This window comes from Paraburkholderia jirisanensis (assembly GCF_054782355.1).
The window spans coordinates 26,467-84,137 of the sequence record NZ_BAAGSQ010000032.1 but is presented as its reverse complement, the minus strand read 5'-3'; the positions used below and the strand labels follow the sequence as shown (position 1 = coordinate 84,137).

The window sequence follows — 57,671 nt, the reverse complement described above, 5'->3', positions numbered from 1 at the left end:
CCTTCGACGCGAAGCATGCGGCTGCGGTAATCAGTGTCGGCGACGGCCCCGCGAAAGTCGTGCATGTGAACGGTGCGGTCGACAACGCCACGACGCTCAGCGAAGTGCGCGCGCATTCGGTCGTCGTCGAGCACAACAATGTGCGGCGCGAGATCCCGCTTGCTGCGGTCCAGAACGCGGACGTGTTTATGCACTGAAGCGGCTGGCCATGTGCCTGCGAAGCTCGTACCTTCGCAGGCCAGCGCGGTGCAAGCCGCGTGTTTGCGATCGTGAAGCCGCATTACTGCACCAGGTTGTTCAGCTCGATGATCGGCATCATCACCGCGAGAACGATTACCAGCACCACGCCACCCATCGCCAGAATCAGCAGCGGCTCCAGCAGACTCGTCAGAAACATCGTGCGGCGCTCGAGTTCGCGCGATTCCCCTTCGGAAGCGCGGTCGAGCATCGTGGTCACATCACCGGTCGCTTCACCCGAGCGGATCAGGTGCACCAGCACCGGCGGGAAGGTTTTGGTCGTGCCGAGCGCGCGCGACAGCGACGTGCCTTCGCGCACGCGCACGATTGCATCATTGATGTTCTCGCTCATCGCGCGGTTGCTGAGCGTTTCGCCGGCGGCCTGCAGCGCGCGCAGGATCGGCACGCCGGCTGCCGTCAGAATGCCCAGCGTGCTCGCGAAACGCACCGTGTTGTAGCCGCGCACCAGCTTGCCGAACAGCGGCGAAGTCAGCACCCAGCGATCGAACGCAAGCCGCGGGCCGGCCTGCGCAAGAACACCGCGCACCAGCCACACTATGACGATCACGCCGAGCAAGGCGGCCCACCACCAATGGCGCACGAAATTCGATAACGCGAGCATCATCACCGTGAGCAACGGCAACTGCTGTTTCGTGCTGACGAATACGTTGGCCACCTGCGGCACCACGTAGCTCAACAGGAACGTGACGATGCCGAATGCGATCAGCGTAACGACCGCCGGGTACGTAAACGCCAGCACGATTTTCTGCTTCAGCGCATTGCTCTGCTCGATGTAGTCCGCAAGACGCGACAGCACGAGACCGAGCTTGCCGGTGTGCTCGCCGGCGGCCACCAGCGCGCGATAGATGTCCGGGAAATCCTTCGGATGCTGCGACAGCGCATTAGCCAGCGAGTGGCCGCCCACCACTTCGGAGCGAATCGACGCCATCAGCTCTCGCGTATAGTCGCGCTCGGCCTGTTCGCTTAGCACGGTCAGCGTTTCGCTCAACGGCAGGCCCGCAATCAGCAGGCTGGCCATCTGGCGCGTCAGAATCGCCTGCTCGCGCTGCGACAGTTTGCGGCCGAGCGACAGGCGCTGGCCACGCGCCCCTTGCGAACGCGCCGCAGCCAGCTCGACGAGCAACGGCGTCAATCCTTGCGCACGCAACTGGCTGCGCCCAGCGCGCGCACTGTCTGCGTCGAGTACACCCTTCAGCGTCTTTCCCGCAGCGTTGATCGCTTCGTACCGGAATGCCGACATGTCATTCTCCGCCTGTTACTCGCAAGACTTCTTCGAGGGATGTGTACCCGGATGCAAGCCAGCGGTTTGCATCGTCGCGCAGTGTGCGCATGCCCGCGCCGCGCCCGGCAGTGAGAATTTCGGCGTCGGACGCGTTGCGGTGGATCAGCGCGCGGATCGGTTCGTCGATCAGCAGCAGTTCGTATACGCCGCGCCGGCCGGAGTAGCCTGTGTGAGAACACTTCGGGCAGCCGACCGGATGCCATTGCTTGTGGCCGTCTTCTTCGCGCTCTTCCTTGCATACTGGGCACAGGCGCCGCAACAGGCGTTGAGCAAGCACGCCAAGCAGCGATGAGGCGAGCAGATACGGTTCGACGCCCATGTCGGTCAAACGTGTGACCGCCGAAGCGGCATCGTTCGTGTGCAGCGTTGCGAGCACCAGGTGGCCCGTCAGCGATGCCTGTACTGCAATCTGCGCCGTTTCCAGATCGCGGATTTCGCCGATCATGATCACGTCCGGATCCTGACGCAGGATCGAACGCAGCGCACGCGCGAAGGTCATGCCGATCCGCTCGTTCACCTGCGTCTGGCCGATGCCGCCGAGGTCGTATTCGATCGGGTCTTCGACGGTCATGATGTTGGTCGTGGCCGTCTCGAGACGCGACATCGACGCGTACAGCGTCGTCGTCTTGCCCGAACCGGTCGGGCCCGTGACCAGCACGATGCCGTGCGGGCGCGCGATCAGCTTGTCGAACTGGCCGAGCGTATCGGCGGCCATACCGAGCGCTTCGAGGTTCAGGCGCGCCGCGTCCTTTTCCAGCAGACGCAGCACCGCGCGTTCGCCGTGGCCGGTCGGCAGCGTCGAAACGCGCACGTCGACCGGGCGGCCGCCGACGCGCAGCGTGATCCGGCCATCCTGCGGCAGACGCTTCTCCGCGATGTCCAGCTGCGCCATGATCTTGATCCGCGAGATCAAAGCGCCGTGCAGTGCCTTTTTCGGCCGCACGACGTCGCGCAGCGTACCGTCGACACGAAAGCGCACCACCGACGAATTCTCAAACGGCTCGATGTGAATATCCGAAGCCTGTTCGCGCGCGGCCTGCGTGAGCAGTGCGTTGATCATCCGGATGATCGGCGCGTCGTCTTCGGACTCGAGCAGATCCTCGACTTCCGGAATGTCCTGCATCAGCCGCGACAGATCGACTTCGCCTTCCACTTCGCCGACCACCTGCGCCGCACTGCCATCCTGGCGCGCGTAGGCAGCGTTGATCGCCTGCGCGAGTTCGTCGGCCGGCACGCACACTAACGACACCGTCGATGCGTGCCGCGACACCTCGGCAATTGCCGACATCGGTGTGCGATCGCTGATCCACACTTCGGTGGTGCCCTCATCCTGATTGGCAATCAGAATCTGCGCGTTGCGCGCGAAACCATAGGGCAGCATCCGCGACGATTCGACGTGGGGCTCACGCCGGCCGGCTGTCGTTGCAGCCACGGGAGTCATCACGGTTTCGTCTGTCATGGCTGCTGCGTCCGTTGAACGCTCACGCCCGCGGCGGCGGGAGACGGATCGACAGGCTGCGGCGCACGCACCGCTGGCGCGATGGACGCTCCCGCGCCAGCATCCGTTACGACAGGAACCGAAGGCACCGCCGACACGGACGCACCGCTGCCCACATCGGGCACAGGCGCCGCCCCAGGCGCCGGATCTGCCGGCGCGCGCGGCACCGGCCGGGTCATCTGGTTCAGATCGAAAATTCCTTCTTGCGCCGGCACACCTTGCGAAGGCGTCGGCGCGGGCGGCGGCAAGGCCGGACTATCGTGGTCACGCTCGATGCGGTTATCCGACTGGTAGCCGGTAGTCTGTTGCCGCACATAGTCGTAGCGGTTCAACGAGATGTCCGACGCGGTGCGGCTATCGCGAATGACCACCGGCCGCATGAACACCATCACATTGGTCTTCGTGCGAGCCTTGTTCTCCGCGCGGAACAGCTGGCCGATCCACGGAATGTCGCCAAGCAGCGGCACCTTGTTGTTGCCGTCCGCATACTGGTCCTGGATCAGCCCACCCAGCACGATAATCTCGCCATCGTCGGACAGCACGGTCGATTGCACCGAACGCTTGATGATCGTCACGCCGCCCGGGTTATTGGTCGAATTCGGATCGACCGACGAATCTTCGGAATAGATTTGCAGCTTGATCGAACCACTCTTCGCGATTTGCGGCTTCACGTGCAGCACAATGCCGACGTCCTGGCGATCGAAGGTATTGAATGCACTGACGCCGTTACCGGACACCGCAGTCGCCGTCGCGAACGAACCCGTCTGCACCGGCACGTTCGAGCCGACCACGATGCGCGCCTCTTCGTTATCGAGCGTGATCAGATTCGGCGAAGAAAGAATGGTCGCGTCGCTGACCGTTGCCAGCGCCTGCACCAGCGCACCGAGCCCGAAGAAATTGCCGAACTTGTGCAGCAAGCCGATATTCACGCCGTTATTGAGCAGCGTGGTGGCCGCCGCCGTCGACAGGTTCTGCGCGATCGACTGCCCCTGCGCGGTCAGATTGACGATGCCCTGGCTGGTCGGCGGCACATTGAAGTTCGACGAGCCGTAGAGGATGTTGTTGCCGCCATTCGATTGCAGCGCACCTTGCCACTGCACGCCGAGATTCGCGGCGGACGTCGCGCTCATTTCGACGATCATCGCTTCGAGATAGACCTGCTCGCGGCGCACGTCGAGTTGGTCGACGGCATTGCGGATGGTCTGATAGACAGGCTCCGGCGCGGTAATCACCAGCGAGTTGGTAGCGGGGTCGGCCGCGATCGATTCGCCATTAGGGTTGCCTTCGCCAGAGCCGCCGCGCGCGCTTGAGATCAGGCCGCCTGAGCCGCTGCTGCCCGAACTACTGCTGCCGAAGCTGCCGCCGCCTGCGCTACCCGACGATCCGCCCGATGAAGTACCGGGCAGCGGCGGCACGCCAGAGGTGCCGGTTGAAGAGTTTGAGGAAGTGCTACTGCCACTGCTTCCTCCGCTGCTACTGTTGCTAGTACCACCGTCGCGCTGATTGAAGCCTTGCGATGATGACGAATCCGATCCTGAGTCGCCGTCCGATGACAGCCCGATCATGCCGCGCAGCACCTTCGCGAGATCGCGCGCGTTGGCGTTCTCGAGACGAATAACATGCAGATTGCCGGGCGTCGACGTCGGCGCGTCGAGCTGCGCAATCAGTCCTTTAGCAGCAGCAATCCGCGAGGGATCGGATGCACGCAGCAACAGCGCGTTGATACGCGGGTCCGCGGTCACCGATACCTTGAGCGTGGCGTCGGCATTGCCGATGCTGCTCGGATCCAGCATCTTTGCGACCACCGGCTCGATGTCGATTGCGTTTTCGTGCTGTAGGCGCACGACGGCAATGTTCTGCGACGAGCCTGCGTCGATGCCGGCGATGACCGCGGCGATGCGGCGCACGTTGTCCGCGTAGTCGGTAATGACGAGGGTGTTGTCGTTGCCGTAAGCGACGATCGAGTTGTTGGGGCTGATTAAAGGCTTGAGCACCGGCGCCAACGCGGTTGACGATTCATTGCGCAGGCGGAATACCTGCGTGACGACCGTATCGCCAGTAGCATGAGCTTCGTTGCCGACGTAGGTCGGCACGCCCTGCAGCTTGGCGTCTGCTTCAGGCACGACCTTCAGGATGCCGTGATCACGTACGAGTGTGAAGCCCTGCATGCGCAACGCCGCCTCGAGCGTCTTGATCGCGTGATCGCGCGAGACGGTGCCGTCGGCGACGAGGCTCAGCTGTCCTTTCACACGCGGGTCCACGATAATGGTCGTGCCGGTTGCCGCGCCGATCGCCTTGGCAACGTCGTTGATCGACGCATTCGAAAAGTTTAGTGCGACCTGCCCATGAGCGAGCTGCACCGCGAAAAGACCAACCAAAAACAGCGCGCGGCCAATGCGGCGCGAAGAAGTTCGGGCATGACCACTCATGAGCGCAGTCCGCTCCCCGAGCCGCGAACGCACAACATCGCGCCAATCTTTGCCTGTTGATGTGCTGCACTACTGCATGTCATCCGGTGGTCTCCCGCGCATATCGCCGTGCCGATACGAAGCGCACCCACAGGGTGTCGCTCGCCACGGCAAGGCTCCAGATCAACAGGACGGAAGTCAGGCCGGCTGATGCCGGCGACGTTCGTCCCTACCCCGTCACATTCTTTTGCAGACGCCATCAATCAATGCGCGGACCACACGTCGAACGCCGCTTAGCCCCGTTACGCTGCCTTCACAAACTAGGCTTAGATCGCGGCAAAAATATGTCCGATGGTACGTACAAGTCGTTTATGCCCTTTCCGGAAAAGCGCTTGCGAGGCGGTTTGGCTATAACCATCCGCTTTCCACGCGGTGCCAAGCGGCTTTATGAATTTTTCTTGTATGCGATGCATGATGTCGTTCATTGACTAGACGCGAATGAACCTTATGCTTGCGTCACGAAGTGCTAACAGATGAAACCCAATTCGGCGCGACTGCGCGATACTTATCGTGCACGAAGCGGGCAAAACACATCAAACATAAAAAGCGACACGAGGACCAGACGATTCCGGACACGATGCAGGTCCGGCAAGCGTGCGTGTGGCTTATTGCGAGGATTGGCTACGCGACCATGAAAGAAAGACTCACGCTGGAGTACGCGCTGTTTGAGTCGGGCCAGCAGAGCATCGCTGCTGACAAGTATCTGGAACAACTCGAAACCTATGAGCTGATACAACCGCGGCTGCTATGCCCCGTGTGCCGGGAAACGGTGATCTTCGCGCGCCGTCAGGAGCGTGGCCATCATCGGCACTTTGTTCATGTGGCGGGGGAACATGCGTTGTGCCCGTTGGTGAACCCACAGTTTCCGGTTACAACGTTTCTCAGGCCGCATGCGTATGACGCCGATGTCAGCTTGCGGCATCGGCATGCGTTTGCGGGCAACTGGCAAAGGCATCTGGCGGAGATGCGGCGGCTTGCACCGGGTTTGACCGTGCGGCGCTTTGTGCATGCGGTGGAGCATGCGGATGTGCTGCGTGTGTGGTCATGCAGGACGATTGCTGACGCGGATGTGCCGTATGTGCTGCTTGCGCTGGCGTCGTTCGTTGCGCAAAGCGCGGGAACGCCGCAGCCGCAGTCGTGGCTGCGGTTTGTGTTCGATGCTTCGGTGAAGGATGTTGGTGACTTCGGCAGGCTGGATGGGGTGCGGCCGCGGTTCTTTCGGCTGCACTATCGTGCTTCGCCTGGGTCGATGTTTCCTAATGCCAACCAGTTGCTTGACTGGTGTGAGGTGCCGATGTCGGGGGAGTTTCTTTTGCGGGATCAGCCGGTGCTTTCGGGGAACGATGTGGTGTTGTTTGCGCGGTTTATTGAGGCTGTGCCGCAGACTGAATGAGCCTGTTTTTTCTTTAAAGCATTTTTCTACTGTGAATTCTGCGTGAAGGATTGTACGTACAATTCTTCCCATTCAAGAAGCATTGGATTGCTATTCGCATAGCGTTTTATGCGTGCCTTTTAGATTCCTTGATCGTTGTTGTTGGCAATACGTAATGTACGTACCTTTTGTTGCCAAACTGCCGTTTAAGATTCCTGAAAACTTAACCCTGCGAAAAGACGAGACCTCTATATTTGGAGTCGCAGTGAGCGACGCAGCTCGCCTCTGCTCCGAATGTCATTCTCTTCAAGCAGTCTCCTTCACAGGGGTAGGAAATGAAGTTCTCCAAGACTTATTCGGCTATTCTTCTGTCGCTCGGTATGATCGCGGCTTCGGCAGCTTCGGCTCAAACGGTTCCGGCTATCCATGGTGGTGGCTCGTCGCTGGTTGCTCCGTCGATCAACTCGGAAATCGTCGACTTCGGCACGACCGAAGCGATCTTCGGTTACACGACGGCAAGCTCGGGCGTTGGCCAGGCCGCGTTCCTGAGCAACGATCCGTCGCAATTTACGCTGGCTGCAGGCACGACGATCCATTTTGCCAACAGCGATGCCGCACTGCTCGCAACGCAAATTTCCGCGTACAACGCAACGACCGGCCGTGGCCATACCGATGGCCCGCTGATCCAGATCCCGTACATCGTCACGCCGATCACGATCCCCCTCGTGAACGCGCCCGCAGCTCCGGCCAACAGCATGACGCCGTCGACGACGCCGGGCCAGACGCATAGCGTTGCGCTGGACGACGCCGACCTGTGCGGTATCTTCTCGGGCCGTATCACGGATTGGGCCGGCCAAGGCGATTCGCATACGAACGCCGTTCTGATTCCGGGCACGACGACGCCGTACACGACGACGTCCAACCCGATCACGGTCGTCTACCGTTCGGACAGCAGCGGCACCAGCGAACTGCTGACCCGCCACCTCTCGACCGTTTGCCCGGCGCTTTCCGGCTCGACGAAGCGCGCTGACAACACGACGATCACGTTCTCCGACTCGACGACCTTCGCAAATTCATTCCCGAACGGTGTGCCGAGCAACTTCGTGGGCGCAAGCGGCAGCGGTGGCGTGCAGGGCGTATTGACTCCTGCCACGGCGCCCACTACTTCGTCGCTGATCGGCTACCTCAGCCCGGACTGGACGAACACGACGCTCGCCCCGCGCAGCAGCTCGGCATCGCACGAGCTGGCTGTTGCTAGCCTGCGCAACCCGCACACGAACAAGGACGTAGCACCGACGTTCACGGAAGCTGACAATGCGCTGGCGAGCGCCGTCGTGCCGAGCACGCCGGCAGCCGCGGCTGATCCGACGCAATGGGATCTCCCGAGCGGCAACCCGGCAGCCAACCCGACGGCCGGCTACCCGGTTTCGGGTACGTCGCAGATCATCGTGAGCCAATGCTACGCTAACGCGGCGGCGGCGACGGCTGTGATCGACTTCCTGAACGACCACTACAGCAACGCCACGTTCACGTCGGTTGTGAACGGTAACGGCTTCGATGTACCGTTGAACTTCGTGTCGGCGATCCAAAACAACTTCCTCTTGCCGGGCAGCGGCCTGAATATTTCGACCGGCGGCCACGCTGGCGATTGCAAGAACTTTGCTGGCCGTTAAAAAGGAAGGGTAGTCGTTTTTCTTCCGCATGCCTCGCGGCGCTTGTTTGCGCCGCGAGGCATTTTGCTGATGCAATTGCGTCGCGGCATCGTTTTCCACACGCACCGCCTGCCACGCCGAGTGATCGAATTCAGGCTGGAAAGTCTATGCCCTCTGGCAGCTCTGCAGCAAGGTAGATGGTGATGGTTCGTCGACGGCGGCGCCGATGGCACTTCGCCTGCATTCCGCTATCTTGAACTATCTGTGTCGCTTTTCGCCACGTAAGTGTTTTTCCACTGGGAAAGCTCATGCGCGACTCGTTCGATCACCGACTGCCAATCGCCAGTCTTGCTCTGACGGAAAAGACGTGCCGCGGGGTACCACGGACTATCCTCTCGATCTAGCAGCCAACGCCAATCGGGGACATGACTTAACAGCGCCCACACCGGAAGATTCATTGCGCCGGCGAGATGAACTACCGATGTATCGACTGAAATTACAAGGTCGAGTTCGCTAATTAGCGCGGCAGTGTCGGCGAAATCCGTCAGGGCGCTACCAAACGTCACAATGCTGCTATTTTCGAGTGCAACCCGGTCACTTTCGCGCTCATATGGCTGCACGCTGACAAACGTGAGGTCTTGTCGATACAGCGGCTCGAGATCGGCAAGGGCAATCGATCGGTTCTCGTCGTTTGAATGACGTTGGTTACCCGCCCAGACAAGTCCCACCCGTAGTCTTCCCGGTACGGCCTTATCCTCGAGGCGCTTCGACCACGCGCGTTTTCCACCGGCGTCTGTGTGCAGATACGGGACCCTCGCGGGCACACTATCCACTCGGGTGGAGAATGCGAAAGGTAGACTCATTAGCGGGCATTGAAGATCATATCCAGGAAGCGCTTCTCCCTGTTCAAATACCCGGGCGACACCATCCAGAGATGCGAACAACGTCTTCAATGGTGCCGGCACCTCAAGCAAAACTGTCGCGCCACGTTGCGCAGCGAGACTCGCATAGCGACAGAACTGTATGGTGTCGCCAAAGCCCTGCTCCGCGTGCAACAACACCGTCTTGCCTGCGATCTCCTCGCCACGCCATTGCGGCCGGTCCGCGTGTCTGTGGGCCAGCAGCGTCGCACCGTCAAGCCAGCGCCTTTCGTGCTGCGCCCAACCTCGAGCAAAGTCCCCCAGCAACAGCCGGCAAAATGCGTCGGCACGGCGCACGCCATGATGGTTCGGATCGAGCTTGAGGCCATGCTCATACACCTTCAGCGCGGCTTCGTGACGGCCTAGCTGCTGTAGCGCCATCCCCTGCGCGGCACATCCCTGCGCAGTCGCAGGTGTGATGGCAGCAGCCCGCTCGTAACTTGCCAACGCGTCGTCGTAGCGCTTGAGCCGCTGCAGCGCAATTGCGCGATTGCACAGCAGCTCCGCATCCGGACCTGCAATTGCGAGTGATTCATCGTAGTCGGCCAGTGCCTCGGTGTAACGCCCCAGCACGCGCAGCGCTGCCGCCCTGTTGCGCAGCGCATCGATCGTACCTGGCGCATACTGCAGCACCTTGCTATATGCATCCGCTGCTTCGCCTGGCCGATCGAGTCCGAGCAATGCGTTTCCCCGGCCGAGCCATGCGGATGGATATTTCGGATTCGACGCCAGCAGGCGGTCGCAGCGCCTCAACAACTCGTCATGCCGCTTCAGAAGATCCAGTGCAATGCAGCTTTGGTACAGCGCACGCGTATCCTCCGGACGAACCATTAGTGCTTCGTCAAAGTAAACCAGGGCTTCGAGCGCATGCCCAAGTTCAATCAGTGCTGTACCGCACAGCGTCAATAGTTCAGAGTCGCGCGGCCGGATGACAAGCGCGAGCCGATAGCTCTCCAGCGAGTCTCCATGCCGCCCGAGGTCCCGCAATGCATGTCCGCGCTGAACACATGTCTGCGCGTCTCCAGCGCTAATGCGGTGTGCGGAATCGAAGCTGATCAACGCATCCGCGGGCCGCTTCAAACCTCGCAGTGTCCTACCACGATCGCGCCAGGCATCGGATAAGCCCGGCGCCAGGCGAAGTACTGCATCGTACGTCGCAAGCGCGTCATCGTAGCGACCAAGCCCGAGCAATGCAGCGCCTCGCGCCATTAGACCCGATAGATTAGTCGCGTCCACCGCAACGGCCTGATCGAGCACCGACAGCGCTTGCTCATAACGGCCAAGCGCATTAAGCGTCGCGCCATGGTTCGCGAAATGCCACGCCTGCTTAAGGCCAAGTTGAATCGAACGCGAAAGCAGGGGTTCGGCACGACGCACATCACCTGATTTGAACAATACGACGCCGAGCAAATGTAGCGCTTCCACGTTATCGGGCGCGAACGCCAGCACGCCCTGGTAAAGCCGCTGCGCTTCGACGAACTGACGTTGCTCCAGCAGCGTCCTCGCGCGTCGAAGCGTATCGGCGACCGCGCGCTCGGCCGCGTTCAATCGCTCCCCCGCCATCGGATGGATCCGACCATCGCTCTCGCCCTTCATCGCGCCTCCTCCAGTCCATGCCGTTCAATGACATCCTCACATTGCGTGCGCTTCGATCTCGGGCAAAGCCAGCCTGATCTGCTCGAAGACATCGCTCCACTCTCCCGGCGAGGTTTGGCGGAATAAACGCGCCTGCGGATACCAGGGGCTGTCATCCCGATCCAGCAGCCACCGGAAATCCGGGGTATAAGGCAGCATGAGCCAGAGCGGCCGGCCGAGTGCGCCGGCCAGATGCGCAACCGATGTATCGACACTGAGCAGACAGTCCACCTCTTGAAGCAGCGCAGCTGTATCAGAGAAGTCTTCGATGTCGTCACCGAAGTGTCTGACCTGAGATGCGGCCACTGCATCCCGCTCGTCTTCGCGTATCACCTTCTGCAGGCTGATCCACTCGTAGGCGTCGGACATCATGGGCGACAGACTATCGAACCCGATCGACCGGTTATGATCGTTCAGATGCTTTGGATTACCCGACCAGACGATGCCAATACGCGGACGGCTTCGCGGACCGAGCTTATCCTGCCACTTCTGCCTGAGGCGGGTATCGACGCTTAGGTATGGAACGCCAGAAGGAATCGTGTGCAAGTCGGTTCCGAATGCATGCGGCAAGCTCAACAACGGACAGTGAAAATCGAACGGTGGAAGCGGCTCGCCGTAGCGCACCAACACATCTACGCCGCTCAGCGTTGCAAGCACGGATTGCAGCTCTACCTGCGCTTCAAGGACGACTGTCGCCCCTAGCGCCTTGACCATCACCAGATAACGACAAAACTGAAGCGTATCGCCAAGCCCCTGTTCTACATACAGCAAGATCGTCTTGCCGATGAGCGGCTCCCTTCCGTTCCAACGCGGCTGCACAAAGTTTCGCACCGCGCCGCTCATGTTCGAGTCACGCCAGCGCCATTCGTATTCTTCCCACCCATTTGAAAAATCGGCCACTGTCAGACACAGGAAAGCACGCATGCAGTGCGCATGCACGTATTCAGGGTCGAGTGCTATTGCTTGCCCATATGCATGCTTTGCCTCTTCGTGGCGACGCAGGTCCCTCAACGTATTGCCGCGCTGGAAGTGCGCAATCTTGTTTTCCGGTTGAATTGCGAGCACGCGATCGAAATCCATCAGCGCATCGTCATATCGATGCAGCGCCTGAAGCGCCCTGCCTCGCGCAAAACGTGATGCGACACCGTCTCCGCCGAGTGCCAAAGCGCGCTCGCACGCGAGCAACGCTTCGTCGCGCCGACCGAGATATCGCAACGCGCTCGCCTGATTGCACAACACCTCGATTCCGTCCGGTTCCAGCGCTAACGCCTTTGCGTAGCTTTCCACTGCCTGACCATTTCGTCCAAGCGACTGCAGCACGTTACCGCGATTCGCGTAGGCTTTTGCATGTGCCGCGTCCAGGTCGATCACCCGGTCACAGCGCGCGAGCGCTTCTTCGAGTCGACCGAGCCGTTCCAACACGACCGCGCTGTTGTAAATCGCACTTACAAGTCGCGGTGCGCTCGCGATCGCTTCATTGAAGCTAGATAGCGCTGGTTCGAGACGGTTGAGATCCAACAGCGCAAGGCCACGCCTGAACAGCACATCGATGTCGCCAGGCTTGACCGCAAGCGCCCTTTGGTAGCTTCCGAGCGCTTCATCGTGACGCGCCATGTCGCGCAACACGTTTCCATGTTCTTTCAGCGCCTCGAACGAGCGTGCATCGAGATTCAATGCGCGCTCGCACGACGTCAGTGCCTCCGCATGCCTTGTAATCGAACGGAGCGCTGCTGCTCGCCACGCGTATCCATCCGCGAACGTCGGTGCTTGCGCGAGCAGCCGATCATAGGCCGTAACGGCGTCTTCGTGCCGCCCCAATTCCGCGAACACGCCCGCGCGCTGAACCAGCGCTCTCGGATGATCTGGATTCAACGCAAGCGCTTCATCGAGTCGGGCAAGCGCGTCTTCGTATCGGCCCAAGCTTGCCAGCACGGCAGACAGATTCGCCAGTGCAAGCGGCGACGGTGCCTGCGATATCGATCGCCAGATCAACTCTTCCGCCTCGCCGGGCCGGCCCATCTGAAAGCGCAGGGTGCCAAGTAAATGGCATGCTTCCGGGTGGAAAGGATCGTCGGAAAGCAGTTCCATGTAACCCCGCTCGGCTTCCGCCAGCGCGCCTCGCTGGTGTGCCGCCCTGGCCCGCAGCAAGGTGCGCTCGTCGCGCTTCGGGTTGCGCCCACCGTCGGTCCCGCTCATTGCCGAAGTGCCGGCGCGCGGCGTCGATTCATCACCTGCTTCGGGTGTCATGCTCTCTCCATCCTCAGATAAGCGTGTTTGCACCGGGGCTCTCCGTTACGCATGGTTGCTATGCGCGAGGCGCGCGATCTCGTCCTTCAACAGGTCGACTACCGCACTCCAATCGCCCGGCGCCGGCTGACGGAACAGGCGCGCGGACGGATACCACGGGCTGTCGTGACGTTCAAGCAGCCAGCGCCACTCCGGTGGGTTCGCCAGCAGCACCCAAACAGGCCGGTTTAACGCGCCTGCAAGGTGGGCGACAGCCGTATCGACCGTGATCACCAGATCGAGTGACTGCATCAGTGCGGCCGTGTCTGAGAAGTCGCGGATTTGCGTATCGAGGGTGCGTATCGGCAAACCTTCTAGCATCTGCGCATCCTGCCCTCGTACGACCTTCTGCAGGCTGATCCATTCAGCGTCACAAGCAAGCAGCGGCAGCAGCGCCGTCAACGACATCGAGCGCTGCCGATCATTGCGGTGTACCGGGTTTCCCGACCATGCAACCCCCACTCGCAAACGCCGTTTCGGGCCAAGCAGCGTCGCCCATGTGTCGACAAGGGCAGAATCCGCAAATAGATAAGGCACCTTCGCTGGGATGCTGTCCAACCCGGTGCGAAGCGCCAACGGAAGACTCAGAAGTGGGCAGTGAAAATCCGTTTGCGGCAACGGTTCACCGCGTACAGTCACGCGCGCCGGAACACCTAGTGTAGAAATCAGGGATTTCAGCGGCAACTGCACCTCGAGTGTCACCTGCGCACCGCGTTCAGCCAGCATCGCGACATAACGGCAAAACTGCAGTGTGTCGCCAAAACCCTGTTCCGCGTGGACGAGGATCGTGCGTCCATTGAGCGGTACGTCTCCGCGCCATAGCGGTTGCACAAAGGTTCGCTTCGCAAGTTCCCCGTCGGGATCCCGCATGCGCCACTCATATCCGGCCCACCCTTGTTCGAGATTACCCTGTACCAGGTGCATCGATGCCTGAGCAAAATGCGCATCCCGATAGTTCGGATCCAGCGTCAGTGCCTGCCCATAGGCCTGCAGTGCAGCTTCCGGCCGCCCCATCTCGTACAGGACGTTGCCCCGGTTGAACCAGTGCAGGGCATGACCCGGCCGCAACGCAATCGCGCGGTCGAGCGAACTCATCGCCTCGTCGTAACGATGCATGTCCTGCAATACGTTCGCGCGATTTCCCCACGCCTCTGCAAACTTCTCGTCGGCAGCGAGCGCAGCGTCATAGCTTTGCAGTGCGTGCTCGTATTGCCCAAGGTAACGAAACGCAGTGCCGCGATTGCAGTGCACGTCCACCGAGCGCGGATTGACATCGAGCGCCTGCTGATAGCTCGACAGCGCCGCATCATATTGTTCCGTTTGCAGATGGATGTTGCCGCGGCATGCCATAGCCGGCCCATGGCCTGGGTCAAGCGCAAGTACGCGATCTACACGTTGCAGCGCTTCCTGATGACGGTTCAGCCGCTCAAGTGCGACAGCGCTGTTGTACAGAGGCTCGACAAATTCCGGCTGGATCGCAATCGCCTCATTGAAACTGGCAAGTGCCTCGTGCACACGGCCAAGTTCGACCAGCGTGCGCCCACGCATCGACAACATCGCCGCATTGCCGGGCTGAATTGCGATTGCGCGGTCGTAACTGTCCAGCGCTTCCGGATGTCTTCCAAGGTCGCGTAGTACGTGGCCGCGGTTGTAGAAAGACTCGAACGAGCGCGCGTCGACCGTGACGGCACGGTTATAGGTATCTAGCGCGTCCAGATTTCGGCCAAGTGCACGCAGCGCGCTGCCGCGATTGCAAAGTGCGTCGACCGATAGCGGCGACACTTCCAGCGCACGGTCGTAATGCTTCAACGCTTCATCGTAAAGACCTGTGTTGAGAAGAGTGTTGCCCAGTCGAACCAGGGAATGCAAATGGCGAGGATCTATTTCGAGCGCAGCATGAAACTGTTCGAGCGCTTCCTCAATGCGTCCGGATGCCGCGAGCACCGCACCAAGATCGGACTGCGCCATCGCATCGCGCCGCAGCGACACAGATCCGCGCAACAGCGCTTCTGCCTCAGCCGCTTCGCCGCGCTGATATTGCAGCACCCCATACAGGTGTAGTGCCTGTGCATCATCAGGATGCGCCTCGAGCACCGCCTTGTATTGTTCGTAGGCGTCGCTGAACCGGCCTTGCTCGTGCAGCTCCCTCGCCCGTGAAAGGCTGGCCACGGGTTTTCGGGGCATGCTATTGAAGCTCTGTGTGCCTGTACGCGAAGGAAGTGACGCGTCGGTACTCATTGTTTCGCTCCTCGGTTAGTCGTGTACGCATCGATCGGTCAATACGCTCGCGCGCAACTAATATGTTTTCGTGCTCTACTTCGTTATCGGATTTCTGGTTATTGATGCAACGGAATCGTTCTGACGTACGACGCTGCAGGATGAACCGTGGTCAGTGTGATCCGTAGACCTCGCGGCAACGGCACACCGCGCGAAGCGACTGCGGCAATGCCGTGCGCATCGAGAAAACGTGCATACGCATCCGCGATTACGCTCTGGCTATCCGTCCATCCCGTGGGCGCGAGCCATACCGATACGCCAAGCGATTTAACATCGTTGCTCACAATCGCCCCAGCGAATGAATCCATATGTGTCAATGCATCGCTCAACTGCGACAGCGAGGACAGTGGCGCGGAGGCCGTACGCGACAATTGGCTTCCCTTGAGCTGATAGCGGATAACCTGAACGCGGGTCGCGTTCGCACCGATGCCGATATGCCTCACCAGCACCAGTTCGTTGTGCCTCATCCGCAACGGCGGCCCAAATACTTCTTCCGGCGCGACAATATTCAATGCGTCGAATTGAAGCTGAGAGAAGTAGCGCCCCAAGGTCCGCGTTCGGACAAGACTACCGACCAGGTCGTCACGCCCGCGTATCGTGGCGTCCAGTCCTCGCCATGCGATCACCGCGACAACTGCTAGCAAGGCGATCGCGACGAGCATCTCAATCAACGTAAATCCGGATGCGCGACGCGAACGTGCGGGCACTTTTACGCATTTCATTTCGATCACCATGTCGCTGCGGCACACATGTCATGTTCGACGCATGCCTCGCAACGATACGGGCACGAAACAAACAGTTTCATCCTAGGTGCGGCCTATGGCGATACCGTGTCGAATGGTACGTACATCGCCTCGCATGACGGATGGATGTCGCTCTTGTCGCAATGCATATGTGCAACGTAAAGACGTCAAGCGTCAGCAGCGGTTACTGCGTAGCCATTAAGCGGCGGTCTTGCGATGCGCCAGGAGAGCGCTATGGAAGGAAAACGATATCAACGGGTTTCGTTGTAAATGACGGTCACTGTGTCAGCCAACACGTCGGAGCTTCCGGCGCTGTCAAAGACCTGCACCTCGACTTGCTTGATCGAGGGAGTGCTCAGTTGGGTGATCGACTGACGGCACACGAACCGATATTCGCCTTGCGGGCAGGCAAAGGTGCTGCGTCCGGGAGGCGGCCAATCCTGCGCCACAGTGATTTGTCCAAGCGCATTGTCCGCGCTCCACAACGCAAGCAGCCTTGTGCGCGCTGAATGGACGTTGGAGGCCAATGCGCCGATCGCCGACACGACGGCACCTAGCGCAATCGCGACGATGGCGAGCGCAACCAGCACCTCGATCAGCGTGAATCCTCTTGCGCGCCGAGGTGCCATTTTCACCGGTTTTTTAACACGCGTCATTCGCCAGGCTTCTCCAAAGGTCGTTCTAACATCCTGACCTTTGGATGTCGACTTTCGATTCCACTGCGTAGTGTTGCTACCGCCTACTGCTCGACAGTGGCAACACTACGATCGGTCCGATTGATCCTAGAAGGCGGCTGTGGCAAATGCGTGTCCGAAGGTACGTACAAACTCAAGCTGAGTGCAGCAGTATGGATTAGCCGCCCAACTTGCTTCTCTCCTCCCTGGTCAAATAGGCACGCTGCGCATCGCCGATGCCGCCAAACCCTAAAACGACGATCGAACTCGATGCGTTGTAGCCCACTGATACTGGTTTGCGCTTTTTACGGCTGTCATCGTCATCAGCGTCGCCAAAGCCTTCGACCTGGACACTGATCACCCAGTGCCGCGGTTGCGTTTGCGATGCGTTGTTTCTCGCGAGATTCTGCGCCTGCGCTGTTACACCCGAAGTTGCCGCGCTCGCAGCCGTCAACGCACCGGTGTCGACTGACGCAGCGACCGGAATACCCGTCGACTGCCCTTGTACCTGAATGTTCGCAGCGTTCAACACCGCAATAGCGGCAACATTCAGATTGCCCGAAACGCGAATACCTGCAGCGCCTGCATCGATAAAGCCTCGTGGCGCAAGCAGATTGGCATCGCCGGGCGGCGCGCCTGCGATGGTCTGCAGCGTGCCGATACCTGCGCCAGTTACTTCGCCCTTCGCGTCCAGAGCACAGAAGTGGTTGACATCGCAAACGTAGAGTGGCGGCGGAATATCTGCCACGGTCGTCGAACCTTGGCCCGCGTTGATGTTGCCGTTCGAGCTCCAGATCGTGATGTCGCCGCCCTGTTCGGTAAATACGCGGCTTTGCGCGAGCAACAAGCTTTGATCAGTGAAGACATTGATGTTGCCCTGCTCGAGAGTCAAAACGCCCATTGTTCCGGGGCCCGCGATAACTATCCCCCCACTCACAATCGCGGGCGGTGCCGACGAGCTCCCGACTAGCGCCTGCCCTCCAGGTCCGAGGATCGAGACGTTACCGCCTTGCTGCGTCTGAATGGTCGAACTTCGAATATCGAGGTCACCCGTATGAACTGGCGCGTTCGAACCGTTGGTGCCGCCGCCCAGGCTATTAGCGGTATAGCCCAGCGACGCAGGAAACAGCGTGTTGATTGCCGTGAACCCGCGAGCATACTGACTGAAAAATGGGCTCGCCGGATTATTGAAGTCGTTGCCGACATCCGTAAGCACGCTAAAGAAAACCTGCTCCACAAACAGCTGTTGCACGGATTTTGGCAACGCCTTGAACTGTGACCATGCCTCGCCTGCTGTCAGTACGACCTTGGGCGGCGCATCAACCGCGAGGCCGGTATCGACACCCTGCCCCTCGTCATACTGCTGCATGAAATTAATCAATGCGCCTGTCTGGCTCGGTACCCCCATCGCATTGGCGGTATCGGGATCGATGTAGCTGGAAATAAACGCCTCATCGTCAATGCCCGGACCGACACCAAACAACACCTGCACGTTGGCGCTCTTGTGCGGCAAGTTCGGGTTGTTGGCATTCCCTATCGCATCAATACCGGTAAGAGTATCGCTCGTCGCATTGCTGGCGGTGGTGAGCGGCCCAATGTTGCGCCCGGCCTCTACATCGAACGTTCCTGGCCCACCCAGCACGAGACCTGGCGCGACCAGCCCACCTCCGAACGGTGAGTCGAAGATGTCGCGTCCCGCGATCACGCTGGTCACATCGTCATCGCGTAAATTCTGTCCCTGGAACACGAGATTCTCGATGTCCTGCCCAGCCCGAACGACCGCAGGTTTATCGACGGTCACGCTGACGAGGCGACCGATGAATTCTCTACCGCCTGACGTGGACGGAATGACAACTCCGTCCGTGATGCTGCCGTTCAGGCTATAGATTCGCGCTGGTATGAGGTCGCCACCATGCAGTGCGGTATTGTCGTGGCCGCCCTGCTCATTGTTAGCCGCACCATTTGGCTGAAGCGGCGACGGCTGGTTCGCAGGATTCGCATCCGACATCCCGAAGGTCGTGACGCTGAAGTCGCTTTGATCGGAAATATTGATCGATTGTCCGGCGATCAAACTCAGTTCACCGGTCGGCGATGGCGCCAACGTACCGCCCGACGCAACGGTGATTCCACCGGTGAAGGCGGTAAGCTCGAGAGACGCGGGCAACGAGCTGCTGCTCGGTAGGCCCTCGACACTGCCTACGGTGCCGAACTGTACATCGCCAGTCGTCGACTGAATGGTTAATGCGGACGCAGTGGAGTACGACTGCAACGGAGATGGATCCGACACGCCACCAATGTTTGCTCCGAGACGGGCGCTGACGTTCAGCGTACCGTCTTGTGTCGCCAGAAGCGTTGCAATGGGCACCGCGCCGAGAGACGTCGAGGACAGGCTGAAGTCCGGCGCAATCTGGCCACCAGCGGTCATCACTCCATTCCCACGTGCGACGAAGTAGTCTCCGCTCAGAATGTCTGCGCCTGCCGCCACAATCAGGTTGCCCCCTCCGACAACATTGAAGGTAGTTGGACTATCCAGGTACCACGTCGTCGGCAGCGAAACCGCAAGGTCTCTGATATTGCCTCCGGCCGACACCGATACATTGCCGCCGACACTCATGACGCCTTGATCAAAGGCACCGAAATTGATGGATGACTGGCCGGACGCATTGGCCGCGCTAGAGGAACTTAGCCACTGACTCCAGAACTGGCTCGCATTTTGTCCATTTGCATTTGTGACGTTTTCGATGCCCGTAATGTCGTTCTGTGCTTGAATCGATACATTGCCGGCAGCTTCGGGGTTCACTGCGGGCGTCAACAAAGTGTCCTTGGTATTTGGAATACCCGGCGCCCCGTTTCCGACGATAGTCGTGTCATCTCCACTAATCGCGCCTGATTCTGGAGTACCGGCTGCATAAATCACCGCAGGCGCGGTCGTATCCTGCAACGTTACATTATTGGCAGCAGCGATTTCGATTGAACCAACACCGGTGCGGATCGTGGTTGGTGCCAGCAGTGTCAAGCCGTTGGTGTCCACGTACGCGAAATGGCCGTCGACAGTTACGCTCCCCGTGCTATCCGTCTGGAACATCGATGCCGCCTGGAGCGCTAACGGATTAGCACTGGAGACGTTAGCACCGGCGACGATGCGAAACGACGAACTTGCACCGGCATTGAGGGACGCCTGCTGCAGCGGTAAGCCATTGGACGATGTCGAGACAGGAGACGGCGAGTTGTCGGTCGGTATGGTCCCGACCGTAGTCGTTCCGCTCTGAATCAGCGCAGTCAAGATAACCGGTGGTGCTACCGGCTTCACAACTTGATACGGGTCCCCACCATGGGTGAGGATCCACGTAGCCAGTTGACCAATGTACTTTTCGTAGTCGCTCAGATAGATCGGGTAAAGATTGGGATTGTCGAGCTCTTGCGCTGCCGTTGGCGCAGTTTCTGTGAAAATGGGCTGCCCCGCCACAGGCGCATTATTGAAGTGTCCAGCACGCGCACCTTGGGCTATCACTACGTTTTTCCCAGCAGACGTCAAAAACGTCAGATATTCCTGGTAAAGCCCATAGTATTGCTGTATTTCCTGGGACGCTTCGCCTGCATTCACTGGGTCATTGAAGGCTGGATTATTGGCTAATGCAGGAGGCGTAAGTGCGTTATGCCAGAAGAACTTATTCTGGTATGCCACGCTATAGTACCCATTGTTGTAGCCATCAATCGCGTCGTAGTAGAACGCCGTGTATGTCTGAGCGGCCGTCTGAGGCGCGGGTGCCGTCACCGTAATAACCTGAAGCGGCGGCGCAGTCGGATTCGAAATCTGGAAGAACCCGTCCGACAGGCTGGCGTCCACCTGAACGTTATTGACGGCCCGGAACGTAATCACTGGCGCCTGGCCGTTAAAGCGGAACGACAGATCGGTCGGCGAAGAACCCGCTCCAAGATTCCAGTTGCTCAGGATGGAAATATTGCCGTCGTTGATCGCCGTGCTCGGATTGTCGAGGTCAATGCCCGGTGTAACCTTGAGGTTCGCAACGTTCGAGTTCGCAAACTGCGTCGCAACCCCAGTCTCGCCGTTCTCCACAAAACCCATCAACGTACCGGGCGTGGTCGTCGTCGAGCCATCGGAGTTTGTCGTCGTGACGCTGCCGTAGAACTGTTGATGATCTGCATTGGCAGAGGTCGGCACGAAGAAGTCGTTTTCGAGATCGGTCTGGATCTGATCGGCCGTTGCCGTGGTCGTGGTTCCATTGCTGGTGAAGGTACCCAGCGAGCCATTCGGACCCGCGGTATATGTAATTGCGTTGCCGCTCTGGTCGGTAAACGTGCCGGACACGAGCAGCTGGTACGGACTGTCTATCGGCTGGCCGGCAATCGGCGCACTGAAGTAGCCGGCCGGATCGACCACGCTATCGAAATGCTGTGCGCCGGTGGTCGCATCGGTGGTGCTCCACACCGCATACGCTTCCATATTGACGGCCCGCGCGCCGGTAATGCCGGCGTTCGGCCCGGTCATATCGAGATCGACGTTGACGTAGCGGCCGCCATTGGTCGCACCGTCGCTTAGCAGTGGAGCACGAAGGTTGATTACACCGCCCATCAAACCATCGCTGATCAGCGTCGCGATACCGCCGCCGGAGACGTCAATGTGCGCGTTATTGCCCAACCTGATTCGTCCGGAGTCGGCGAGGTCCACGTTCTCATAGCCGTACTGCGCGTTGTACGTACCCGTCGGGGTTCCGGACGTGCCGATGTTGATCGTCCCGCCTAGTTGCGTCGAGTTCGGATTGATCGTGGATCCTGTCAGATAGGCATCCGAGCCCTCGGCGAGCAAGGTGCCCTCGACATCCACACCACTGCGACCATACAGATCGATAGTGCCGCCTTGTGCGCCGCCGGACGCGGTCGCGACACCATTCGCGTTGATCGTTCCGTTGATGTTCACATTGCCGTTGGCCGTATCGGATGCATTGCCAGCGCCGCCGTCGGCGGTCAACGACACGTTCAAGGCGGTCAGCGTGTTACCCGCAGACAGCGTCAGATTGCCCGCACCGGTTTCGACATTGATCGATTTCGTTACACCACTCGAGGCGAGCACCTTTGACAAGCCGTCGAGATCGACTGCCCCACCGGTATCCAGAGAGAACGAGCCGCCTGCAAAGCCGGAAGCCGCGTTGCCCTTGATGGTGCCGCCAAGATTTACCACCTGTTGTGGCGCGGACAGGTTCAAGCTGCCCGCCGCTCCGCCGCCTTGCGCGCCGGAGAAGTCGACTGTCGAGCCCGCGGCCAGATTGACGCTGCCTGCGTCCGCGGTCAGCGTGATCGAACCTGCCGGTGCGTATTCGGTGACGTCGAAGAACTGCTTCGATACGCCAGCGGAACTGATCAACGCTCCGCTTGCGACATTGAGATCGCCGGTTGTGGCTTCAAGGCTCACATTGCCAGCCGGAGCGGCGATGGTCGCTCCATTGTCGTTGAGCGTACCGCCGGCAAAACTGATCGCCCCACCTACAGGGTTCAGCGCAAGCGCCGTCCCTGCCGCGGCGTTCAGGTTCAGCACACCAGTGGTCTTGATGGTTTGCGACGAGCCCGTATCGGCGAGGAACACAGGCGCATTCAGCGTAAGCGGCACGGCTCCGAAATCGAACGTGCCGGTGCCTTGTCCGACAATGCCGGCCGTAGCATTCATGGTCACCGCACCAAAGCCATTGACGGTGCGATTACCGCTGCCCAGATCAATTTCGCTTGCGTTGACGGTAAGGCTGCCGGAGCCGCTGGTCGAGGCCGGCACCGGCGCGCCCATCTCATTGGTGAACGCGACTTCGTTTGCGTTGATGACAGTCGAACCACCGTCGCTCACGAAAGTACCGGCGCTCAGATCGACGTTCTTGCCGAATGTCACATCGACATTGCCGTCGAAATTCATTGCACCGGCACTGCGCAAGATCACGTTCTGCGCATTAGCCAATTGCGCGAGTTGCGTGGCACCGACCACGAAACCCGGTAGCGCGGCTGCAGCTGCACCCGTCTGGTCCGTGAAGGTGATCGCGGAACCGTCCACCGCAATCGTATTGCCTGACAGCGTAGCTGCCGGATCGAAGGTGAGGTTGCCTGAAGAGTCCAGAGTCAGCGCTTGCCCGCCTGTGAGTGCGGCGCCAGCACCGACAGTCAATACGCCGGTGCCGCTCGTATCGAGACGCGTCACGACCGACGGCCCGCCATTGGAGACGCTCAACAGCGCTCCATCACCGGATACCGCTGTGGCTCCCGTTGTGCTGTCGGCGTTTTGTCCAATTGTGATTGGCAGATCTTTCGCTGCAGGGTACGAGCCCTTTGCCGCAATGACACTTCCCGGATCCACTTGCAGGTTGTTCGACGAGACCAGAATGATCTCGGGACCCGTCAACGGATTTGCCGCGTCGTTGGATACGACCACATTGGTCGCAACCGGATCGATCGTAATGCCGCTCGACGTCTGCGTACGTATGCCGCCGATCAGCAGACTGCCTGCGTCGAGCGCGTTGAGCTGATCCGAGCTGATCTGCAGATAGCCTGGCAACGCGGTTTCGCCGTTGCCGACAATCTGAATGTTTTGCGATGCGATATCGACCTCGGCCGGCGCGCCGCCGGGAGCCGCCGCCGTATCGAGCGTCGCGCCCAACTGCAGGCCTTTGCTTGCGGCGAGCACCAGTTGTCCTGCGTCCATCGGCAACGGCGGTGTGACGTTCCCAGAGTGGGCAGCCAGTTGCGGGAAGAATGCGTTTGCGTTGGTCGTGGTGTACTGCGAGTACTGCTGCCAGACGGCGCCGGACTGCACGTTGAAGAGCGTCGGCGTGGCGCTGCGGCTGCCGTTCAGCGAATTCCCCATGTAACCCGCTACCACCACCGTTCCATCGGACAAGGTCTGGCTCGAACCCGCCGCTACCGCTCCGGGGGTGCTGGACACCGTAACCCGATATGCGCCAGGCAAAGTCGCGTATTTCGCCGGCAGCAACGTGTAGTAGCCGGCTGCGAGCCCCGGCACACCCGAAAGATAAACGGACTGACCCACTGCACCGTCAAGCGCGGAATGCCCCACTCCAATGCTGTCCGTCGTGGTGCTTACGCTTCCATTCGCATTGGTCGATGGTTGGACTGTTTGCGCGAACACAGGATCGTACGCGGCAACCGGTGTCTGTTTGCCGGGCAGAATCGCGTAGATGTTAGACGCGCCGATGTTGGTCGGAACCGCGACACCGCTCGGTGTCGTGGCGAAACTGACGTTGTATTGCGACAGCACATCGCGCGTGCCGCCCGTGCCTTGCACCCACTCCTCGGCTTGCAGGTTGCCGCCGCCGGAGAGGTCGACTGTCGCGCCCTGGTTGAGCGACACGGTGCTGCCGTTCAAGCTCACGAATTTGGCAGGCGGCCCGGTCAGATCGGGAGCGGCCTGAAAATTGGGCACAGGGTTAAATTGCCACTCGACACCATCGACGGTGGTACCGAATGGAACGACAGTATTGTCCAGCGAAACCGAAGTCACACTGCCGCTACCCAACGCAACCGAGTTGGTTGCAACGAGCGGCAACGAGTTGAATTGTGTCTGCGTGCCCGCATCGCTCGTGTCGCCGACACCGAAGATCAGGCTGCCTGAAGGCGCTCTTACGGTACCTGATTGCACGATATCGGTCGCATCGACCAGCAGCGTGCCACCCGCTGACAGCGGTACGCCCGATGAACCGTTCGACAGGAACGTGACCGTTGTCGGGGCGGGGTTACCGGTGCTTGCGTCGGTCAGCCCAACCGCGTCGATGATAAAGGTGCTGCCTGTTGACGGATAGACGTCCGCTGCCTGGAAGGTCAGATTGCCCCGCGTAAACAGTTCGCCGGGAGTAAGAGCGTTGCTGCTGTCCGCCACTGCGTTCGTCGACGTCAGCCGGATGTCGCCGCTGCTGACGAAATTTGCCTGACCGAAGTTGTTTAGCTGAAGCTGATTCTCAAGATCGATAAACGATGCATGAACGTTAAAGGTTGCGTCCGAGGCCATTTCCGCCGGTGACAGCGCTATCGGTTTGCCATTGGCGAATTGTGGGCCAACAAGAGCGACATAAGGTGCATCGATAGAAACCGTCGTTCCGATGGATGCGGGTTGATTCGAAAGCAAGTCCGATAGCGACTGCGGCGCAGTGCTGGTCGAGGCTCCTTGCCCCGCAAACAGTTTGGAAGCCTGGTCGCTGCTCAGCGCGACAAGCTGCCCGGTATTGATCTCAACTGAAGCCGGCAACTCCAGGGCGACGTTACCAGCAAATGCGACAGGCGTCGGCGCAGTGCCGGCAAGCGAGCCGTTTCCGATTATGAGGGTTGAAATTCCGGATCCACTCAACGTATCAACCGAAAACTCGTTCACACCGCCTGACACCTGCTGCGTCGATACATTGCTTACGGTCGCCGTATATCCGCCAGGAATCACCTGCCCTGGCGCCAGACCAGCGGGAACGAGATCGCCACTTTGCTGCAACAGCACTAACTTTGCGCCGGGGCTGGCCAATTGCGTGCCGTCCGCCTGCGCCACTGTGACCGGCGACTGCAGCTCCGTAATCGTCAGTGTCCCGCCTTGTGCCTGCGCTGCGCCGGGCTTGCCCAGCAGCGTACCGTCAAAGAGCAGACCGTCCGACACGCCCAGCGTAATCGAGCCTGCGTCGCTCCACACCTGCTGCGCGACATACCGGCCGCCCGCTTGCAGTTCGTCGAGTGTCCCGGTTGCGCCAGATACGTTAACGACTGCGCCCTTTTCTGCGATCACATAGCCGGTATCATCGGAGAGGGTGATCGAGCCTCCCGGCAGAATCTTGCCGGTGTTGGGGACGACACTCTGTACGCCTTCGCGCACCGGAGCGGCAAGTGGATCGGTCAGCGTTACGCCTGCAACGTCGAGCACGGCATTGGAACCTAGCCAAACGGACTTGCTCGCGGATGTATATCCCCCAAACCCGGCGTCGCCACTAATTTCCTGCCCCGGCAATGCAAATGCGCCGCCCGTTGAGTCCGCGCTCAACGTGATCGAACCGCCCGGAGCGATGATGGAACCCAACACGGTGACTTGAGCGGGTGAGCCAATGCCGATGTTCGCTCCAGCGTCCGCAACAATCGATGCACCTGCGCCGACAGTGACGCCACCCGTCACGCCCGCGGCGGAATAGTCCGGCCTTCCCGTAGCCGATTGCCATGCAAGATATCCACCTGCCGTCATCTCGAGATCGGTCGCCTGACGATGGAACGGATCGACGGTGCCAACCGTCGTCAGCCCGGCAGCAGAGATGTCAGAGCCGGTCGGTGCGGCCTGCAATGCGACAGCATCTGGAATGAGGTTGTGCTGCGTCACTGCGATCGTCGCACCGGGTGCGACGTTGATGTCGTACATGGCGTTGAGCACATACTTGCCGAAACCTTGCTGCGCGAAAAAGCTGGCAGGAAGGTAGAGATCCCAAGCGGGCGTTGTGCTCGGATCGCCGCCGAGCTGGAAGCCAAGCGCCTGCAGCGTCAGCGTTCCCCCACCAGAAAAGCCGAAGCTGCGGATCGTGCCATCCATCTCGATCTGGCCGGCCATTGGCTGCCCTGCTGGCAGGAGGGGACCGCGCTCCGAGCCGAATGGATTGGTCGTGTTGCCCGCATAAGTGATCAACGACAGGCTGCCCGCGGTGCCTTCGGCGATGCCGTTCTGCATCAGCATCTGGCCGTTTGCCTGTACTTCGCCGCCGCTCGACACATCGAGCAGGCTGCCCGGCTGCAAGATGATTGACCCCGTCGTGTCCGTCGGTTGCCCGCTGACTGCCGAGCCCGTCAGGGTGGTCGACAGCGAAATGCTGCCGCCATTGATGAATTCGCTACTGCCCAGCGCGGTGTCTGCAGCCGTCTGCGTATCATTATTGACCCATTGCCCGGCCACGCTAATAACGGCGTCGCTGCCAACTACGATCCCGCCACCGCCAAGCCCACTACCGCTCGAAATCGAAACCGTTCCCGACGGAGCAACCAGCGAGCCCTGTACATTCACTGGGCCATTAGGGCTGGAAAGCTTGATCGAGCCGCCCGGCTGCACGGCGAGCTGAGTGCCGGCAGCGACGACGATGCCAGCACCCTTGGCGTTATCTTCCGAAATGCTCACGTTGGAGAAACCGCCGTCATTCAACATGCCGACCGGCACGACGGTTGTCGCGAACAGGTTATTCGGGTCGGTGCTGGAAAGCGAGCCGAGCGATGCGGCGGTGAGCGGCGTGTCGGCGGAAAAGCCCGGCAGGAGGTCGCTTAACTGTGGCGCAGTGTCCTGCAGGATCACCGTTCCGGACTCGCCCGTCACTGTACTGGACGCGCCCTGTGTGAGCGCCGACAAGGACGTCTGCGTGGCAGCAGCAGGATTGGCGCCGAGATTGAACGTACCGCCGATCGGCTGGTCGTTGCCCTGCACCTGCTTGGAGCCGCCGAACGCCTGGCCCGTGATGCTGCCGTCGAGCACCATGGTCTGCGATGCGAACACGTTCAGCGTGCCCGCGTTGCCGCCGACTATGTAGTCACCCTCGTAAACGCCGGCGGAAAGTAACGGGTCAAGGTAGGTGAGCCTGACACCCCAACGCGGGTGATTGTCGACGAATTGCCCAGCGATACCCACATAGTTGTCGTATGGGCTTGCCTGACCGATCGGCACAATCGCCCCGTTCGCATCGACGAGGCGCGTGGTGTTCACCATACCGCCCAGGTAGTGAACATAACCGCCATTCAGGTTCAGCGACGATCCGCTGGCGGTCATCACTTCATTGCCGGACAGCGTTATCGATCCACCGTTCGTCAGTAGCTGATCGATCGTGCGGGGAATCAGGCTCACTGCACCCGCGAGGTTCAGGATCGGACTGCCCACCCACGGTAGCCCGTCGGCGTTCGTGCCCGACAGCGTGCTGTCCACGATCACGCCTTTCAGGCCATTCAGGAAACTGTCGCGCAACAGCGGCGAATTGGCGAGATCGTTCGCGTTGATCGTTCCAACGTCCAGCAGGATGGCCGAAATGGGCAGTTCGACGTTCGCCAGGCCGGAAACGTCGATGGTCGCACCGTTGTCGACGTAAATGCGCCCCTGGATCGCCGTGTCGCCTGGCGGGGCGTGTGTGACCGATGGTGTCAATGCGGCGATGGAAACCTTGGAGCCCGGCGCTTCAACCAGTGAGCCGCTCTGAAACCACACCGAACCAGCGGTCATCGTAATGCTGCCGGGCGAAAAGGTCGTCTGCCCCGGCGATGACGTGGCAGACGCGCCGTCGGCATCCGGCAACACCGTAGTGACCGATCCTTCTCCGATAGTCAGTGCGCCCGCGCGATTCGTCGCGATACCTCCGGTCCCGACGTCCCATTGCACCGGTCCAATGCCCTTCCCGACATAAGCGGCGCCCGTCGGCGTATTGGCGATGTTTTCGTCCACCGTCGAGATCTGGATGTTGCCCGGCGTGTTGACGTCTGTCGTTACGCCCACCACGCCATTTTGCGCAACACTGCTGCCGAGCAGATTGATGTTGCCTCGCTGCGCCTGAATGATGCCGGTGTTGATCAGTGTGCCGGCCGGCGTGATGTCCGTGCTATCCGCACCCAGCCCAACGCGGCCGGTCAGCTCAGGCTGAAGCAGCTGAGGGGTGCTGCTATTCGGTATCAGGCTCACACCCACACCGGCTGCAAGCACCACCTGCCCTGTCGGCGCCACCGTAATGTCGCCACCGTTAGTCACGTTGGGCGCCGCAATTACGACGAATCCGCCGTTGCTGACGTTGCCTTGCGCTGCTGTCGTGATCAGTGCGCCCGGTTCGATCGTAATGTCGCCCGGCGTCTGTAACTGGCTCGTAGACGAAACCGATACGACGTTGCCCAGCCCGAGAATTTCCGTCGGGCCGCCATTTCCATTCGGTACCGTCGACGAAGTCCCGGCCTCCACCGCCGCCAGGCCACCATTCAAAAACGCCTGATTACTCGCGACGATATCCGTCGCGCTTTGCGTCATCGGCCCACCAGCGTCGAGCTGATCCTTGTAGTCATTCAGATTCAACAAATCCAGCGACGAAGCCACCAGCGAATGCACATTAACCTGCGACCCGGCACCAAACAGAATGCCATTGCGGTTAATCACCAGCACCGTCCCCTGCGCATTCACCTTGCCAAGAATCTGGCTAGGCGCCCCGGTCGGATCCTGAATCCGGTTCAACACCACCCAGTTATTCGCGCCGTTGACCTGCGTCCCACCCGACTGATCGAAATTGAGCGTGGTCTGTTTACCAACGTTCATCGTCTGCCACGTCAGCACCGCATTCGCGCCGTTCTGCTTGACGTCCACATCGACGGTACCGTTTGGATTCACCGTCTGCGTAGGCAGATTCGCGTTGTACCAAAGGTTCGCGTTATTCGTATCCGCAGTCACCCCCGGCGCAACCTGCAAGCCCCCCGGCGTCAACCCATTAGGCACATTCGAAGGCGCCGCCAACCCAGCCGCGGCAGCAGCCTGCTGCGCCGCTATCTGCTGCGCGATACCACGCGCCGCAGCCGCCAGATTGCGAATCGAAGGCTGGCTGGCCTGCAACGCCTGCTGCGGCGAAACCCCCATGCCCAGATTTGCCGGACCAGGCCTGCCCGCCACCCCACCCTGCGCCGCACCCGCGCGGTTCGACACATTCCCCAGGTTCGTCATCCCCGCATGCGCGTGGCTCATCGCGCCCGTTGCCAGCATCACCGCGATTGCCTGGCAAACCGGCCGCAATATCGGTGCAGCCGGCCGCGCCGACTTGTCGACATGCGTTGACCGTATGAGTGTTTGAGCGCTCATGAACAACATCCCCTGTGGCAATCGATTTAAACAACGTTGTTGAATGGTGTGTAACGTCTGGCGCGTGTGGACTTAGGCAGCCTCTGTGCGGCCCGTCCATCGGCATCAGGAGAGAAGATCTCTCACACCTTCCAAAACGTGCTGAATTGCGTGATACCGCATAGTTTTTTATGACGGTGGATTTCGGCAGTACATCGCACATCCACTCGCGAACATCGTCACGAAACCGACATCGATGCACGCCGTATCGCAGCGCTTTACAGGAGGGCGGTTTCGAACGAAACGCCTTATCGTAGGGAAGGAAAATGGCAGTACGCCGACAGTCCTGCTCGCCGCAATGCGCAACGGATAACTGAATGTCGACGCGTGAATATCGTCGACCGCAGCAGCAAGCAAACCGCCCGCTAATCTCGCTTTATGACAGGACGTGCAGCACGGCAAGCCCAACGATGACAGAACCGTGACGGTCCGCTCGGCAGCAGCCGGCAACAAGAAAAATCGCGTTCACGATGCCGCATCGCTACGACAGCCGGCGACGCGTACAACGTTTCGTCGCCTAGCACGCTCCATAGCGCAGCCAGCTCACGCACGGCCTGTTCGTGTTCGCTGCCTTGCGTACGCCATTGCTGAAAACTGTGTGCATCCGCAAGCGTCGCTTCTCCCGATCTCAATCGGACCAACCACGTAATCGCGCTTGTTTCGGAAGCCATACAATCGGCATCATTCGGCTTCCGGCTGAACTTCCCCGTTGGCGTACTCATCGCAGTTCCCCTCGCCCGTGGGAACATCGCGGCAGCGGGCGTAACGGTGTGGCTTCCCGCCTCGTTATGCACCGGCCATGCAATGACGATGGTCACTGCGCGACGGCATGACACAAAGACCACTTGTTCACGGGCTTCTATTGTCTTTAACGGGTGGCTTGCGCGAATACCGCACGCGCGCGCGGTTTCACGTTGACGCGCACGTGCGGCTATGCGGTGGCGATCAGCTGAGCAGCACGATCTTGCCGGGCAGCTCGGTGGCTTGAGCGCCGGAGTATTTGCAGATCATCGCGATCGCATCGTCGAGGTTGGCGATGGCGAATTGCGCCTGCACATTCATGCGCCGGAGTTGCGCATTGCGCAAAATCAGCTTGCCGGGCCGGTAGCGATTGATTTCGTCGACCACCGTCTGCAGCGGCACGCCGTTGAACACCAGCTTGCCGCGGCGCCATGCGGTAACGCCGTTGATATCGACGTCCTCGACGGGGCGCACGCTGCGTGTGTCATATACCAGTTGCTGGTTTGCGTTCAGCGTCATGCGTCGCTGCGGATGCTCGAGCGTCAGCGAGCCCGACACGCAAGTGACACACACTTCGTCGCCCACGCGCCGCACGTCGAAGCGCGCAACTTGCGCCTGCAGCCGGCCGGGTCCCGCCACCACCGTGACCGGACGCAGCGGATCGACCCGTCCGGCACCGGGCGCGGCCGCAACGATTTCGGCCTCGCCGGCGACGAGTTCGATGCTGTGCTGCGTGGAGGGGTCGGTCTGTGCGTGCAGCAGGTTGATGCGGGTCTGCGTGTTCATATCGACCACGACCCGCTCGGACAGTGCCACCTGACGTTGTTCGCCGGTGCCGGTGCGGAAGTCGGCTGCGTAGTCGCCCAGCGCGGGCCATAGTTGCAGCGGCGGGCGCACGGCCAGCCACGTTGCGCCCGCTGCCACGGCGAAGCCGACAAAGGCGCGCCGCCCCTGGCGCACGCGCCGCTGCCGCGCGAACTGCGCGGCGCTCGAGCGGCCTTCCAGCGCATCTTCCGCGGTGAGTTCGGCCATCACGTCGCCAAGCGCGCTCCACGTCTCGCTCAGCTGACGTACTTCGCTGGCGTGCGCAGGGCTTTCCGCGCACCACGCGCGGAAAGCCTCGGCATCGTCCTGGGTCGCGCGGCCCGAGCGCATGCGGATCAGCCACGCGCGGGCGCGGGCCTCGATCGCTGCATGCGCATCATCAGCTTTGCTCATCGTGATGGTATTCAAAATTTTCGCCGCCCTTTGGTATTGCCCACGTCTTCAGCGGCCATCTCGCGCATACGCGCATTGCAATATTGCAGCGCGTAGCTTAATTCCTTTTCAACCAGGCGCAGGGAAATGCCTAGCCGCGCGGCAATTTCCCGGTTCAGTTCGCCGTCTACCCGTGCTGCCCGCAAGATTTCGCGTTGACGCGCTGACAGACCGCGCACCACCACCTTCAGTTCCGCAACCTTGCGCCGCGCTGCGACGATCCGCTCCGGATCGGCCAGTTCGTCCTGCACCTCGAACATCTCGTCGACTTCGCCATCGGTCAGATGACGTTGCTCGCGCCGGTATTGATCGATGGCGACATTCTTCGCCATGCGCATCAGATACGCCTCGTTGACCGCGGGCCCGCGGGCGTCGGGCATCGCTTCGAGGCGTAGCCAGGTTTCCTGCAGCGCGTCGGCCGCATTTTCCTTCGAACCGACCATTCGTTCCAGCCGCTTGCACAAGATGGCATAGCGGGAAACGAACAGCGTCTTCAGGTAGGCGCGGGTGCTTTCCGCCATGCTTATCCCCCTCGCCCATCAGGTTGGCTACATTCGGCGGCCGCGCTGTCTTGTTGCGGACGCAACAGGATCGTTACCGGTTGCTGCAACGCAGGCGGCGGCGCAGCATCCAGCACGAGGCCGCGCAGTGCACCGCTGATCGCTGCATCGCGTGCCGCGGTACCGGTCGATTCGAGCAGTTGAGGCGCCACCACGGCGCCCCTCGCGTCGATATGAAATTGCAGCAGCAGCCGGTAGCTGCCCGGGCGCGTTTGTGCGGAACGGCACAGCGCCTCGGCAAGGCGTACCTGGATCATCGCCGCGTACGACTGGTAGTCGTTGCCTGCCACCACGGCGCCGGCAATCGGCGGCGCGGCGTCCAGGCCGGTGCCTTCGGGCGCCGTGACGGGCGCCGGCGCCGCGGCCGGCGGCGTGGCTGCAGGCAACAGCACCGCGGAATTCTCGCTGATAAAGCTTGCCTGCAGGCCGGTTCCGTCAAGCAGACGCTGCAACGCTTCGCGTGGCGAAAAGTCGCCGTCGAGCGGCGCACTGACACGGCCGTCGAGCACGTTGCTGCCGGCCAGCACCGACAGGTCAGTCATGCTTCCCAACGCCTGCAGCGCGGCCGCAAGCGGCTGTGCGGGCAGCGCGAAATGAATCGCGCCCGAAGCAGTACGGTTCGCCCGCCCCGTATCCTGGGCTTGGGAGCTACGTATCACCAGTGCGAAAAGCATGATGTACGCAGCCAACGCCAGAATATGGGTCGATGGCCGTCTGCCTGTCATGAAGGAAAGCCGAATGTAGGATTGCGATGCCGCGTCGCATCGACGGCATCGTGAAGGAAGCCAGATGATAGAAACCTAGTATGACAAACGAGTGTCACAATTCCGGCATTGGTTTTTCGGCCGCGCAACGCGGTTTATGATCGCCAACGGGCGGCGCGGTCCGCCACCCGCTTAACCGAAGCTGTCGGAACCCTTCATTCGCGCCCACGCGGCAGGGACGCCATGCGCTTTGATCTGTTGTCACTGAAGCTGTTCGTCGCGGCCTGCGAGCATTGCAACATCGCGCGCGCGGCCGAGGCCTGCAATATCGCGCCTTCTGCGCTCAGCAAGCGGCTGTCGCAACTCGAAGAGGCGCTCGGCACAACGCTCTTCATGCGCAGCAACAAGGGGCTGGAGCTGACTACCGCGGCGCACGCGTTCCTGCAGCATGCCCGCGTGATTCTGCGCGACCTCGCGCAGATGGAAAGCGAAATGCTCGGCCAGGGCAACGGCACGCGCGGCCAGATCCGCATGCATGCGAGCGTGTCCGCGATCGTGCAGTACATCGCCACCGATATTCGCGAATTCCTGCGCCTGCATCCGCATGTGAGTATCGACTTGCAGGAGAGCCTGAGTCCTGAAGTGGTGCGTGCGGTGTCCGACAACGTCGCCGATCTCGGCGTGTTTGGCGGTGTCGAGTTTGTGCCGGATTTGCAGGTGTTTCCGTATCACAGCGACCGGCTCGTCGTGATCATGCCCAACGACCATGTGCTAAGCCGCGCGCAGCGGCTGAAGTTCCGCGAGGTGGCGGAGCACGACCTGGTCGGGCCGCAGCAAGGCAGCTATCTGAATGCGCTGGTGCTGAAGGCCGCGGCCGATCTCGGGCAGCCGCTGCGCTTCCGGATCCGCGTGAATGGGTTCGAGCCGGCCTGCAGTATGGTCGAGGCGCGGCTTGGCATTGCGCTGGTGCCTGAACATCATGCGGCGCGCTATGTCGCGGCGGCACCGCTGGTTGCTGTGCCGCTAGACGAGAAATGGGCGGAGCGGCACTGGAACGTCTGCGTGCGCGATATAGATTCGGCGCCGATGGCCGTGCGGTTGTTGATCAGGCATCTGACGGCGCCGCGTGAAGCGGCTGCACGTGAGGCGCTTGCGGTGTCGGGGTAGCACGCGCGGCGCAGCTGACAGTGGGCCGCGCGCAATTGCGTGCTGCGTGCTGCGTGCTGCGTGCTGCGGGCTGCGGGCTGCGGGCTGCGTTATGAATACGCGAGGCGCAGACCCGGCTCCGGCCAATCCAACGTGACCAGCTGCCCCGTGCCGGACATCGTGACATAGGCCGTCTTCAGGTCCGCACCGCCGAAGCATATGTTGGTCACCATCGGGTCCGGAAACATCACCTGGCGCAGCACCTTGCCTTCAGGCGCAATCACCGTGATGCATCCTGTGACCAGCGTCGCGACGCAAATATTGCCGTGCGCATCGACCGCCATGCTGTCAAAGCGCTGATACCCGGGCAACCCGCAAACGAGCCGTCCACCATGCGGCGATGGAGACGGATGCTTGCGCGCACGGCCCGGCGCCTCCAGATCGAATGCCCACAGCCGCGCCGTTTCCGTCTCCGATACGTAGACCACCGATTCGTCGGGTGACAGTCCGACGCCGTTCGCGGTGATCAGCGGATACGCAACTTCGACAATCAGCGAGCCATCCGCGCGCGCATAGTAAAGCGCGCCATGATCGCGATCTCGCGCGCGGTTCTTGCCCAGGTCGGTGAAGTAAAAGCCGCCGTGGCTATCGAATACGATATCGTTCGGCCCGCATAACGGAAAATCGCCGCAACGGTCGTACAGCGTTTTAAGCTCGCCCGTACGCGGATCGAAGCGCTCGATGCGACCGCTCGTGTAGTTCGGGTGCACGCCCGCGCGCGTGCGGTTGAAACCGCCGACAGTCTGAAAAAGAAAACCACCGTTATTGCACACATAAAACGCGCCATCGGGGCCGACCGCCATACCGTTCGGTCCACCACCGGTCTCGATCAACACACCGACAGTGCCGTCGGCTTTGACAAGACTGATCGTCTCACGCTGGATTTCGACCAGCGCAACCGAGCCGTCAGGCAACGCAACGGGCCCTTCCGGAAACTTCAAGCCACTCGCAACGACACGATAGTCCTGCATCTGCTCTCCTTTTCTGAATGGCCCTGTGCAATGCGCTGCGGGCAATGCACTGCATAGCTGGATGCACGCGCAACCCACCCACATGAAAAATCAATGTTTCGCAGCCGCTTTCTGCGCAAAGCTGTTGTCATAGGTCGCGTGCAAATCGATCTGCGCCGTCGCCACCGACGGATCGAATGCGGCCAGCACCGCCCGCACAGTCTGCGGCGCATCGCTTGCCAGCAGGCCGTCTTTCGACAGACAGCCGCGCATCTTCGAAAACGCCTTGACGAACACCGCCTTGTCCGCCACCTTGTATTGCGCGGGCACCGCATCCGCTACCTGGTCGGGCGTCGCCTGCGCGAGCCACTGCTCGGCCTGCACGATCGCATTCGTGATTGCCTGCACGGTAGCCGGATGCTGCGCGACAAACTCTTTCGTCGAATACACCGCAGCTTCCGGATAGTCGCCACCCAATGCGGCGCGCGTGCCGGCTTCGTCGCGCATTTGCACGAGCGGCACCATATCGCCACTATCCTCGAGTACGGTTGCGACTGGATCGTTGGTCATCAACGCATCCACCTGGCCGTTGCGCGCCGCCGCGATCGCGCCTGAAGACGAACCGACACCGATGATCACTACATCCTCGGGCTTCAGCTTCGACTTGCTGAGCAGGTAGTCGACGCCCATATGAAAACTCGAGCCAGGCGAACTCACTCCAACCCGCTTGCCTTTCAGATCGGCGAACGATTTGATCTTGTCGTGGCTCGTTTTGGCCACGCCGAACACGAACCCCGGGCAATCGGCCTGTGTAACGAACGACACTAGATGCTGGCCCTTCGCGGCCATCGTGATGGTGTTCGAATACGCGCCGGCTACGACGTCCGCGCTGCCGCCGAGTAGCGCCTGCAATGCCTTCGCGCCACCGCTATAAACACCGATATCGACATGCAAGCCCTGTTGCGCAAAATACCCGCGGCTGCTGGCAATAACGAACGGCAGATACGGCAAGCCGACACCGGCGGCCGCCAGATGAATATCGCGCTTCTCTGGCGCAGCGGCTTGCCCATGCGACACAACCGGGAACAGCAGGCTCATGAGTAATGCGATTGCTGCGCCTGAGCGTTTCATGGCGTCGGCGTCTCCTTATAGATCGTTATCGGAATGATCGGCTGCATGCGCCGCGTGCCGTTGCAGCGCTCAATAAGTCGCGCGTCCGCCGGACAGATCGAACACCGCACCGGTCGTGAACGAGTTCTCTTCGCTAACCAGCCATGCAATCATCGCCGCAGCTTCGTCGAGTTCGAGAAAACGGCCGCGCGGAATCTTGCCGAGCATGTAGCTGATGTGCTCCGGCGCCTGCTGCATCGCGCCTGGCGTGCGCGCCACCGCGGGCGTGACGCAGTTGACCGCAATATCGTGGCTCGCAAGCTCTTTGCCGAGCGACTTGGTCATCGCGATTACCGCGGCCTTGGCTGCGCTGTACGCGGCCGCGTTCGGATTGCCCTCCTTGCCGGCAATCGATGCGACATTCACGATGCGCCCATAGCGCTGCGAGGTCATGACCGGCGCAACTGCACGGCAGCAGTGGAAGGTACCGTTCACGTCGACGTCGATGACCTGGTGCCAGTCGTGCAGCGGGTACTCGGCAAGCGTGGCGTTAGGACCGACAATCGCCGCGTTATTCACCAGAATGTCGATGCGCCCCAATGCGCGCAGCGTGCCGCTAACAGCTGCTTCGACGCTTTGATAACTGGCGATGTCGGCCTGCTCCGTGTGCACGTCCGCGTTGTGTGCGTGCTGCAACTCCTGCTTTGCATGCGCCAGCTTCGCGGCGTCGATGTCCCAGATCACGAGCCGCGCGCCCGATTCAAGCAGCCGCGCGCCGACTGCAAAGCCGATGCCTTGTGCGCCGCCCGTCACCACGGCGACGCGGCCGGAAAGATCGATAGAATTTTTCTGCAAGAGCGCTTCCTTGTCGAAGAGTTGACCAACGATGGGTGCCGATATGCGCGCGCTTCGATTCGCCTTAAGCGCTGGCGTCGACGGTTTGGCCGCCACCCGGTTGCCAGCGCAGCACACGCTCCTCGAGCAGCGACACGCTGATATCAAGCACGAGCGCGAACAGCGTAAGCAACAAAATGCCCGCGATCACCGAATCGATATCGAAGTTGCCTTCAGCAAGCAGGATCAGATAGCCGATGCCTTTCTCCGAGCCGAGATACTCGCCGACCACGCTGCCGACGAACGCAATGCCGATGGCGTTATGCAGACTCGAGAAAACCCAGCTCATCGCCGAAGGCAGATACACATGCCACATCAGCTGGCGCGGATTCGCGCCCAGCATGCGCGTGTTCGACAACACTGCCGGGCTCACTTCGCGCACGCCCTGAAACACGTTGAAAAACACCACGAAGAACACCAGCGTGACGCCAAGCGCGACCTTCGACCAGATGCCAAGCCCAAACCACAACGCGAAAATCGGCGCAAAGATCAGCCGTGGCATCGAGTTGAGTGCCTTGATAAACGGATCCGCGACAATCGCCAGAAACGGATTGAGTGCGAGCCATAAACCACACGCGAGCCCGAGTACGGTGCCGATCACAAACGCGAGCAGCGTCTCGACGAGCGTCGTGTACAGATGCACGAATACCGATCCCGATATGAACCAGTTCACGATGCGTTGAAACACGCCGGCTGGGTCGCCAAAGAAAAACGGCGAGATCCATTTGCGGCTGGTCAGCAGCCACCACAGGAACAGCGCACTGGCCAACACGGCAATGCGCGTGCCTTGCACAGCTACCTTGCTGCGCGGATCAAACACGGGCGTGCGCATAGCTTTTCAGCACCTCGGTTTTCAGCACGTCCCAGATTTGCGCGTGCAGTTGCAGGAAGCGCTGCGTCATACGGATTTCGGCAACGTCGCGCGGCCTCGGCAGATCGATCGAAAACTCGGCGACTGGATGCGTCGCTGGCCCTGCCGACATCACGACAACGCGGTCGGACAGCGAAATCGCTTCCTCCAGATCATGCGTGACGAACACGATCGACTTGCGATCCAGCGACCATAGCCGCAGCAACTCGCCTTCCATCAAATGGCGCGTCTGAATGTCGAGCGCGCTGAACGGCTCGTCCATCAACAGGATGCGTGGATTCAGCGCAAGTGCCTGCGCAAGGCCCGCGCGTTTGCGCATGCCGCCGGAAAGCTGATGCGGATACTTGCGGCCATGTCCATCGAGGCCCACACGCACCAGCCAGTCGCGTGCCTGCGCACGCGCTGCGTCCTTGCGCATGCCGTGAAACAGCAGGCCGGCGGCGATGTTGTCTTCGGTGGTCTTCCACGGCATCAGCGCGTCGACCTGGAACAGATACGACGCCTGGCGGTTCAAGCCGTCTTTTAACGGCGTGCCGAACACGCTCAGCGTGCCCTTCGACGGCCGGATCAGACCAGCGGCAACATTGAGCAGCGTGGACTTGCCGCAACCGGTCGGACCGACGATCGAAAGAAATTCACCATCGCGTACCGCGAGGCTGACGTCGCGCACCGCCGTATAAGTCTCGGCTCGCGCGCTTCTGCCCGGAAACGTACAGGTGACGGAATCGAAGCGCAGCGCCTGAACGCCCTCGAGAGGCGCGAGCGGCTCGATGCCGCGCGGATAAGCCGCTGCTGCATTTGCAATCGCATGCATGGTGCTGTCTCGCTCCGTCAGTCCGATATGCCGGCGCGGCGCGTACTGTTATCGATAACAGCATCATGCCTTAGCCACCGCCGACTGCCTGTTTGTCTCCATCATGCAATGGGACGTGGCGTATGTTCGTGGTGTTTCGGCAGGGCACCATCGCGAAACGCGATGGTGGGAGACGAGCGGTTACATGCAAGCCGCAACCGCAGCAATTGAAAGGCTCAGCGCACCAGCAGTTCGAACGGAGCGGGATCTTCCCAGCAGAATGCGCCGTCCGGCTGGCGGATCAGTTCCGGGAAATGGCCCGGCACGATGCGGTCGGCCCGTTCGAGAATCCGTTGAATCGTGCGCGTGCCGATGTCGACTTCGTCGAACGCCATATCGCAGCGCTTCAGAATGGCTTCCTTCGCATACTTGATCGCGTCGCCGGCGATGATCACGCGGCCGCGATCGGCGGTCTCGAGTTCAAGGCCGTAGCAACCGGGCGTATGCCCCGGCGCCGGAAAGAAATTGACGCCATGATCGAGTTGCCCTTCGCCCTTCAGAAACTCGACTTTCGACTTGGACAACTGCTCGCGAATGCCCCACGGCATCAGCAGATCTTCCGGGTGCGGATGCGCCGCGTATTCCCACTCGCGCTCGCTCACCACAAAGCGTGCATGCGGAAACAGATCGATGTTGTGCGCATGATCGAAATGCAGATGCGACAGGAACACGGTCTTGATATCGGATGGCGCAATGCCGCGCTCGCGCAGCGCCTTCAGCAGGCCGAGCCGCGATATGTAGCCGCCAGTATCGAACAACGTCAGCCCGTCCTTGCCGCGAATCAGCGTGACGTTGGCGATGCCGAGAAAATCGTTTTTCAGGCGCAGGTTGTTCCCCTGCACCAGAATTTCGTAAGTCGGGTTCATCCGGTCTCTCGTTCCGGCAGTGGCGAAGCCGCGGCGCTGAAGGCAGCACTGGTGCGATGCGCGTGCCGAAACGCATCGAGCGGCGGCAGGATATGGTCGACGGCGAGCGCTACGAAACCTTCGCGGTCTCCCGTGCGCAACTGTTCGATCATGGTGGCGTGATGCTCGCGCGAATGCGCGAGCAGATGTGGATCGCCAACCCCGTACCAGCGGATCCCGGTAGTCTCGACCCACAGCTTTTCGATCGTATCGGCGAGGTACTGGTTCGGGCAGGTCTTCCAGATGCGCCGGTGAAACGCGTCGTTCAGCACGTTCACCTGCAGCAGGTTGCCCGCATCGAGCTCGCGGCAGTACTCAGCGTGAATCGCTTCGATTTCCTTCAGCGCATCGGGCCGCACCGGCATCGGCACGCGCTGGGCCGCTTCGCGCTGCAGGATCATCCGCACTTCGTAGATCTGCTCGACCTGCGCCAGCGAGAAGTCGCGCACGATCACGCCGCGATTGGGCCGCCGTGTGACCAGCCCCATCCGCTCGAGCTGCACCAGCGCCGCGCGCGACACGTGACGGGACACGCCGAACTGGGCGCTGATCTCCTCTTCGACGAGCCGTTGATGCGGCCGCAGACGGCCAATGATGATGTCCGTCTTGATGCCTTCGATCAGTTGCGCCGCCTGAGCGTCCGTTTTTGTAACCAAGCCCTCTCCCACGAATCTTTGTCCCGCTGCACACGGCGCGTCGAGCTGCCGCTTACAGCCATATGACGCGCATTCTACCGTTCCAGATAGGTGACAGCATTGGCGTTTACCTTGAGAACAAGACGATTGACAAAATTGTCGCCAAAATCGAGACTCGGTCTCGACCGATCCGGCGCGCATCGGCGCTGCTGCATCGAACGCATCACAAAAGCATCGCAAACGCCTTACAAACGCATTGAAAAAAGGACGTGGAGACATGCATCGAACTGCTAGCGCGAACGGCATTCGCACCCGCTACGCGCTAACCGGCAAGACCGGTGCGCCGACCGTCGTGCTAAGCCACGGGCTCGCTGCGGACCTGTCGATGTGGGCGCCCCAGCTCGACACGCTGGGCCGTTCGTTCTCGGTGTTGACCTACGACATCCGCGGTCATGGCGGTACTGATGCGACGCCAGGCGATTACTCGCTCGACCTGCTTGCGCACGACGTGCTCGCGCTGCTCGACACGCTCGGCATCGAGCGCGCGCATTACATCGGTCTTTCGTTAGGCGGCATGGTCGGCCAGCAGCTCGGCGCGTGGCACGGCGAGCGTCTGGCGAGCCTCACGCTGTGCGCCACCACCAGCGACGCGCCGAAAGCCGCATGGGACGCCCGTGTGCGCGAAACACGCACCGACGGCATGGCGGCGATGGTGGAGGCAACCGTCGACCGCTGGGTCACCCCCGAATTCAAGCAGCGCCACCCGGACCTGATCGAACAGATGCGCGCGATGGTGCGCGGCACGTCGCGCGACGGTTATGCAGGCTGTGCCGCGGCGATCCGCGATATGCAACTTGTCGACGTACTCAAGCGCATCGCAGTACCGACGCTCGTCGTAGCCGGCGAAGCCGATACGTCGACGCCGCTGCCGGTGCTCGAACGCATCGCCGCGGCAATCCCGGACGCGCAGTGGCTGCAGGTGCCCGACGCCGCCCACATGCCGACGATGGAGCGCCCCGACCTGTGCAATCCGGCGCTCGAAGATTTCCTGCTCGCGGCATCGCGCCGCGGCCAGTAAGCCCCTTTACCTCGCATCAGGAGTTCCTCATGGCAGGCCGTCTCTCCGGAAAACGCATCATCATCACGGGCGCAATCGGCAACATCGGCAAAGAGGCTGTGCGCAGTTTCGTCGCCGAGGGCGCGCGCGTCGTGATCGGCGATATCGCCGAACAGGCGGGCCGCGCGGTGGCTGAAGAATTCGGCAGCGCGACGCATTTCATCCAGACCGATGTTAGCAGCGAAGCGAGCGTCGCGAATCTGATCGAGCAAGGCGCGCAGTGGCTTGGTGGCCTCGATGTGCTGGCACAGAATGCAGGACTGCAGCGCTCGGGCCCGATCGTCAGTTTCGAGCAAAGCGATTGGGATGCGCTGTTCGCGATCAACGCGCGCGCGCATTTCTTCGGCGCGAAGTATGCGATCCCGCATCTGCGCCGCTCGGGCAAAGGCTCGATCGTCAATATGTCTTCGCTGGCCGGCAAGCGTGGCGGGCCGGGGCTGGTTGCGTATTCGGCATCGAAGGGCGCCGTAGTGGCATTCACCACCGCACTCGCAATGGAACTCGCGCCGGACAACATCCGCGTCAACGCGATCTGCCCGGGTTGGGTCGATACCGCGTTCAATCAACCGGCGATCGACTTCATGGGCGGCAGCGACGTGCAGCAGCAAAAGATTTCCGCACTGGTGCCGCTCGGCCGCCAGGCCAAAGCCGAAGAGATCGCGCCGCTGTTCGTCTATCTCGCGTCGGACGAATCGGCCTATGTGACTGCGCAGTCGTTCGGCATCGACGGCGGTGTCTACAATGGCTGACGCGCTCGCGCCGTCCTCTGCGCCGGCATCTTCGCGCGCCGGCGCGACAAAGATTCTCGACATGAGCGGTATCGCGAAGTCGTACGGCGCGACCGTCGCCGTGCGCCGCGTGTCGTTCGACATCGAGCCCGGTGAGATTCACGCGCTGCTCGGCGAGAACGGTGCGGGCAAGTCGACTGTGGTCAAGGTGCTGTCGGGTATCGTCGCGCCGGACACCGGTACGTTGACACTCGATGGTCAGCCCTATGCGCCCGGCACGCCGATGGCCGCGCGCGCGGCCGGTGTCTCCACCGCGTTTCAGGAACTGAGCCTGCTGCCCAACCTGAGCGTCGCCGAAAACCTGATGCTGCCGCGTCAGGCGAAAGGCGCGGCGGGTCTCGTTTCCGTTTCGCAAAGCCGCGAGCGTGCAGCCTCGATGCTCGCCGAGTACGGTCTCGGTCATATTCATCCTGGCGTGCAGGTGCACGCGCTGTCGCTGGCCGACAAACAACGCATCGAAATCATGCGTGCGGTGGCGCGCAAGCCGCGCTTGCTGGTGCTCGATGAGCCGACTGCTGCACTGTCCGACCCGCAGTGGCTGTTCGACATTCTCGAGCGCATCACCGCCGCCGGCACCGGCGTGCTGTACATCTCGCACCGGCTCTCCGAAGTGCGCCGGCTGTGCCGCCGCGGCACGGTGCTGCGCAATGGCGAAAGCATCGAAACGGTGTCGCTGGCCGGCGTCGAAGATGCGCAGATTTTCAAGCTGATGGTCGGTTCGGCCGCGCGCGATTCGCATGCAGCACGCAGCAGCGCACCAAAAGACACCGCACCCGAAGCACTCGCTGTCACGAAACTCGCGGGCGGCACCGTGCAGGACATTTCGCTGCGCGTCGGCAAGGGTGAGATCGTCGGCGTGGCCGCGCTCGAAGGCCAGGGCCAGCGCGACCTGTTCCGCATGCTCGCAGGCTTGACTCACGCGAGTGCCGGCGAGATTCGCATCGACGGCAAGCCGGTGCGCCTGTCGAACCCCGCAGACGCCGCGAAGGCCGGCATCGGCTTCGTGCCGGAAGAACGCAAGACTGAAGGCATCTTCCTCGGCCTGCAGACCGACACCAACATGACGCTGCCGCTGCTCGGCAAGCTGAGCCGCTTCGGCGTAATCGACCGCGCGCGCGAAACCGCCGCCGTGCTCGAAGAAGCCGGCCGCGTCGATATGGCGAGCCGCTATCTGAAGCTGCGCATCGGCGCGCTATCCGGCGGCAACCAGCAGAAAGCGCTGATCGGCCGCGTGCTGATGTCCGGCGCGCGCCATCTGGTGCTGTTCGATCCGACGCGCGGCGTCGACGTCGGCACCAAGGCGGTGATCTACGACGTGATCCGCAAATTCGTCGCGCAAGGCGGCTCGGCGCTGGTCTATTCGACCGAACTCGCCGAACTGATCCATCTGGTCGACCGCTGCGTCGTGGTGTACCGCGGCAAGGTCGCGGGCGTCGCCGCGGGCGACGACCTGACCGAGCCGCGCCTCGTCGCGCTCGCCGCAGGACACGGAGCCTGAACCTGATGAACCACCCTGCTTCCACTTCGATGTCAACTTCCTCCGCGCAGTTGCGGCCGCAGCCGTGGTACCGGCGCATGCTCAGCGACGGCACCACCATCATCGTTGCGATTCTCGTGGTGCTGACCGTGATCTTCGCGGCGACGCAAGCCGATGCGCTGTCGGGCTCGGTGCTCAACGATATCCTGAACAACAGCCTGCCGCTCGCGCTCGCGGCGGCGGGCGGCACGCTGGTGGTGTTGACGCGCGGCTTCGACCTGTCGGTGGCGGGCGTCGTATCGCTGACCAACGTGCTGGTCGCCGTGTACGGCGGCGACGGCCCGTGGGGCGCGCTGCAAGGCGCGGCCATCGCGATTGCGGCGGGCGCCGCGGTCGGCGCGATCAACGGCTATCTGGTGGCGTACTGGAACCTGCAGTCGATCGCGCTGACGCTCGCGTCGATGATCGTCTGCTCGGGCGTCACGCTGCTGATTCTCGACGCGCCGGGCGGCAACGTGTCCGACTTCATGACCTACACGCTGACCGACCGCATCGGCGGCGTCCTGCCGGCGGCGCTGGTGATCGCCGTGATCGCCTATGCGCTGTGGCGCGTGCTGCGTCGCACCGACTGGGGCGTGGGCCTCTACGCCACCGGCGCCGACGAAGCGGCCGCGACGCTGGCCGGCGTCCCGGTCAAGCGCGTAAAGCTGATCGCCTACGTGCTCGCCGGCGTCTGCTACGGCCTCGCCGGCTTCATGCTGACCGCGCAGACGTCGACCGGCACGCCGAACGCCGGCGACCCGTTCCTGCTGCTGGTGTTCGCGGCGATCGCGCTCGGCGGCACGTCGTTCGCAGGTGGCCGCGGCGGCGTAGCCGGCTCGATGCTCGGCGCGCTGACGCTGACACTGCTGCAAAAGGTGCTGTTCTCGACCGGCGTGTCGTCGTTCTACACCGGCATTTTCCAGGGCGTGGTGATGATCGCGGCGGTGGTGGTCGCGGTGGTCTTCGCGCGCATCGGTTCGCGCGGGGAGGCGCTCGCATGACCCAGACTCCAATGACCGGCGGCCGCCCCGCCGACACCCGCGACAACGCCGGCGCAGGCGGCCTGTTGTCGCGCATGGACCGCGACGTGCGCACCGCGATCGCGCTGTTCGTGATCTCGTTCGTGCTGATTGCCGCGTCGCGCCTGCTCGGCCCGAACTTCGGCAGCCTCGCGCAGATGAAAGCGATCCTCGTGATCTCGAGCTTTCTGATGGTGGTCGCATTCGGGCAGCAGATGGTGATTCTGCTCGGGGGTCTCGACCTGAGCGTCGCATCGATGATGACGCTCGGCGGTGTGCTCGCGTTCAAGTGGGTCGGCGGCTCGGACGTGGCTGTCGTATGGGGCGTGCCGGCGATTCTGCTGGTCACCGCTGCGCTCGGCGCAGTGAGCGGCATCGGCGTGAGCATCGTGAAGATTCCGCCGTTCATCATGACGCTCGCGATGGGCGTGATCCTGTATGGCGTCACGCTAGGCTTTACGCAAGGCACGCCGACCGGCCAGCCGTCGGCGGCCTTGTCCACGCTGTTCGCCAATACGCCGTTCGGCGTGCCGATCCTGTACCTGATGGCGGCCGGCACCGCAGCCTGCTGCTTCCTGCAGATGCGCACCGGCTTCGGCCGCAAGATCTACGCGCTCGGCACCAACCCGACTGCTGCATACGTCGCCGCGCTGCCGGTGCACCGGTTGACGATCGCTGCGTATGCGATCAGCGGCGCAAGCGCCGGCCTCGCCGGCATCCTGATGCTCGGCTACGTGCGCGGCGTCACGCTGACGCTCGGCCAGAGCTATCTGCTGCCTTCGGTAGCGGCGGTGGTGATCGGCGGCACGTCGATCGTCGGTGGCCGCGGCATCTATCTCGGCGCAGCGGCCGGCGCTGTCCTGCTCACCACGCTGTCGACCATCGTCGCTTCGCTCGGCATTGCGCAGGGCTGGCGCACGATCGTCTATGGCGCCGTGATCTTCGTCGCTCTCGTGTTGCTGCGCGACGACCTCGCAACGCTTCTGAAGCGCGGCGGATCCAGCCGCAAAAAACAACCCTAAAAACCGGCTCGGCCGGCACCATTCGGAGGAAACATGAAGTTCCGCTCTATCCTGACGCACGGCGCAATCGCGCTGGCCGCGTGCGCGACGCTGGCCGGTTCGGTCGCGCATGCGCAAACGCCGCCGAAGAAGTTCAAGGTGTATCTGAGCATGAGCTACAGCGGCAACGGCTATCAGACCGAGACGTCGAACCTGATCAAGGCGCTCGCCGCGACGCCTCCGTACGACAAGATGGTCGAACTGAAGACTGTCATCTCGGGCACCGACGTGCAGGCACAAGCCGCTGCATATCAGAGCATGGTGTCGGCCGGCGCCGACGCGATCATCACGTTCCCGATCTCGTCGACGGGTTTGAATCGCGCGATTCACGAAGCCTGCGAAAAGCACGTGCTGGTGTACACGTATAGCGCGACGGTGACCGAGCCGTGCGCGCGCACGGTCAGCTACATCACCGCCGGCTTCGCGCAAAACACCGCGCAATGGCTCGTCAACAAGCTGAACGGCAAGGGCAATGTGTTCATTGACCGCGGCGTGGCCGGCAATTCGGTCGACAAGATGAACTACGACGGCGCGATGAGCGTGTTCAAGAAGTACCCGAACATCAAGGTAGTGGCCGAGTACTACGGCATGTGGAACAGCCAGACCACGCAGCAGGAAACCGCGAAGGCGCTCGCCGCGCATCCGGACGTCGATGCGATCTTCGGCGAGAACGGCGAAGACGGCATCGTCGCAGCGATGCTGGCAAACGGTATGAAGAAGCTCGTGCCGGTGACGGGCGAGAACACCAACGGCTTCCGGCTTGCGCTTGCGAATCCGGACCTGAAGCAGCGTGGGCTGGACGGCATTTCGTCGGGCGACCCGATCAACGTGTCGGGCTACGCATTCAAGCTGATGATGGAAGAGCTGACGGGCAAGCGTAAGGTGGCTGTGCACAACATCGAATACCCGCTGCCGTGGGTGCCGGCCGACAAGGTCAAGGTGTGTACGGGCGACACCTTCGTGAACGGCTGCAACGCGTTCCCGTCGACCAAGGTGCCCGACTCGTTCAATACCGAAGTGTTCGACCCGGTGCTGACGCCTGAGCTGTCGCTGAACTCCGCGCTGCATGGCACCGCTACGCCGGGCGCGACGATCCAGCCGTTGCCAGCAAATGTGGTCAAGCAGGCTCCGGATGTGCCGGGCGTGAACTGCCAGCATTGCACGGCGCCGGCGGACCTGTTCAAGTTGACCAAGGTGTCGGCGACCGTGCAACCTTAAGCGCGCTTTGATGTCCTTTCGTGTGATCTGATTTGATCTGCGTTGCTGTGGCTGCCGCTTTCATCGGGCAGCCACAGTCGTATTCGATAACGCCTGCCTTATGGAGAGTTCTACCGTGACCATCCCCGTCTGCGCGCCGGCCCTTCCGCTCACGCGCGCACCGAAGCGGACGCTGCCGCCCGGCGCCGTCGATTGCCATTTCCATGTGTTCGGGCCCGAGCATGCGTGGCCGTATGCGCCGGGCCGCAGCTATACGCCGCCCGATGCGTCGCTGGCCGAATACGAAGCACTGGCGCAAAGCTTCGGTATCGCGCGTTCGGTGATCATCCAGCCGAGCCCGTATGGGATGGATAACCGGCGCAGCCTGGAAGCGGTCGCGCAAAGCCGCTTGCCGATGCGCGCGGTGCTGGTGGTCGAGCCTGATGTCAGCGATCGTGAGCTGGCTGAGTTTCATCGGTTAGGCGCGCGTGGTGTGCGGTTGAATCTGCTGTTTGGTGCGGGGCTTGCGCTCGATAGCGCGCATACGCTCGCGCAGCGCATTCGCGAGTTGGGCTGGCATCTGCAGTTTCTTGCCGATGTCTCTGCGATCGATGATTTGCCCGGCTTTGTCGAGCGGCTGCGCGTGCCGGCGGTATTCGATCATCTGGGGCATGTGCCCACTCAAAAGGGTGTCGGCAACGCGGGCTTTCAGAATCTGCTGGCGTTGGTGCGCGAAGGTCTGGCGTGGGTCAAGCTGTCCGGCACGTATCGCGGCACCGCGCTGGCGGCGACACCGCATGTCGATACGCGGCCGTTTATCGATGCGCTGATCGAAGCGAATCCTCGTCAGCTGGTGTGGGGTACGGACTGGCCGCATCCGTCGATTGCGGTGCCGATGCCGGACGATACCGATCTGATGGATCAATTCAATGATTGGGTCGACGACGCGGCGCTGCGGCAGGCGATTTTTGTCGAGAATCCGGAGCGGTTGTACGGGTTCGAGCCGTTTGTAGCTGGGTAGAACGGATCGCCCTGGAAATGCAAAACGCCCCAACGGTTGACCCGTTGGGGCGTTTCTCTTTGCAACCTAAACCGGCCGCTTAACCTGCCTGCCGCTTAGCGCTGATCAATCGCCTTCGCTTCACGCGGCGTATCGCCAACGAACAGCTGACGCGGACGGCCGATCTTCTGTTCCGGATCCGCAATCATCTCGTTCCACTGCGCAATCCAGCCCACCGTACGTGCCATCGCGAAGATACACGTGAACATCGAGGTCGGGATGCCCAGCGCGCGCTGCACGATACCCGAGTAGAAGTCGACGTTCGGGTACAGCTTGCGCGACACGAAGTATTCGTCTTCGAGCGCGATCTTTTCCAGCGCCATGGCGAGCTTGAACAGCGGGTCGTCGTGCAGGCCCAGTTCTTCGAGCACTTCGTGGCAGGTTTCGCGCATCAGCTTCGCGCGCGGATCGTAGTTCTTGTACACGCGGTGACCGAAGCCCATCAGCTTCACGCCCGAATTCTTGTCCTTCACCTGCTTGATGAATTCCGGGATATTGTCGACCGAGCCGATTTCTTCCAGCATGTTCAGCGCCGCTTCGTTCGCGCCGCCGTGTGCCGGGCCCCACAGGCAGGCGATACCGGCTGCGATACACGCAAACGGGTTCGCGCCCGACGAACCGGCCAGACGCACGGTCGACGTCGACGCGTTCTGCTCGTGGTCCGCGTGCAGGATCAGGATACGGTCGAGCGCGCGCACCAGCACGTCGTTGACCTTGTATTCTTCGCACGGGTTCGAGAACATCATGCGCATGAAATTCGCGCTATACGACAGATTGTTCTGCGGATAAACGAACGGCTGGCCGATGCTGTACTTGTACGCCATCGCCACCAGCGTCGGCAGCTTCGCGATCATGCGGATCGCCGACACTTCACGGTGACGCGGGTTATTGATGTCGAGCGAGTCGTGATAGAACGCCGACAGCGCGCCAACGGCCGCCACCAGAATCGCCATCGGATGCGCGTCGCGGCGGAAGCCGCGGAAGAAGAACTGCATCTGCTCATGAACCATCGTATGGTTCGTGACGGTCTTGACGAACTCGTCCTTTTCTTTTGCGTTCGGCAGTTCACCCTTCAGCAGCAGAAAGCAGGTTTCGAGGAAGTCTGCGTTCTGCGCGAGGTTGTCGATCGGGAAGCCGCGGTACAGCAGCTCGCCCTTGTCCCCATCGATGTACGTAATTGCCGAATTGCACGCAGCCGTCGACATGAAGCCCGGGTCGTACGTGAACTTGCCGGTCTGGCCGTACAGCTTACGGATGTCGATCACGTCCGGGCCCATGGTGCCCTTGTAAATCGGCATTTCAACGCTCGGCGAATTGTCGCTGAACGATAGCGTGGCTTTAACATCTGACGGGGTCATAGCACATCCTCAATCGAAGTATGGAAACAGGGTTTCGATAATTGCACGCCTTCTTCGGCACGCGCGCCGCAACTACGCGTTGCGCAGCATGTCGAGGACCCGTCTGACGTCCGGGTCATCCAGGTCGCCTTCCGGTTCCTTGCTGGTCAGCAACAAGTCCATCAGGTCGTTATCGCTCAGCTCTAGCAGGCGCGTCAGCGCGCCCACGTCCGCATCACTGAGGTCATGCTCATATCGGCTGAAAAAACGCTCGAAGATCAGATCGTTTTCCAGCAGGCCGCGTCGCGCGCGCCAGCGTAGGCGCGCGCGACGAAGAGGGTCGGACTGATGCGATGATCCGTCCATCTCAGACCGTACGACGCACCATCAATTCCTTGATCTTGCCAATCGCCTTGGTCGGGTTGAGGCCCTTCGGGCACACATCGACGCAATTCATGATCGTATGGCAACGGAACAGACGGTACGGGTCTTCCAGGTTGTCGAGGCGCTCGCCGGTCGCTTCGTCGCGGCTATCCGCGATGAAACGATAGGCTTGCAACAGGCCCGCCGGGCCGACGAACTTGTCCGGATTCCACCAGAAACTCGGGCACGACGTCGAGCAGCTCGCGCACAGAATGCACTCGTACAGGCCGTCGAGCTCGTCGCGCTCTTCCGGCGACTGCAGGCGCTCTTTCTCGGGCGGCGGCGTGTCGTTGATCAGGTACGGCTTGATCGAATGATACTGGTTGAAGAACTGCGTCATGTCGACGATCAGGTCGCGGATCACCGGCAGGCCCGGCAGCGGGCGCAGCACGATGGTTTGCGGCAGGTCGTTCAGATTCGTCAGGCAAGCAAGGCCGTTCTTGCCGTTGATGTTCATCGCGTCCGAGCCGCATACGCCTTCGCGGCACGAACGGCGGAACGACAGCGTTTCGTCCAGTGCCTTCAGCTTGACGAGCGCGTCGAGCAGCATGCGCTCGTGCTCGAGTTCGAGCTCATAACGCTGCATGCGCGGCGCTGCGTCCGTATCCGGATCGTAGCGGTAGATTTCGAAAGTACGCTTGGCCATATTGTGGGTCCTTGAACTTGTGGCTGTACCTTAGAAGGTCCGTGCCTTCGGCGGCACCGATTCGACTGTCAGCGGCTTCATGTGAACCGGCTTGTAGTCGAGGCGATCGCCTTCGCTGAACCACAGCGTATGGCGCAGCCAGTTTTCGTCGTCGCGGTGTTCGAAGTCGCTTTGCGCGTGCGCGCCGCGGCTTTCCTTGCGGGCTTCGGCCGACACCATCGTGGCGCGTGCCGTTTCGATCAGGTTCGCCAGCTCGAGCGCTTCGACGCGCGCGGTGTTGAACACCTTCGACTTGTCCTTCATGTGCACGTGGGCGACGCGCTCTTTCAGCTCGTTGATCTTGTCGACGCCTTCGGCGAGCAGCTTCGACGTGCGGAACACGCCGGCATGCGCCTGCATCGACGCGCGGATATCGTTGGCGATATCTTGCGTGTATTCGCCCGACGACGAAGCTTCCAGCTTCGCGAGGCGCTCGAGCGCGCGGTCGGCCGCATCGGCCGGCAGCGGCTTGTGTTCCTTCATGTCCATCGCGTGCTTGATGATGTGGTTGCCGGCCGCACGGCCGAACACCACGAGGTCGAGCAGCGAGTTCGTGCCCAGACGGTTCGCGCCGTGCACCGATACGCACGAGCATTCGCCAACCGCGTAGAAGCCGTTGACCGGCTCTTCGTGATTGCGCGACGTGCCGACCACCTGGCCATGCATGTTGGTCGGGATACCGCCCATCTGATAGTGGATGGTCGGCACAACCGGGATCGGTTCCTTGATGCAATCGACGTTCGCAAATTTCAACGCGATTTCGCGGATCGACGGCAGACGCTTAAGGATCGTCTCGGCGCCGATGTGCGACAGGTCGAGCAGCACGTGGTCTTTGTTCGGACCTACGCCGCGGCCTTCCTTGATTTCCTGGTCCATCGAGCGCGATACGAAGTCGCGCGGCGCCAGGTCTTTCAGCGTCGGCGCATAGCGCTCCATGAAGCGCTCGCCGTCGGCGTTACGCAGAATGCCGCCTTCGCCGCGTACGCCTTCGGTAATCAGCACGCCCGCGCCGGCCACGCCGGTCGGGTGGAACTGCCAGAACTCCATGTCCTGCAGCGCGATGCCCGAGCGCGCAGCCATGCCGAGGCCGTCGCCGGTGTTGATGAACGCGTTGGTCGATGCGGCGAAAATACGGCCCGCACCGCCGGTAGCGAACAGCGTGGTCTTGCCTTCGAGAATGTAGACCTCGCCCGTTTCCATTTCGAGTGCGGTGACGCCGAGCACGTCGCCGTCCGCATCGCGAATCAGGTCGAGCGCCATCCATTCGACGAAGAACTGCGTCTTCGCTTCGACGTTCTGTTGATACAGCGTGTGCAGCAATGCGTGGCCGGTACGGTCGGCTGCCGCGCAGGCGCGCTGCACCGGCTTTTCGCCGTAGTTCGCGGTGTGTCCGCCGAACGGGCGCTGATAGATCGTGCCATCCGCGTTACGGTCGAACGGCATGCCCATGTGTTCGAGTTCGTACACGGCATGCGGCGCTTCGCGGCACATGAACTCGATCGCGTCCTGGTCGCCGAGCCAGTCGGAGCCCTTGATCGTGTCGTAGAAGTGATAGTGCCAGTTGTCTTCGCTCATGTTGCCGAGCGACGCACCGATACCGCCTTGCGCGGCGACCGTATGCGAACGGGTCGGAAACACCTTCGACAACACGCACACCGACAGGCCGGCACGCGCCAGTTGCAGCGACGCGCGCATCCCCGAGCCGCCCGCGCCGACGATCACCACGTCGAAGCGGCGACGCGGCAGAGAATTTTTGATTGCAGCCATTCTTTTACACTCTCCAGAGAATCTGCGCGGCGTAGCCGGCGCACGCGAGCAGCCATACGATCGTCAGTGCCTGCAGCACCAGACGCAGACCCACGGGCTTGATGTAGTCCATCCAGATGTCGCGGATGCCGACCCATGCGTGATAGAACAATGACAGCAGCGTGACGAAGGTCGCCAGCTTCATCCATTGGGTAGCGAAAATCGAGGCCCAGCCGTCGTACGAGAACGCTTGTGCAGCGAAGAACCAGGCAAGCAGGATGACCGTGTACACCGCCATGATCGCGGCGGTAATGCGCTGCGCGAGCCAGTCGCGCAGACCGTAGTGCGCGCCGACGACGAGGCGCTTCGAACCGATCCGGTTATTGGAGGACATTTTTTTAGAAGGCTCCGAACAGTTTGAGCGCGAAGGCGATGGTCAGGATCGACGATACGACCAGCACGACCACCGACGTCGTCTTGCCGCTTTCCTTCGACACCTTGTTATGGTTGGTATCCATCACGAGGTGACGGATGCCGGCACAGAAGTGGAACAGGAAAGCCCACGCGAGAACCAGCGTGATCAGTTTGACGATGATATTGCCGAGAAACGCCTTGAAGATATCGAAGCTGATCTCTGAAGTGAGACTCTGATCGAAGAGGTACAGCAGGAACGGAAGGAAGATGAAGAGCAGACCACCGCTTAGGCGGTGCAAAATCGATACGCGCCCCGCTAGCGGGAGACGGTACGACGTCAGAATCTGCCCGATACCGATATTCCGGAATTCCGGCCTCGGTTTTTTTACGGCTTCAGCCATGCTAGACCCCTACTTTGTAGTCACACTAATCCGCGATTTTAGCGCCTTTTCATACCGCGCTGCAGCGAACATCTTTCAAGACTGCTTTATATCCGCGGCAATAAAGACGCCGTTCCCAACTCACGCACGCTACGCTCTTTTGGTTGCGTGCATCAGCTGAGGTCGTTCTGATAGTAATAGCCGGTTGTGACATACCATCCACGTCGCACTTCGACAGGACGGTCGCCATACGTGTACGACACACGTTCAACCGACAACAATGGGAACCCTGCGGGCACATGCAGCAGGTCGGCGACCGCCGGGTCTGCCGCCACTGCGCGAATCTTCTCCGACGCGCGGATCATGCGCGTGCCGAACTCGGTTTCGAACATCGCATAGAGCGGCCCCTTGTAATCCGACAGGCGCTCGAGCGTGAGCCCGCGAAACACATTGCCGGGCAGCCAGATTTCGTCGAGCACGGTGGCTTCGCCATCGAATTGCAACAAACGCTTGATCAACACCACCGGCTCGGCCGGTTTCAGGTCGAGCTGCCGCGCGATCTCCGCGCTGGCACGCATGCGCCGGCATTCAAGTAGCTTGCTGATGTGGGGATGCTCGACGGCGTCATCGGCCAGTAACCTGAGAAAGCGAAACTGAGCACGGTCTTCGTTGTGCGTCGCAACAAAGGTGCCTTTACCCTGCCGGCGTACCAGCAGGTTGTCGGCGGCGAGTTCGTCGATCGCCTTGCGCACGGTGCCTTGGCTCACCTTGTAGCGCGCGGCCAGTTCGACTTCGCTGGGGATGATCTCGCCGGGCTTCCATTCGCCGGATTCCAGGCTCTGGGTGATGAGACCTTTGATCTGTTGGTACAGCGGGCTGAACGTAGGCGACGAAGACGATGCGGGGCTGGGCAGGCCTTCGCCTGCGCCCGCCGGGCCGATCGGGTTCGAGGAGTTCGCCTGGTTCGAATTCATGCCGCGCATTTCAACATAAGTGGTTATGCGGAGTCCAGCAGTTTCGCCTCGATACTTATGTCTTATATAAGACATAAGATAGTGTTGACTTTGCATCGTGCCGCTCCTACACTCCTTGGCGAGCAAGGGTTTGCGGGTTTTGCAGCGCGCCGGAAACTGCGCCGCGCACGGTACGCCGAGTGGCCGAGCAGTGCAGCGAGCGGTACACCGATGGTACTCAGAACGCCGCCTTGCGCATGCTGCACCCCTTCAGTCCAGCTTTCGATTCGCCTGTTCATGTCCCACAGACGCTTGCCGAAACGTGCTGTTGCAGGTTGCAGCCGCGCACACGCATAGCGTACTGCCCGCCTCCCGCGCTTGCAGCGACGTTGCGCCCAACGGCTTCGACGCAGGCCGCCATGCCTCCCGTCACGGCTTTCATCACGTATGCCGCATGCCGCTGCGCAATGAGTTCATCGTGTTTTCCCACGTTTCGAGGAACGCGCATATAAAATGTCGTTTTCTTCATAGCGTCTAACGCACTGTCCTGGAGATTTCTCAATGGCTAAGCCCGCAAAGCGCGTTGCCGTCACCGGCGCCGCAGGTCAAATCGGTTACTCCCTGCTATTTCGCATCGCGAATGGCGACCTGCTCGGCAAGGACCAGCCGGTAATCCTCCAGTTGCTTGACCTGCCGCAAGCGCAAGGCGCCGTCAAAGGCGTCGTGATGGAGCTCGAAGACTGCGCGTTCCCGCTGCTGTCGGGTGTCGTGGTCACCGACGACCCGAAGGTCGCTTTCAAAGATGCCGACGTCGCGCTGCTGGTCGGTGCACGTCCGCGTTCGAAGGGCATGGAGCGTAAAGACCTGCTGTCGGCCAACGCCGAAATCTTCACGGTGCAGGGCCGCGCGCTGAACGAAGTGGCAAGCCGCGACATCAAGGTGCTGGTGGTCGGCAACCCGGCCAACACGAACGCGTACATCGCGATGAAGTCGGCGCCGGATCTGCCGAAAAAGAACTTCACGGCCATGCTGCGTCTGGACCACAACCGCGCGCTGTCGCAACTGGCCGCCAAGTCGGGCAAGCCGGTCGCTGCAATCGAAAAGCTCGCGGTGTGGGGCAATCACTCGCCGACCATGTACCCGGATTTCCGCTTCGCAACCGTCGAAGGCCAATCGCTGAAGCAACTGATCAACGATCAGGAATGGAACGCCAACACGTTCATCCCGACGGTCGGCAAGCGCGGCGCGGCGATCATCGAAGCGCGCGGCCTGTCGTCGGCGGCTTCGGCAGCCAACGCGGCAATCGATCACGTGCGTGACTGGGTGCTCGGCACGAACGGCAAGTGGGTGACGATGGGCATCCCGTCGGACGGCTCGTACGGCATTCCGGAAGACATCATTTACGGTGTTCCGGTTACCTGCGAAAACGGCGAATACAAGCGTGTCGAAGGCCTCGAAATCGACGCGTTCTCGCGCGAGAAGATGGACGGTACGCTGAACGAGCTGCTCGAAGAGCGCGACGGCGTGAAGCACCTGCTGTAAGCATCGAATGCAGAACGACCGGGACTTCGTTGCAACGCGGCGGGTTCCGGTTTTTTACGTGCGAGTTTGTGTGCACGTCGATGTGCGAAGGCGAGCTTCCGCTTAGCTTTCGCATCCGATCCGAACGCGTTTTGCCGTGCAGCGGTTTCGCTCGCAGCAGAACGCGCCCGAATCGGATTTCACCCAACTAGAACCTACGCTTTGACGCCGAGAATGCGCGCCCTCACACCCGCCGAAGTGCTGTTTGACGGCGAAGCGCCGCCCGCCATCCTGCCTGCCTGCGATCACTACGCCGGCAGCGAGAAGCTGATGTTGAAATCGCTCGCGCTGCAGCAGCAGCTCGGGCCGGTGTTCGACGTGACGCTCGATTGCGAGGATGGCGCGCAGGTCGGCCATGAGGCCGAGCATGCGGAGCTGGTGGCATCGCTGCTGGGCAGCGAGCATGACCGCTTCGGGCGCGTTGGCGTGCGGATTCACGATTTCGCCGATCCGCATTGGCGCGACGACGTGCGCATCATTCTGCGTGCGGCAAAGCGCGCGCCGGCTTATGTGACGCTGCCGAAAATCCGCAGCGTGCCCGATGCGGCCGAAATGTGCGCGTTCATCGAAGCGACGCGTCGCGAACTGGGTATCGCGCATGCAGTGCCGGTGCAACTGCTGGTCGAAACGCACGGCGCACTGGCGCGCGCGTTCGATCTCGCCGCCCTGCCCGGCGTCGAGGCACTGAGCTTCGGCCTGATGGACTTCGTTTCCGCGCACGATGGCGCGATTCCCGATACCGCAATGCGTTCGCCCGGCCAGTTCGATCATCCGCTGGTGCGGCGCGCGAAGCTCGAGATCGCTGCCGCGTGTCACGCGCACGGCAAGGTGCCGTCGCACAACGTGACCACCGAAGTGCGCGACATGAGCGTGGTGGCTGGCGATGCGCAGCGCGCCCGCAACGAATTCGGCTACACGCGGATGTGGAGCATCCATCCGGCACAGATTCCGGCCATCGTGTCCGCGTTCGCACCGCGCGATGAAGAAATTGTGACAGCGGCCGAGATTCTGCTCGGCGCGCAAAGCGCACAATGGGGCCCCACCCGCCATCGCGACACGCTGCACGACCGTGCGAGTTACCGCTACTACTGGTCGGTCTTGAGACGCGCGAAGGCAACCGGCAGTACGATGCCTGCCGAGACAGCTTCGCTGTTCGGCGACGCATCCGCGCATACGGAGGAATCCGCATCATGAGCAACGCTGCAAACAGGTCTGCAGGCGCGGCCTTTCGTGCCGCTGTCGCCGCGGAGAAACCGCTGCAGGTGATCGGCGCGATCAATGCGAACCATGCGCTGCTCGCGCAGCGGGCGGGGTTCAAGGCGATTTATCTGTCCGGTGGCGGCGTCGCGGCCGGCTCGCTCGGTTTGCCCGATCTCGGCATCTCGACGCTCGACGACGTGCTGATCGACGTGCGCCGCATTACCGATGTGTGCGACGTGCCGCTGCTGGTCGACGTCGATACGGGTTTTGGGCCTTCGGCGTTCAACATTGCGCGCACCGTGAAAGCACTGACCAAGGCCGGAGCCGGCGCGATGCATATCGAAGACCAGGTGGGCGCCAAGCGCTGCGGCCACCGGCCCGGCAAGGCGATCGTGTCGCAGGACGAGATGGTCGACCGCATCAAGGCAGCCGTGGACGCGCGCATCGATGCCGACTTCGTGATCATGGCCCGCACCGACGCCCTCGCGGTCGACGGCTTGCAGGCCGCGATCGATCGCGCCGCAGCCTGCGTCGAAGCCGGTGCCGACATGATCTTCCCCGAAGCGATGACCGAG

At 61.5% G+C, this 57,671-nt stretch carries 41 protein-coding genes (1 of these 41 running past the window's edge); 14 read left to right on the top strand and 27 right to left on the bottom strand.

Going from position 1 to position 57,671, the window contains the following annotated elements; genetic code table 11:
* Window positions 1-197: the end of a hypothetical protein gene (locus tag ACYVNQ_RS32090; protein ID WP_460908651.1), read on the top strand. It extends 199 nt beyond the left edge of the window; the window shows 197 of its 396 coding nt (coding positions 200-396); the start codon falls outside the window, past its left edge; its stop codon occupies window positions 195-197.
* Between the two features lie 83 nt (window positions 198-280).
* On the opposite strand, the gene gspF is transcribed toward ACYVNQ_RS32090, so the two are convergent.
* The 3 genes from gspF to gspD are packed head-to-tail and all read right to left on the bottom strand — an operon-like array spanning window position 281 to window position 5,467.
* Window positions 281-1,498 (bottom strand): type II secretion system inner membrane protein GspF, encoded by a 1,218-nt coding sequence (gspF, locus tag ACYVNQ_RS32085; protein ID WP_460908649.1) that lies wholly within the window; start codon window positions 1,496-1,498, stop codon window positions 281-283.
* A 1-nt stretch (window position 1,499) separates the two neighbouring features.
* Entirely contained in the window at window positions 1,500-2,981 is a 1,482-nt protein-coding gene (gene gspE / locus ACYVNQ_RS32080) for a type II secretion system ATPase GspE (protein ID WP_460908682.1), read from the bottom strand.
* A 14-nt stretch (window positions 2,982-2,995) separates the two neighbouring features.
* Window positions 2,996-5,467 (bottom strand): type II secretion system secretin GspD, encoded by a 2,472-nt coding sequence (gene gspD, locus ACYVNQ_RS32075; protein WP_460908647.1) that lies wholly within the window; start codon window positions 5,465-5,467, stop codon window positions 2,996-2,998.
* Between the two features lie 490 nt (window positions 5,468-5,957).
* On the opposite strand from gspD, the gene ACYVNQ_RS32070 reads away from it, so the two are divergent.
* Window positions 5,958-6,899, top strand: a complete 942-nt coding sequence (locus ACYVNQ_RS32070) for a hypothetical protein (protein WP_460908645.1) — start codon at window positions 5,958-5,960, stop codon at window positions 6,897-6,899.
* Between the two features lie 314 nt (window positions 6,900-7,213).
* Window positions 7,214-8,551, top strand: a complete 1,338-nt coding sequence (locus ACYVNQ_RS32065) for a substrate-binding domain-containing protein (RefSeq protein WP_460908643.1) — start codon at window positions 7,214-7,216, stop codon at window positions 8,549-8,551.
* A 227-nt stretch (window positions 8,552-8,778) separates the two neighbouring features.
* Here ACYVNQ_RS32065 and ACYVNQ_RS32060 read toward each other — a convergent pair whose 3' ends face one another.
* The 10 genes from ACYVNQ_RS32060 to ACYVNQ_RS32015 all read right to left on the bottom strand — a co-directional run bounded on the left by ACYVNQ_RS32060 (window position 8,779) and on the right by ACYVNQ_RS32015 (window position 33,213).
* On the bottom strand, window positions 8,779-11,046 hold the full coding sequence (locus tag ACYVNQ_RS32060; RefSeq protein WP_460908641.1) for a tetratricopeptide repeat protein: 2,268 nt from the start codon (window positions 11,044-11,046) through the stop codon (window positions 8,779-8,781).
* Window positions 11,047-11,082: 36 nt separating this feature from the next.
* A complete protein-coding gene (locus ACYVNQ_RS32055; RefSeq protein ID WP_460908639.1) occupies window positions 11,083-13,332 on the bottom strand; it encodes a tetratricopeptide repeat protein in 2,250 nt (749 codons plus the stop codon).
* 45 nt (window positions 13,333-13,377) lie between these two features.
* Entirely contained in the window at window positions 13,378-15,609 is a 2,232-nt protein-coding gene (locus ACYVNQ_RS32050) for a tetratricopeptide repeat protein (protein ID WP_460908637.1), read from the bottom strand.
* A 98-nt stretch (window positions 15,610-15,707) separates the two neighbouring features.
* Window positions 15,708-16,382, bottom strand: coding sequence for a PulJ/GspJ family protein (locus ACYVNQ_RS32045; RefSeq protein WP_460908634.1), 675 nt, complete (start codon window positions 16,380-16,382; stop codon window positions 15,708-15,710).
* A gap of 260 nt (window positions 16,383-16,642) precedes the next feature.
* Complete coding sequence (gene gspI, locus ACYVNQ_RS32040) at window positions 16,643-17,047, bottom strand: type II secretion system minor pseudopilin GspI (RefSeq protein ID WP_460908632.1); 405 nt, start codon at window positions 17,045-17,047, stop codon at window positions 16,643-16,645.
* A 196-nt stretch (window positions 17,048-17,243) separates the two neighbouring features.
* Complete coding sequence (locus tag ACYVNQ_RS32035) at window positions 17,244-29,891, bottom strand: filamentous haemagglutinin family protein (protein ID WP_460908630.1); 12,648 nt, start codon at window positions 29,889-29,891, stop codon at window positions 17,244-17,246.
* 404 nt (window positions 29,892-30,295) lie between these two features.
* Complete coding sequence (locus ACYVNQ_RS32030; protein WP_460908680.1) at window positions 30,296-30,601, bottom strand: FecR/PupR family sigma factor regulator; 306 nt, start codon at window positions 30,599-30,601, stop codon at window positions 30,296-30,298.
* Window positions 30,602-30,875: 274 nt separating this feature from the next.
* Window positions 30,876-31,889: a FecR family protein gene (locus ACYVNQ_RS32025; RefSeq protein WP_460908628.1), complete on the bottom strand. Its 1,014-nt coding sequence runs from the start codon at window positions 31,887-31,889 to the stop codon at window positions 30,876-30,878.
* A gap of 11 nt (window positions 31,890-31,900) precedes the next feature.
* Entirely contained in the window at window positions 31,901-32,449 is a 549-nt protein-coding gene (locus tag ACYVNQ_RS32020) for an RNA polymerase sigma factor (RefSeq protein WP_460908626.1), read from the bottom strand.
* A 2-nt stretch (window positions 32,450-32,451) separates the two neighbouring features.
* Window positions 32,452-33,213 carry an STN domain-containing protein gene (locus ACYVNQ_RS32015; protein ID WP_460908624.1) on the bottom strand — a complete coding sequence of 254 codons (762 nt, stop codon included), beginning with the start codon at window positions 33,211-33,213 and terminating at the stop codon, window positions 32,452-32,454.
* Between the two features lie 222 nt (window positions 33,214-33,435).
* Here ACYVNQ_RS32015 and ACYVNQ_RS32010 point away from each other — a divergent pair, with 222 nt between their 5' ends.
* On the top strand, window positions 33,436-34,359 hold the full coding sequence (locus ACYVNQ_RS32010; RefSeq protein WP_460908622.1) for a LysR family transcriptional regulator: 924 nt from the start codon (window positions 33,436-33,438) through the stop codon (window positions 34,357-34,359).
* 89 nt (window positions 34,360-34,448) lie between these two features.
* Here ACYVNQ_RS32010 and ACYVNQ_RS32005 read toward each other — a convergent pair whose 3' ends face one another.
* The 7 genes from ACYVNQ_RS32005 to ACYVNQ_RS31975 all read right to left on the bottom strand — a co-directional run bounded on the left by ACYVNQ_RS32005 (window position 34,449) and on the right by ACYVNQ_RS31975 (window position 40,637).
* Window positions 34,449-35,369, bottom strand: a complete 921-nt coding sequence (locus tag ACYVNQ_RS32005) for an SMP-30/gluconolactonase/LRE family protein (RefSeq protein ID WP_460908620.1) — start codon at window positions 35,367-35,369, stop codon at window positions 34,449-34,451.
* Window positions 35,370-35,459: 90 nt separating this feature from the next.
* Window positions 35,460-36,479, bottom strand: a complete 1,020-nt coding sequence (locus tag ACYVNQ_RS32000) for an ABC transporter substrate-binding protein (RefSeq protein WP_460908618.1) — start codon at window positions 36,477-36,479, stop codon at window positions 35,460-35,462.
* Window positions 36,480-36,548: 69 nt separating this feature from the next.
* Window positions 36,549-37,313 (bottom strand): SDR family NAD(P)-dependent oxidoreductase, encoded by a 765-nt coding sequence (locus ACYVNQ_RS31995; RefSeq protein ID WP_460908616.1) that lies wholly within the window; start codon window positions 37,311-37,313, stop codon window positions 36,549-36,551.
* Between the two features lie 64 nt (window positions 37,314-37,377).
* The gene (locus ACYVNQ_RS31990; RefSeq protein ID WP_460908614.1) at window positions 37,378-38,184 is read right to left on the bottom strand and encodes an ABC transporter permease; all 807 of its coding nucleotides are present in this window, start codon (window positions 38,182-38,184) and stop codon (window positions 37,378-37,380) included.
* Window positions 38,165-39,037 carry an ABC transporter ATP-binding protein gene (locus tag ACYVNQ_RS31985; RefSeq protein ID WP_460908612.1) on the bottom strand — a complete coding sequence of 291 codons (873 nt, stop codon included), beginning with the start codon at window positions 39,035-39,037 and terminating at the stop codon, window positions 38,165-38,167. Before ACYVNQ_RS31985 ends, ACYVNQ_RS31990 begins: the two co-directional genes overlap by 20 nt.
* Before the next feature lie 215 nt (window positions 39,038-39,252).
* Complete coding sequence (locus ACYVNQ_RS31980; protein ID WP_460908610.1) at window positions 39,253-39,942, bottom strand: MBL fold metallo-hydrolase; 690 nt, start codon at window positions 39,940-39,942, stop codon at window positions 39,253-39,255.
* Window positions 39,939-40,637: a GntR family transcriptional regulator gene (locus ACYVNQ_RS31975; protein ID WP_460908608.1), complete on the bottom strand. Its 699-nt coding sequence runs from the start codon at window positions 40,635-40,637 to the stop codon at window positions 39,939-39,941. Before ACYVNQ_RS31975 ends, ACYVNQ_RS31980 begins: the two co-directional genes overlap by 4 nt.
* Window positions 40,638-40,893: 256 nt before the next feature.
* Here ACYVNQ_RS31975 and pcaD point away from each other — a divergent pair, with 256 nt between their 5' ends.
* The 7 genes from pcaD to ACYVNQ_RS31940 all read left to right on the top strand — a co-directional run bounded on the left by pcaD (window position 40,894) and on the right by ACYVNQ_RS31940 (window position 48,338).
* Window positions 40,894-41,694: a 3-oxoadipate enol-lactonase gene (gene pcaD, locus ACYVNQ_RS31970; protein ID WP_460908606.1), complete on the top strand. Its 801-nt coding sequence runs from the start codon at window positions 40,894-40,896 to the stop codon at window positions 41,692-41,694.
* Between the two features lie 29 nt (window positions 41,695-41,723).
* A complete protein-coding gene (locus ACYVNQ_RS31965; protein ID WP_460908604.1) occupies window positions 41,724-42,482 on the top strand; it encodes an SDR family NAD(P)-dependent oxidoreductase in 759 nt (252 codons plus the stop codon).
* A complete protein-coding gene (locus ACYVNQ_RS31960; protein WP_460908602.1) occupies window positions 42,475-44,019 on the top strand; it encodes a sugar ABC transporter ATP-binding protein in 1,545 nt (514 codons plus the stop codon). The genes ACYVNQ_RS31965 and ACYVNQ_RS31960 overlap by 8 nt, the downstream gene beginning before the upstream one ends.
* A gap of 5 nt (window positions 44,020-44,024) precedes the next feature.
* Window positions 44,025-45,041, top strand: coding sequence for an ABC transporter permease (locus tag ACYVNQ_RS31955; protein WP_460908600.1), 1,017 nt, complete (start codon window positions 44,025-44,027; stop codon window positions 45,039-45,041).
* Complete coding sequence (locus ACYVNQ_RS31950; protein WP_460908598.1) at window positions 45,038-46,081, top strand: ABC transporter permease; 1,044 nt, start codon at window positions 45,038-45,040, stop codon at window positions 46,079-46,081. The genes ACYVNQ_RS31955 and ACYVNQ_RS31950 overlap by 4 nt, the downstream gene beginning before the upstream one ends.
* Window positions 46,082-46,114: 33 nt before the next feature.
* Entirely contained in the window at window positions 46,115-47,338 is a 1,224-nt protein-coding gene (locus ACYVNQ_RS31945; protein ID WP_460908596.1) for a sugar ABC transporter substrate-binding protein, read from the top strand.
* Between the two features lie 115 nt (window positions 47,339-47,453).
* A complete protein-coding gene (locus ACYVNQ_RS31940) occupies window positions 47,454-48,338 on the top strand; it encodes an amidohydrolase family protein (protein ID WP_460908594.1) in 885 nt (294 codons plus the stop codon).
* Between the two features lie 95 nt (window positions 48,339-48,433).
* Here the strand turns inward: ACYVNQ_RS31940 and gltA are convergent, their stop codons facing one another.
* The 7 genes from gltA to ACYVNQ_RS31905 form a co-directional block, all read right to left on the bottom strand.
* On the bottom strand, window positions 48,434-49,735 hold the full coding sequence (gene gltA / locus ACYVNQ_RS31935) for a citrate synthase (RefSeq protein ID WP_460908592.1): 1,302 nt from the start codon (window positions 49,733-49,735) through the stop codon (window positions 48,434-48,436).
* Between the two features lie 72 nt (window positions 49,736-49,807).
* Window positions 49,808-50,080: an FAD assembly factor SdhE gene (locus ACYVNQ_RS31930; protein WP_460908590.1), complete on the bottom strand. Its 273-nt coding sequence runs from the start codon at window positions 50,078-50,080 to the stop codon at window positions 49,808-49,810.
* Window position 50,081: 1 nt separating this feature from the next.
* Window positions 50,082-50,783 (bottom strand): succinate dehydrogenase iron-sulfur subunit, encoded by a 702-nt coding sequence (locus ACYVNQ_RS31925; RefSeq protein ID WP_460908588.1) that lies wholly within the window; start codon window positions 50,781-50,783, stop codon window positions 50,082-50,084.
* A 30-nt stretch (window positions 50,784-50,813) separates the two neighbouring features.
* Complete coding sequence (gene sdhA, locus ACYVNQ_RS31920; RefSeq protein ID WP_460908586.1) at window positions 50,814-52,589, bottom strand: succinate dehydrogenase flavoprotein subunit; 1,776 nt, start codon at window positions 52,587-52,589, stop codon at window positions 50,814-50,816.
* A gap of 4 nt (window positions 52,590-52,593) precedes the next feature.
* Window positions 52,594-52,962 carry a succinate dehydrogenase, hydrophobic membrane anchor protein gene (sdhD, locus tag ACYVNQ_RS31915; protein WP_460908584.1) on the bottom strand — a complete coding sequence of 123 codons (369 nt, stop codon included), beginning with the start codon at window positions 52,960-52,962 and terminating at the stop codon, window positions 52,594-52,596.
* A 4-nt stretch (window positions 52,963-52,966) separates the two neighbouring features.
* Window positions 52,967-53,383, bottom strand: a complete 417-nt coding sequence (sdhC, locus tag ACYVNQ_RS31910) for a succinate dehydrogenase, cytochrome b556 subunit (RefSeq protein ID WP_460908582.1) — start codon at window positions 53,381-53,383, stop codon at window positions 52,967-52,969.
* 152 nt (window positions 53,384-53,535) lie between these two features.
* A complete protein-coding gene (locus ACYVNQ_RS31905; RefSeq protein ID WP_460908581.1) occupies window positions 53,536-54,336 on the bottom strand; it encodes a GntR family transcriptional regulator in 801 nt (266 codons plus the stop codon).
* A 540-nt stretch (window positions 54,337-54,876) separates the two neighbouring features.
* Here ACYVNQ_RS31905 and ACYVNQ_RS31900 point away from each other — a divergent pair.
* The 3 genes from ACYVNQ_RS31900 to prpB all read left to right on the top strand — a co-directional run.
* A complete protein-coding gene (locus ACYVNQ_RS31900) occupies window positions 54,877-55,857 on the top strand; it encodes a malate dehydrogenase (protein WP_460908579.1) in 981 nt (326 codons plus the stop codon).
* Between the two features lie 213 nt (window positions 55,858-56,070).
* Window positions 56,071-57,090, top strand: coding sequence for an HpcH/HpaI aldolase/citrate lyase family protein (locus ACYVNQ_RS31895; RefSeq protein WP_460908578.1), 1,020 nt, complete (start codon window positions 56,071-56,073; stop codon window positions 57,088-57,090).
* The coding region (gene prpB, locus ACYVNQ_RS31890) for a methylisocitrate lyase (RefSeq protein WP_460908576.1) at window positions 57,087-57,671 on the top strand (585 nt) is incomplete at its 3' end. The genes ACYVNQ_RS31895 and prpB, both read left to right, overlap by 4 nt.

Coding starts and splice junctions, on each gene's coding strand:
- gspF (WP_460908649.1), bottom strand. CDS start 1,498: ATGTCGGCATTCCGGTACGAAGCGATCAACGCTGCGGGAAAGACGCTG.
- gspE (WP_460908682.1), bottom strand. CDS start 2,981: ATGACTCCCGTGGCTGCAACGACAGCCGGCCGGCGTGAGCCCCACGTC.
- gspD (WP_460908647.1), bottom strand. CDS start 5,467: ATGAGTGGTCATGCCCGAACTTCTTCGCGCCGCATTGGCCGCGCGCTG.
- ACYVNQ_RS32065 (WP_460908643.1), top strand. CDS start 7,214: ATGAAGTTCTCCAAGACTTATTCGGCTATTCTTCTGTCGCTCGGTATG.
- ACYVNQ_RS32060 (WP_460908641.1), bottom strand. CDS start 11,046: ATGAAGGGCGAGAGCGATGGTCGGATCCATCCGATGGCGGGGGAGCGA.
- ACYVNQ_RS32055 (WP_460908639.1), bottom strand. CDS start 13,332: ATGACACCCGAAGCAGGTGATGAATCGACGCCGCGCGCCGGCACTTCG.
- ACYVNQ_RS32050 (WP_460908637.1), bottom strand. CDS start 15,609: ATGAGTACCGACGCGTCACTTCCTTCGCGTACAGGCACACAGAGCTTC.
- ACYVNQ_RS32045 (WP_460908634.1), bottom strand. CDS start 16,382: ATGGTGATCGAAATGAAATGCGTAAAAGTGCCCGCACGTTCGCGTCGC.
- gspI (WP_460908632.1), bottom strand. CDS start 17,047: ATGACGCGTGTTAAAAAACCGGTGAAAATGGCACCTCGGCGCGCAAGA.
- ACYVNQ_RS32035 (WP_460908630.1), bottom strand. CDS start 29,891: ATGAGCGCTCAAACACTCATACGGTCAACGCATGTCGACAAGTCGGCG.
- ACYVNQ_RS32030 (WP_460908680.1), bottom strand. CDS start 30,601: ATGGCTTCCGAAACAAGCGCGATTACGTGGTTGGTCCGATTGAGATCG.
- ACYVNQ_RS32025 (WP_460908628.1), bottom strand. CDS start 31,889: ATGAGCAAAGCTGATGATGCGCATGCAGCGATCGAGGCCCGCGCCCGC.
- ACYVNQ_RS32020 (WP_460908626.1), bottom strand. CDS start 32,449: ATGGCGGAAAGCACCCGCGCCTACCTGAAGACGCTGTTCGTTTCCCGC.
- ACYVNQ_RS32015 (WP_460908624.1), bottom strand. CDS start 33,213: ATGACAGGCAGACGGCCATCGACCCATATTCTGGCGTTGGCTGCGTAC.
- ACYVNQ_RS32010 (WP_460908622.1), top strand. CDS start 33,436: ATGCGCTTTGATCTGTTGTCACTGAAGCTGTTCGTCGCGGCCTGCGAG.
- ACYVNQ_RS32005 (WP_460908620.1), bottom strand. CDS start 35,369: ATGCAGGACTATCGTGTCGTTGCGAGTGGCTTGAAGTTTCCGGAAGGG.
- ACYVNQ_RS32000 (WP_460908618.1), bottom strand. CDS start 36,479: ATGAAACGCTCAGGCGCAGCAATCGCATTACTCATGAGCCTGCTGTTC.
- ACYVNQ_RS31990 (WP_460908614.1), bottom strand. CDS start 38,184: ATGCGCACGCCCGTGTTTGATCCGCGCAGCAAGGTAGCTGTGCAAGGC.
- ACYVNQ_RS31985 (WP_460908612.1), bottom strand. CDS start 39,037: ATGCATGCGATTGCAAATGCAGCAGCGGCTTATCCGCGCGGCATCGAG.
- ACYVNQ_RS31980 (WP_460908610.1), bottom strand. CDS start 39,942: ATGAACCCGACTTACGAAATTCTGGTGCAGGGGAACAACCTGCGCCTG.
- pcaD (WP_460908606.1), top strand. CDS start 40,894: ATGCATCGAACTGCTAGCGCGAACGGCATTCGCACCCGCTACGCGCTA.
- ACYVNQ_RS31965 (WP_460908604.1), top strand. CDS start 41,724: ATGGCAGGCCGTCTCTCCGGAAAACGCATCATCATCACGGGCGCAATC.
- ACYVNQ_RS31960 (WP_460908602.1), top strand. CDS start 42,475: ATGGCTGACGCGCTCGCGCCGTCCTCTGCGCCGGCATCTTCGCGCGCC.
- ACYVNQ_RS31955 (WP_460908600.1), top strand. CDS start 44,025: ATGAACCACCCTGCTTCCACTTCGATGTCAACTTCCTCCGCGCAGTTG.
- ACYVNQ_RS31950 (WP_460908598.1), top strand. CDS start 45,038: ATGACCCAGACTCCAATGACCGGCGGCCGCCCCGCCGACACCCGCGAC.
- ACYVNQ_RS31945 (WP_460908596.1), top strand. CDS start 46,115: ATGAAGTTCCGCTCTATCCTGACGCACGGCGCAATCGCGCTGGCCGCG.
- gltA (WP_460908592.1), bottom strand. CDS start 49,735: ATGACCCCGTCAGATGTTAAAGCCACGCTATCGTTCAGCGACAATTCG.
- ACYVNQ_RS31930 (WP_460908590.1), bottom strand. CDS start 50,080: ATGGACGGATCATCGCATCAGTCCGACCCTCTTCGTCGCGCGCGCCTA.
- ACYVNQ_RS31925 (WP_460908588.1), bottom strand. CDS start 50,783: ATGGCCAAGCGTACTTTCGAAATCTACCGCTACGATCCGGATACGGAC.
- sdhA (WP_460908586.1), bottom strand. CDS start 52,589: ATGGCTGCAATCAAAAATTCTCTGCCGCGTCGCCGCTTCGACGTGGTG.
- sdhD (WP_460908584.1), bottom strand. CDS start 52,962: ATGTCCTCCAATAACCGGATCGGTTCGAAGCGCCTCGTCGTCGGCGCG.
- sdhC (WP_460908582.1), bottom strand. CDS start 53,383: ATGGCTGAAGCCGTAAAAAAACCGAGGCCGGAATTCCGGAATATCGGT.
- ACYVNQ_RS31905 (WP_460908581.1), bottom strand. CDS start 54,336: ATGAATTCGAACCAGGCGAACTCCTCGAACCCGATCGGCCCGGCGGGC.
- ACYVNQ_RS31900 (WP_460908579.1), top strand. CDS start 54,877: ATGGCTAAGCCCGCAAAGCGCGTTGCCGTCACCGGCGCCGCAGGTCAA.
- ACYVNQ_RS31895 (WP_460908578.1), top strand. CDS start 56,071: ATGCGCGCCCTCACACCCGCCGAAGTGCTGTTTGACGGCGAAGCGCCG.